The 42,406-nt window shown below is 43.3% G+C and carries 38 protein-coding genes and 5 pseudogenes; 27 read left to right on the top strand and 16 right to left on the bottom strand.

The genetic code is table 11. The features are described 5' to 3' along the window. From AB4Z50_RS34385 to AB4Z50_RS34375, 3 genes and pseudogenes are all read left to right on the top strand, one after another. Positions 1-219: pseudogene (locus AB4Z50_RS34385) on the top strand (hypothetical protein); the annotation flags it as partial. 117 nt (positions 220-336) lie between these two features. Further along, on the top strand, positions 337-564 hold the full coding sequence (locus AB4Z50_RS34380) for a DUF7660 family protein (protein WP_441886713.1): 228 nt from the start codon (positions 337-339) through the stop codon (positions 562-564). A gap of 244 nt (positions 565-808) precedes the next feature. Continuing rightward, complete coding sequence (locus AB4Z50_RS34375; RefSeq protein ID WP_441886710.1) at positions 809-1,690, top strand: GNAT family N-acetyltransferase; 882 nt, start codon at positions 809-811, stop codon at positions 1,688-1,690. Between the two features lie 329 nt (positions 1,691-2,019). Here the strand turns inward: AB4Z50_RS34375 and AB4Z50_RS34370 are convergent, their stop codons facing one another. Then, positions 2,020-3,390, bottom strand: a complete 1,371-nt coding sequence (locus AB4Z50_RS34370) for a SpoVR family protein (RefSeq protein WP_441886707.1) — start codon at positions 3,388-3,390, stop codon at positions 2,020-2,022. A 144-nt stretch (positions 3,391-3,534) separates the two neighbouring features. Then, a complete protein-coding gene (locus tag AB4Z50_RS34365) occupies positions 3,535-3,681 on the bottom strand; it encodes a WGxxGxxG family protein (protein WP_441886728.1) in 147 nt (48 codons plus the stop codon). 123 nt (positions 3,682-3,804) lie between these two features. Here AB4Z50_RS34365 and AB4Z50_RS34360 point away from each other — a divergent pair, with 123 nt between their 5' ends. Next, positions 3,805-4,275 (top strand): DinB family protein, encoded by a 471-nt coding sequence (locus AB4Z50_RS34360; RefSeq protein WP_339204137.1) that lies wholly within the window; start codon positions 3,805-3,807, stop codon positions 4,273-4,275. 69 nt (positions 4,276-4,344) lie between these two features. On the opposite strand, the gene AB4Z50_RS34355 is transcribed toward AB4Z50_RS34360, so the two are convergent. After that, on the bottom strand, positions 4,345-4,506 hold the full coding sequence (locus AB4Z50_RS34355) for an IS3 family transposase (protein WP_441886725.1): 162 nt from the start codon (positions 4,504-4,506) through the stop codon (positions 4,345-4,347). A 63-nt stretch (positions 4,507-4,569) separates the two neighbouring features. Next, complete coding sequence (locus AB4Z50_RS34350) at positions 4,570-4,791, bottom strand: DDE-type integrase/transposase/recombinase (RefSeq protein ID WP_441886722.1); 222 nt, start codon at positions 4,789-4,791, stop codon at positions 4,570-4,572. 1,219 nt (positions 4,792-6,010) lie between these two features. Between AB4Z50_RS34350 and AB4Z50_RS34345 the strand changes: the two genes are divergently transcribed. Genes AB4Z50_RS34345 through AB4Z50_RS34325 form a run of 5 tightly spaced genes read left to right on the top strand, consistent with a single transcriptional unit; the run spans position 6,011 to position 10,516 of the window. Then, on the top strand, positions 6,011-6,859 hold the full coding sequence (locus AB4Z50_RS34345; RefSeq protein ID WP_441886704.1) for an ATP-binding cassette domain-containing protein: 849 nt from the start codon (positions 6,011-6,013) through the stop codon (positions 6,857-6,859). Further along, entirely contained in the window at positions 6,835-7,686 is an 852-nt protein-coding gene (locus tag AB4Z50_RS34340; RefSeq protein WP_441886701.1) for an ATP-binding cassette domain-containing protein, read from the top strand. The genes AB4Z50_RS34345 and AB4Z50_RS34340 overlap by 25 nt, the downstream gene beginning before the upstream one ends. 10 nt (positions 7,687-7,696) lie before the next feature. Beyond that, the gene (locus AB4Z50_RS34335; RefSeq protein ID WP_441886698.1) at positions 7,697-8,455 is read left to right on the top strand and encodes an energy-coupling factor transporter transmembrane component T family protein; all 759 of its coding nucleotides are present in this window, start codon (positions 7,697-7,699) and stop codon (positions 8,453-8,455) included. A 16-nt stretch (positions 8,456-8,471) separates the two neighbouring features. Next, complete coding sequence (locus AB4Z50_RS34330; RefSeq protein WP_441886695.1) at positions 8,472-9,047, top strand: hypothetical protein; 576 nt, start codon at positions 8,472-8,474, stop codon at positions 9,045-9,047. A 38-nt stretch (positions 9,048-9,085) separates the two neighbouring features. Next, positions 9,086-10,516, top strand: coding sequence for a PQQ-dependent sugar dehydrogenase (locus tag AB4Z50_RS34325; protein ID WP_441886692.1), 1,431 nt, complete (start codon positions 9,086-9,088; stop codon positions 10,514-10,516). Between the two features lie 1,019 nt (positions 10,517-11,535). On the opposite strand, the gene cobA is transcribed toward AB4Z50_RS34325, so the two are convergent. From cobA to nirB (AB4Z50_RS34305), 4 genes are read right to left on the bottom strand one after another with little or no spacing between them, the layout of a single operon-like run. Then, a complete protein-coding gene (gene cobA / locus AB4Z50_RS34320; RefSeq protein ID WP_441886689.1) occupies positions 11,536-12,312 on the bottom strand; it encodes a uroporphyrinogen-III C-methyltransferase in 777 nt (258 codons plus the stop codon). Beyond that, positions 12,309-13,172 carry a formate/nitrite transporter family protein gene (locus tag AB4Z50_RS34315; protein WP_441886686.1) on the bottom strand — a complete coding sequence of 288 codons (864 nt, stop codon included), beginning with the start codon at positions 13,170-13,172 and terminating at the stop codon, positions 12,309-12,311. Before AB4Z50_RS34315 ends, cobA begins: the two co-directional genes overlap by 4 nt. A 13-nt stretch (positions 13,173-13,185) precedes the next feature. Continuing rightward, the gene (nirD, locus tag AB4Z50_RS34310) at positions 13,186-13,500 is read right to left on the bottom strand and encodes a nitrite reductase small subunit NirD (protein WP_441886683.1); all 315 of its coding nucleotides are present in this window, start codon (positions 13,498-13,500) and stop codon (positions 13,186-13,188) included. Between the two features lie 13 nt (positions 13,501-13,513). After that, positions 13,514-15,955, bottom strand: a complete 2,442-nt coding sequence (gene nirB, locus AB4Z50_RS34305) for a nitrite reductase large subunit NirB (protein WP_441886680.1) — start codon at positions 15,953-15,955, stop codon at positions 13,514-13,516. Between the two features lie 317 nt (positions 15,956-16,272). Here nirB (AB4Z50_RS34305) and AB4Z50_RS34300 point away from each other — a divergent pair, with 317 nt between their 5' ends. Next, a complete protein-coding gene (locus tag AB4Z50_RS34300) occupies positions 16,273-16,887 on the top strand; it encodes an ANTAR domain-containing response regulator (RefSeq protein WP_441886677.1) in 615 nt (204 codons plus the stop codon). A gap of 12 nt (positions 16,888-16,899) precedes the next feature. Beyond that, positions 16,900-17,940, top strand: coding sequence for an anthranilate phosphoribosyltransferase (locus AB4Z50_RS34295; RefSeq protein ID WP_441886674.1), 1,041 nt, complete (start codon positions 16,900-16,902; stop codon positions 17,938-17,940). 185 nt (positions 17,941-18,125) lie between these two features. Here the strand turns inward: AB4Z50_RS34295 and AB4Z50_RS34290 are convergent, their stop codons facing one another. Beyond that, positions 18,126-19,361, bottom strand: coding sequence for a nitrate/nitrite transporter (locus AB4Z50_RS34290; RefSeq protein ID WP_441886671.1), 1,236 nt, complete (start codon positions 19,359-19,361; stop codon positions 18,126-18,128). Positions 19,362-19,748: 387 nt separating this feature from the next. On the opposite strand from AB4Z50_RS34290, the gene AB4Z50_RS34285 reads away from it, so the two are divergent. From AB4Z50_RS34285 to AB4Z50_RS34255, 7 genes and pseudogenes are all read left to right on the top strand, one after another. After that, positions 19,749-21,011 (top strand): molybdopterin molybdotransferase MoeA, encoded by a 1,263-nt coding sequence (locus AB4Z50_RS34285; protein WP_441886668.1) that lies wholly within the window; start codon positions 19,749-19,751, stop codon positions 21,009-21,011. Between the two features lie 28 nt (positions 21,012-21,039). Continuing rightward, positions 21,040-23,190 (top strand): nitrite reductase large subunit NirB, encoded by a 2,151-nt coding sequence (gene nirB, locus AB4Z50_RS34280; RefSeq protein ID WP_441886665.1) that lies wholly within the window; start codon positions 21,040-21,042, stop codon positions 23,188-23,190. Then, positions 23,175-25,307, top strand: coding sequence for an assimilatory nitrate reductase catalytic subunit NasC (nasC, locus tag AB4Z50_RS34275; RefSeq protein ID WP_441886662.1), 2,133 nt, complete (start codon positions 23,175-23,177; stop codon positions 25,305-25,307). The genes nirB (AB4Z50_RS34280) and nasC overlap by 16 nt, the downstream gene beginning before the upstream one ends. Positions 25,308-25,483: 176 nt before the next feature. Then, positions 25,484-25,714, top strand: a pseudogene (locus AB4Z50_RS34270) (manganese catalase family protein); the annotation flags it as partial. 357 nt (positions 25,715-26,071) lie between these two features. After that, complete coding sequence (locus tag AB4Z50_RS34265; protein WP_441886659.1) at positions 26,072-27,394, top strand: spore germination protein; 1,323 nt, start codon at positions 26,072-26,074, stop codon at positions 27,392-27,394. Beyond that, complete coding sequence (locus AB4Z50_RS34260; RefSeq protein ID WP_441886656.1) at positions 27,387-28,469, top strand: GerAB/ArcD/ProY family transporter; 1,083 nt, start codon at positions 27,387-27,389, stop codon at positions 28,467-28,469. The genes AB4Z50_RS34265 and AB4Z50_RS34260 overlap by 8 nt, the downstream gene beginning before the upstream one ends. A gap of 26 nt (positions 28,470-28,495) precedes the next feature. Beyond that, on the top strand, positions 28,496-29,539 hold the full coding sequence (locus AB4Z50_RS34255) for a Ger(x)C family spore germination protein (protein ID WP_441886719.1): 1,044 nt from the start codon (positions 28,496-28,498) through the stop codon (positions 29,537-29,539). 680 nt (positions 29,540-30,219) lie between these two features. On the opposite strand, the gene AB4Z50_RS34250 is transcribed toward AB4Z50_RS34255, so the two are convergent. After that, positions 30,220-30,429 carry a spore coat protein gene (locus AB4Z50_RS34250; RefSeq protein WP_441886716.1) on the bottom strand — a complete coding sequence of 70 codons (210 nt, stop codon included), beginning with the start codon at positions 30,427-30,429 and terminating at the stop codon, positions 30,220-30,222. 514 nt (positions 30,430-30,943) lie between these two features. Here AB4Z50_RS34250 and AB4Z50_RS34245 point away from each other — a divergent pair. After that, positions 30,944-31,114: a hypothetical protein gene (locus AB4Z50_RS34245; protein ID WP_441886653.1), complete on the top strand. Its 171-nt coding sequence runs from the start codon at positions 30,944-30,946 to the stop codon at positions 31,112-31,114. 400 nt (positions 31,115-31,514) lie between these two features. On the opposite strand, the gene AB4Z50_RS34240 is transcribed toward AB4Z50_RS34245, so the two are convergent. Then, a complete protein-coding gene (locus tag AB4Z50_RS34240; protein WP_441886650.1) occupies positions 31,515-31,694 on the bottom strand; it encodes a hypothetical protein in 180 nt (59 codons plus the stop codon). Positions 31,695-31,987: 293 nt separating this feature from the next. Between AB4Z50_RS34240 and AB4Z50_RS34235 the strand changes: the two genes are divergently transcribed. Both AB4Z50_RS34235 and AB4Z50_RS34230 read left to right on the top strand, forming a co-directional pair. After that, positions 31,988-33,250, top strand: coding sequence for an erythromycin esterase family protein (locus tag AB4Z50_RS34235; RefSeq protein WP_441886647.1), 1,263 nt, complete (start codon positions 31,988-31,990; stop codon positions 33,248-33,250). Between the two features lie 396 nt (positions 33,251-33,646). Further along, positions 33,647-33,888: pseudogene (locus tag AB4Z50_RS34230) on the top strand (IS3 family transposase); the annotation flags it as partial. A gap of 90 nt (positions 33,889-33,978) precedes the next feature. Here the strand turns inward: AB4Z50_RS34230 and AB4Z50_RS34225 are convergent. Beyond that, a pseudogene (locus tag AB4Z50_RS34225) lies at positions 33,979-34,779 on the bottom strand (SpoVR family protein); the annotation flags it as partial. Between the two features lie 63 nt (positions 34,780-34,842). Here AB4Z50_RS34225 and AB4Z50_RS34220 point away from each other — a divergent pair. From AB4Z50_RS34220 to AB4Z50_RS34210, 3 genes and pseudogenes are all read left to right on the top strand, one after another. Then, positions 34,843-35,004 (top strand): hypothetical protein, encoded by a 162-nt coding sequence (locus AB4Z50_RS34220; RefSeq protein ID WP_441886644.1) that lies wholly within the window; start codon positions 34,843-34,845, stop codon positions 35,002-35,004. A gap of 402 nt (positions 35,005-35,406) precedes the next feature. Then, a complete protein-coding gene (locus AB4Z50_RS34215) occupies positions 35,407-35,631 on the top strand; it encodes a hypothetical protein (RefSeq protein ID WP_441886641.1) in 225 nt (74 codons plus the stop codon). A gap of 150 nt (positions 35,632-35,781) precedes the next feature. After that, positions 35,782-36,063 (top strand): annotated as a pseudogene (locus AB4Z50_RS34210) (restriction endonuclease); the annotation flags it as partial. A 79-nt stretch (positions 36,064-36,142) separates the two neighbouring features. Here the strand turns inward: AB4Z50_RS34210 and AB4Z50_RS34205 are convergent. From AB4Z50_RS34205 to AB4Z50_RS34195, 3 genes are all read right to left on the bottom strand, one after another. Then, the gene (locus tag AB4Z50_RS34205) at positions 36,143-36,559 is read right to left on the bottom strand and encodes an ATP-dependent DNA ligase (RefSeq protein WP_441886638.1); all 417 of its coding nucleotides are present in this window, start codon (positions 36,557-36,559) and stop codon (positions 36,143-36,145) included. Positions 36,560-36,745: 186 nt separating this feature from the next. Continuing rightward, a complete protein-coding gene (locus AB4Z50_RS34200; RefSeq protein WP_441886635.1) occupies positions 36,746-37,249 on the bottom strand; it encodes a GNAT family N-acetyltransferase in 504 nt (167 codons plus the stop codon). Positions 37,250-37,459: 210 nt separating this feature from the next. Beyond that, positions 37,460-38,632, bottom strand: a complete 1,173-nt coding sequence (locus tag AB4Z50_RS34195) for an MFS transporter (protein WP_441886632.1) — start codon at positions 38,630-38,632, stop codon at positions 37,460-37,462. 425 nt (positions 38,633-39,057) lie between these two features. Here AB4Z50_RS34195 and AB4Z50_RS34190 point away from each other — a divergent pair, with 425 nt between their 5' ends. The 3 genes from AB4Z50_RS34190 (at position 39,058) to AB4Z50_RS34180 (ending at position 41,186) form a co-directional block, all read left to right on the top strand. After that, a complete protein-coding gene (locus tag AB4Z50_RS34190) occupies positions 39,058-39,648 on the top strand; it encodes a TetR/AcrR family transcriptional regulator (RefSeq protein WP_441886629.1) in 591 nt (196 codons plus the stop codon). A gap of 206 nt (positions 39,649-39,854) precedes the next feature. Further along, positions 39,855-40,295, top strand: a complete 441-nt coding sequence (locus AB4Z50_RS34185; RefSeq protein ID WP_441886626.1) for a hypothetical protein — start codon at positions 39,855-39,857, stop codon at positions 40,293-40,295. A gap of 162 nt (positions 40,296-40,457) precedes the next feature. Then, entirely contained in the window at positions 40,458-41,186 is a 729-nt protein-coding gene (locus tag AB4Z50_RS34180; protein WP_441886623.1) for a hypothetical protein, read from the top strand. Positions 41,187-41,586: 400 nt separating this feature from the next. On the opposite strand, the gene AB4Z50_RS34175 is transcribed toward AB4Z50_RS34180, so the two are convergent. Then, positions 41,587-42,406 (bottom strand): SpoVR family protein (locus AB4Z50_RS34175; protein WP_441886620.1); only part of this gene is annotated, 820 nt, incomplete at its 5' end.

Genomic DNA, 42,406 nt, shown 5'->3' with positions numbered 1-42,406 from the left:
GGCCCTTCGGAGAATAAATCATTACCGGATCTTATCCCCTGGCTGCAAATCATTCAAGCGAAAGTGCTTTCATCTCATGAGGTTGGGCTCATGATTTCTACTAAAAATCCACCAGTCTCTACCTTACAACTTCATTTTAAGCTGGAAGAACAGCTGGTAGCCAAGGATACTGTATCAGCGGTTAATGCCATTGTGTTGGCTCATAAAATGTCCGTTTAACTGCAATGACTTCGACCTCAATCTGGATTGGCAGCTTCGTTGCGCTAACGGGCAGTATAGTTCCAATATGTGCTAAAATTAAATAACAAAATAGTTTAGCTAAGTATCTTTCCTGAGGTGATACAGAACAATGAGCTTTATGAGGTAAAAACAAAAGAGGATATTCTTCACTTTGTAGCTTCCTTAAAGAGTGATTTGGATACTAATAAAAATGAGTGGGAAAACCCGAATTTGGAATCATTTTTAGAGGGGATGAAGGCTTGGCTTGAGGATACAGGGGCTAGTCTTGAACCAGATTGGAGTACTTTCGCAATTATCCTCTCTGCCGGAAGATCCTATGAGTGACTATTATATAGTAGCTCCAATTTTAAACTAATTGGAAACGATAGTTGAACATCGAAAGGGCTGCCATGTAGTAGCTCTTCATTAAGATAACGGGCAGGTTAGTTATACTTGTCATTTACCTTAAGTAATAGTACTTTTATGTGGTAAGTTGAAGTTGCGTGTCATACAGAAGTAAATCTATTTAAAGTTTTTGAAATACACTAGCATTTTTTTGTGACATAAAAATATTTAATGGGGGATTGAAATGAAAATTGTTTTTAGAAATTTCGATAATTCTTATTATGATAAAGTTTGTGAATTTCTGATTGAATTATCAAAGGATGACCGTAAACATATAAATTGGAATTGGGCAAGGTGGGAATGGATGTTTTTTCATCCTGACTTTAATAGTGACTTAATGGATAAGATTGGCTTGTGGTATTGTAATGATGAGTTAGTAGGTATAGCAATCTATGACCATTATTTCGGCGAGGCCTTCGTTGCAACAAAGCAAGGGTTTGTAGAATTAGAAAAAGAAATATTAGAATATGCCATTGCTACTTTTAGTAATGAAGATGGCCTTGGGATTGCGGCGAATGATACGGATACTCATACTCTAGACTTATTACGTAGAAGGAAATTTGTGAAGAATGATCAATCTGAAAATGTACTTGAACTTGAACTTGAGAATGTTAGCCTTGATTACATAACTCCTAAAGGCATAACAGTGAAAAATCTCAATATAAAAAATGATCTATATAAGCATCAGAAATTACTATGGAAGGCATTTGACCATGAAGGACATGTGCCTGTTGATGAAATAACTATTCATAAGCAAAAAAAAATGCTGTCAGCAACGAATTTGAATTCATTTCTACATATTGTTGCAGAAAATGAAGACGGGGAATATATTGCATACTGCGGCTTATGGTATAGTCAGAAAACTGATTATGCTTATGTTGAACCTGTATGTACGATTCCAGAGTACCGGCATAAAGGACTTGGTAAAGCGGTGGTTTTAGAAGCCTTAAAAAGAAGCTGTTCCTTAGGTGCTAAGAAAGCATACGTTATTTCTGATAATTCTTTTTATAAGTCCTTAGGCTTTCATCAGCATTCACATTATACTTTCTATTGGCATAGCATCTAATATTCCAATCTTGAATTTAAGGTTGTTCATACATTTTATTTTTAGTTTAGCTTAAATAGATTTGTGTCACCCGACCATGTTTTATAGCTTGAATATCAGATGGAAAGGTAGTCGGGCGATCAGTTGCCTTTTCTCAACTAACGGGTAACTATAGCTTATTTTTGTACTTGCATATGATGGAGGAAATATTCTGTATATAAGAGGTATCCATTCCCTTCGCCCCCTCTGTCCAAAAAATAGAAAACCCGATCGAGAAGATCGGGTTTTTTGTCTCAACACTATGCATGATAGCTCTTTAATGCTGAGTTGRGAAACAATATCCGTGTAAATTAAACAAACTTCCGACTCGTCTTCTTCCCATCACAGCTGAACACGATCTTTTTATCTTCAACAAATGTCTCCAGGTGCACATTTTTGCCCCAAAGCTGAACGACATGAGGCAGTGTACGCTCCACATACTTCAGATCCAATTCCATACCCTCATACTCGTGGATTAAATAAAGCTCACCCACACGATTAAAATCTCCATCCTTGACCATCAAGCTAGGAAACCCACCGTTCACTTTTGAATAAACAAGCTGATCGCGAATTTTCTCCCACGACTTATCGGTAATTTTCCATTCAGGACCTTTTTTCTCGAAAATGTATAGATCAAGATCATTAACCAGATCCTTCGTCAGGTAGTTGCGGATGAATGAAATATCGGAATCGAGCTCGCGTACCTCGAACATTTTTTCCCTGCCCTTGCCAGGGACGCGTCCGAAGCGTGCTTGTTCTTCCTTCGTTGGGTTATCGAATCGACGCTCGATATCCTCGAATATTTTTAAACCTAAATAATAGGGATTCAAGGTATGCCGGGATGGCTGCACGACAGAGGAGTTTAGCTTAGCGAACTCAATCGTTTCATCGCTAGTCAAATCAAGCTCGCGAATAATTCGCTGATGCCAGTAGGAGGCCCAGCCTTCGTTCATAATCTTGGTCTCGATTTGCGGCCAGAAATAGAGCATCTCATCGCGAAGCATAGATAGAATGTCGCGCTGCCAATCCTCCAGAGTAGGGGAGTACTCCTCAATGAACCATACGAGATCTTTTTCTGGCCGTGGCGGAAAACGTTTGGCGTCAGCGGCCTGTGATTGAGCGGCTGATGCGGCGGCAGCTGTTCGATCCGGGTCTAGATTCCACAAGTCATCATAAGAGGAGGAAGGGATATTCCACTCCGAGCGCTCACTGTCCTTTTGCACCATTTCGATATAACGTTTCTTATCTAATTGATAGGGCTTTATTAGCGTCGGATCGACATGCTCTTGAATGGCGAGTATTGCATCGATAAACTTTTCGACTGCTTCTGTTCCATGATCCATTTCATATTGATGAATGCGATCCGCTGTAGCAGACATGCTCTCAACCATATTGCGATTGGTAACACTAAAGCGAGCATTGTTTTTGAAAAAGTCACAGTGAGCGAGCACATGGGCAACGATGAGTTTATTCTGGATTAAAGAATTTCCTTCAAGTAGAAATGCGTAGCAGGGGTTGGAGTTAATTACAAGCTCGTAAATCTTACTTAAGCCGAAGTCATATTGGAGTTTCATTTTATGGAAAGTTTTATCAAATAACAATAAATATGAAGAAAATGTGATAAGTTTTTGAGACCGATAGAGATGGGTATTGCTAATTCTACCGCAAATGCCTAAACCCAAAACACAATCGCTAACGACCTGTTCCGTTAATGAATGTCAAGTCTAATTCATTCGTAAATTACAACAAAACTAAGCCCATATCTTGCTAAACCTCGAATGTAAAATAAAAAGAAAACCCCTTTGACTAACAAAGGGGGAAAGTATTTATGCTCGATCACGGTCACGATCAGTTGCTCGGCTTCTCATACCTGCTAGTCCAAGAAGACCTAAAAGACCAAGCCAACCCCAATTTGAACCACGATTATAATCAAAAAAAACGACTTCATGAGATCGGAGTTTTCCATGGTGGATATGGAGGCGAGGGGGCGATAACTCTTATTTATCCTGGTTACTTGTAATATCTATTTTTTAGCTGTATTACGAACGTAAGTTCTGATATAATGTACAATAAATTGAAGTCGAAAGGAAGCAGCTATGAACGCTATAGAAGCCATAATTCAGAATTTAAATGAGATTCGACGCAGAAGCATGATTATTTGGGGAAGTATTCCGCATGAGTTTTTGGACTGGAGGCCTGATTCAGAAGCAATGAGCATAAAAGAGATGATTCGCCATGTCCTGGATAGTGAACATTATTACCATCTTGCCTTGTTGAATGAAGGAAGTCTAACCGCTTATGAATCCCCTTATGAGGCTCGTACTTTTACAACGCTCAAAGAGGAACTCATCTTTTCAGAAACCTATCGGAATGAATTTATGAATACAGTAAAATCCTATACACAAGAGGATTTAACAAGAATCCAGATTGATAGAAAAGACGTAGGCTACATTCGATCATTAGGCGACATGCTTTTAAGAATTGCATACCATGAAGCAGTCCATTCAGGCCAACTTTTAGATTATTTAAGAGTAGCCGGATTAAAACGGCCAAAGGTATGGGATTGAAGTTTACATTTTTCTCTTAAATTTATTTGGCGAAGGCAGTATACTAAAATTAGGCATGCTAAAGAACCTTCACAGTAAGTGAAGTGCCTCTCTTATAGTAGACATCGGAAAAACACATATGGAAAACCGATGATGCTGGTCAAGATTCCATATAGTGGACAGAATCGGAGCCAAATTGTTTAGTTTTCTTTGCCGACGCTTATTGTTGTAAAAGTGTATATATTCTTCAATTCAGCTTTGTTCTTCTACTGATCGTATATCATAAGGGTAGAGCGCTACTGTCTTCAAATGCGACTAGAAGCTCTCCCTTGAGGCATTGTCGTAAAAATTGCCCCGCTTGGACATGCTGATTTGGGCGCCAACCTTTGGTAGTATGTCATGGTAACCGTAGGATGTGTACTGGCTCTGATCGCTGTGAAAGATCAGCCCAGTCACGTCATTTTCCTTCTCAAAGACCTTAGAGAACGTCTGTAGAACAAGTTGCTTGTCATTGTGATGACTGGTTTGGTAAGCGATCCTGCTTATTCTTATCTGTGTTCAGTCGCTTCAAGTATGCATAGAATCCACTTCGGGATAAGTCCCGGTTCATTTACACTAGCTATTGCGTCACAAGGACGTATAGCGGGGAGTGTTGTATCCCCCCTGGCCTTCACCTACTGCCCTAATTGAAAGGGTTAAATTTAATGAATCAACATAACGATTACTTGTTGAATTGAATCCTTTTTTAGACCCATATACTCAGGTTCTGAATCTTTCCCGTGTACGGGTTTGATAACATAAACTGACGTAAGTCTTTAAAAGAAGTATGGGGAAGCAGCGGCAGATTAGGACGAATCTATCATCCTAGTAAGCTGCTGCTTTTTTTCGCATTTTAAGTGTTCTATGCCCTTAATTATATCTTATCGAGCACAGTGGCACAGGATTTTTTACTTCAAGGTCCATAATAAAGTCGAAAGTTAAGGAGAATTATGTGGCACATTCTGAAGATTTTGTTAAGTAGCAAAATTATCATAGAAATCAACTTTTTATTCAAGACGTTGATTCCAAGTAAATTTAGTATCTTTTTAGGAGCTACTATAACCAGGTAAAGAATATCATCTATGGTTACTGGGTGRCTGGATGTACTGCTGCGGTTTTGCTGATCCGGACGGTCATTGGTGGTACGCGTTTTATATGGACTTGAGCAAAATGCTGCAAGGCTGAAAACCCAATTCGCCATTTCGTGACGATGTATCTCCAGTTAGCTTACATTGAATTGTCATCTCTTTCATATCCTTCATCCTCAAGCGATTCTAGGAATCGGGCGATCCATCCAGATTCACATTATCATTAATAAAGCAAAATTCAAGGGGACCCTTTTGAGCCCAATTTTTTATCTTTTTCCATACCACTTGGATCAGTGATATACGCGAGATACCCAATTCCTGACATACTCATTTTCGGAACTACAATTGCTCATCCGTTATATGTATCTACTTCTAAGTAATCGTCAATTGAACTTCAATAAAATTCACCGTTTTACTCACACACTCGTAGGCAGAAAAGTTATAGTTTGATTCACACAGTTTAACATAAGGTACAACCATTTGTTCATATGATGAAAAATGAATAAACAATCTGGAATTTCAAACCAATTGATAGCTTGGCGAGTTGTAAAACGATAAATAGGGTTACTGGCCMGACGCTTTCACTATAAAAGCGGGGGAAGGTAACGAGACGGGAATGGGGTAACGGGATGAACGATTCCGCCAAATCGCCATCCGTCGTATTTGACGACGTTTCGTTCCGCTATTTGGATCACGGCAACTGGATAGTAAAGGATTTCAAATTCAGCATTAATCCGGGTGAATGGGTATCCATCGTGGGAGGAAACGGTTCGGGAAAATCGACCTTGGTCAAGTTAATGAATGGCTTATTGAAACCAAGTCTGGGAAAGGTGCTTGTTTTCGGTGAAAATATCGGTCCGGGTAATGTTCAAAAGATCCGTCAGCTGGTTGGAGTTGTTTTCCAAAACCCTGAAGAACAGATGGTCGGCAGTACTGTCGAAGAGGATATCGCGTTTGGTTTGCAAAACTTAAGATTCACGCGAGATGAGATGATTTCAAGAGTAGATCGGATACTGAGATTGCTGCAATTGGTAGAGCTGCGGAACCGGTCCGTTCGGACCTTGTCCGGCGGGCAAAAGCAATTGGTTACGATCGCAGGCATACTCGTCATGCATCCACAAGTTATCATTTTCGATGAAGCTGCATCCATGTTAGATCCGCAAAATGCCGGTAAATTGCATGACGTTATGTCCGACCTTCATCGAATGGGATTCACCATCATCCAGGTAACGCATGATCCGGAAGACATCTTGAGGGCGGATCGCGTCCTGGTACTAAATCATGGACGTCTTACTTTTGATGGAGACGTCCTCACTTTAATGAAGCAATCCTTTATTCTCGAAGAGGCTCAGACACTTCCGCCGTTTCTGGTTCGTTTCAATAAAGCGCTTCGCAGTAAAGGTATGGATCTGCCCGTATACTGTGGATCAGAAAAGGAATTGGCCAAATCCATATGGGAATCAATTTCAGCAAAGTAAGCTATGCGCATGCCAAAAAATCACCTATGGCGCATAAAGCGGTGAACGATATAACCTTTTCTTTACCGGATGGACAATTTGTCGCAGTCATGGGACCTTCCGGGTCAGGCAAATCCACTTTGGGGCAACTGGCTGCTGGTTTAATACATCCGGATACGGGAACCGTAAATGTGGATCATATCCCGACGAACAACAGAAATAGCCGTTCCGATTTCTTGAACAAAGTCACTTACGTATCCCAATACCCGGACCATCAGTTAATTGAAGAAACGGTATTTCGGGATATTCGCTATGGGCTTCGCAGGATGAACTATAATGATCAAGAAATAACGGTAAAAGTGAAAGAAGCGATGGAAAATGTGGGCTTAAGCTTTGAACTATATAAGGATCGCTTCCCTTTTCAGCTTAGCGGCGGAGAAAAGAAACGTGTTGTATTGGCAGGGGCCTTGATCCTAGAGCCAAAGATCCTTATATTAGATGAGCCGACGGTAGGACTGGATCCATTGACCCGTGTGAAGTTTCTAGCTTTGCTGACCTTACTTCAACGAACACGCCTTATGACCATAATCTTCATTACACATAATCTTCAGGATGCTTTAGAACATGCAGACCGTCTGGTCATTTTAAATCACGGACAATTGATCTATGATTTGAAAATAACCGAAATTCGGCGTGCTCTTGAGGACCCCGATATTCCTTTATCTTCAATACCGTTACTACGTTTAAAAGAGGAGCTTGAATCCTTTTTCCGAGGGAAAATCGATCCGGAACTTATTCAAGAAAACAAGCTTCTCACCTTCATAACCGACCGACTCATGTGTACATAGGTGGTGGACAATGAACAGCTTAGGCCCTTTATCCGCCCTCCAATATGTACCCGGCAATTCCTTACTGCACAGGCTTGATCCCCGTTCTAAATACGGGTTTGTTGTTAGTTATTCAATAAATCTTGCATCTTCCCATTCTTTAACAACGAGCTTGATCCATACGTTTATCGCCTTATTGTTGTTTTTGCTTTCCAAGCTTCACCTTCTTACAGTATGGAAAAATATTCAAGGGCTTGTCATCGTCCTGTTGATATTGAATTACTTTCAATTCCGGTTACATGGAATAGAAGCAGCCGCGCTGCTGACGTTGAAGATGCTTTCTTTTTTTCTGTTGATGACGCTGATGTTATCTACTACGCCGCCGGAAAAACAAATGGAGGGGCTGCAAAAGTTATTGTCTCCTTTGCGACGCCTGGGAGTTAAGACAGAATCGTTTGTGTTTATGTTCACCATAGCTGTTATCTATCTTCCGCTTCTCTTGGAGGATCTTATGCGAATCATGCAAGCACAGAATGCCCGCGGACCGCAACCCGGTAGATGGAATTTACTGGCTAGGGGCAAAGATATGCTTTTACTTTTGACCCCCTTACTTTTCATAATCTTCAGACGAGCCGAACGGTTGTCGGAGGCTATGGAGTCCCGCTGTTATTACCCCGGATGCGACCGAACCGCTTTTTATCAATTGAAGTTAGGCAAGCACGATTTTATCGTGCTGCTCCTGGCCCTTCTGCTTGCGTTTGTTCCTCTATACTCCGAATGGCCAAAATAAGGAGGGCCTTTGAATAATGCATGGACCATTTATAAAATATTGGACTCAACCGCTGCCGCAAATAGAGTACGGGTCACCATTAGTCAGTGTTGGCGCAAATCAAACCAAATTAATAGTGACCATAGCCTTTTTAAGTGCCCTAACCGCATTATTCCAATCTGCGGGAGGTTTTTTACCAGGAGTGGGATACTTGATCAGCCCACTTTCTACCGCCCCGATTGTTTTCGCGACCCTCATTTCATTTCGCTCGGGACTTACTGCCTATGCATTGAGCAACTTGTTATTGTTCCTCATTCAACCAAGCGAGTTAATCGTCTTTCCTTTTACAACGGGATTGCTTGGGATGGCACTCGGCATCTTCATTGCTCTCTCCAAAAATCGTATTCAGGTTATCTTTATTTCTGCAAGTGCATTATGGGCTGGAATTACACTTGTGTTATATGCCTTCCGCTTTCCTTTGCTAGGACCGTCGGTCGCCACGAGCTTTCGAATTGACATAACCGTATATGTATTTCTTTTTAGTCTGCTTTATAGCGGAATGTGGACGGAAATCAGCCTCCGGTTAATAGCGAAACTAAGAAAATCCGTGTAAGGGATAAAAGGAAACAACTAGAAGGGGAGTAGAGTGATTTGGCTAAAGTAAAGGTTAGTTTACGGCCCATTGTTAGTAGGCTAAATATGCCCACCGTTTTGAAAACAACTATACTCCCAGGTGACTCTATTGAAAGATTATTTATTGCAACCCAGGTAGGAGAGATCTTTTGCGTAGGAAACGGAGATATAAGGACTTTTTTAGATATTCGCTCGCGAATCATAAAGCTAGGTGGATCTAGTGGTGGATATGATGAGCGGGGATTACTAGGGCTAGCATTTCATCCCGAATTTTATTATAACGGTCTGTTTTATCTTCATTATTCAGTAGCTGGAACGCAAGGTCCAGGTGCTCTTCCAGGTGCTCCTGAATCTTTTAAGCCTACCCCGTGTGATCCCAGTACCTTAAACTTAAAGTGGATAAATAGAGAAGCGCAATATGATCATATTGATACAGTAGAAGAATGGATTTTACAGTCGAATGGTCAATCCCAAAAACGACGGACATTACTTAACTTAAGAAGACCATTTTTAAATCATAATGGTGTCAATAGCTTGAATTTTTCACCTGAAACAGGAAAGCTTGTTTTTACAACAGGGGATGGCGGATCAGGATATGACCCATTTAATTTAAGTCAGGACATAATGGAAATTTTCGGAAAAATAATTGAAATTGATATAGTCAAGAATACATTTATCTATAATTCGCCAGTAGTCACACGTTTTAATGAACTTCCCGTATCAATTCAGGAAACGCTTACGGTAATTGCCAAAGGGGTTCGCAATATACCAGGCATTTCATTTCAAAAACATTATAGTCAGTATATCAAATATGTAGGAAATGTCGGACAGGATTTGGTGGAGTCAATATTTTCATTCGTTCATTACAAACCAATACCGGTTACTCARCTTACTCATTCTTTTTTAATGAATTCAGAACCTGACCAAGAAGGTTTGATTAACTTTGGCTGGCGAGGGTGGGAAGGTGCTTTTCCTACTTCGTTTATAAAGGGCTGCCCTGAAAATCAGACTTTGGAAGAGAAAACAATTGCTTATTACAATGAAACGGTAGAAACTTCAGCGAGGCGTCTTCAACCTTTAATCAGTTATTTTCATAAAGATACTAGACCCGATAAGTTTGGAGGAACTGCTCTTACTGGAGTCCAGCCATATATGGGAAATGAAATCCCCGAGTTAATGGGAAGCGTCCTGTTTACCGATCTAGCAAGGAAAGAACAATCTGGGCCTCCGATTAGAGGGGTTTTAGCTTTTACAAGGGTAAGAACAGATTGTAAGCAAAATGATTTTAGTGTTATTGAAACCGATTATAATTTTGGATCTCAATCTGCTTATTATGTTAGTTTGGGAACGAATCTGAATCAAACCAAACTATATTTAGGAGTATTTGGATCTATGAAAGTGGCTGATTTTAATCAAGGTACTGTTTTTGAAATTGTTCCATATGGCTAATGGGTGCGTAGATTCAAGAAAGATTAACGAAATTTACAGTTTTCTGATCAGGTTCCGTATTACCAACTTCATAATTTAAAGGTGACTTGCCATTTCTTTTTGTGATTTCTCAAAACCTATTCAGCAGCTATGAACGCTATAGAAGCCATAATTCAGAATTTAAATGAGATTCGACGCAGAAGCATGATTATTTGGGGAAGCATTCCGCATGAGTTTTTGAACTGGAGACCGGATTCATAAGCAATGAACATAAAAGAGATGATCCGCCATGTCCTGGATAGTGAACATTATTACCATCTTGCTTTGTTGAATGAAGAATGTCTAACCGCTTATGAATCCCCTTATGAAGCTCGTACTTTTACAACGCTCAAAGAGGAACTCAACTTTTCAGAACCCTATCGGAATGAATTTATGAATACAGTAAAATCCTATACACAAGAGGATCTAACAAGAATATAGATTGATAGAAAAGACGTAGGCTACATTCGATCATAAGGCGACATGCTTTTGAGAATTGCATCAAAGCTCTCTTCCTTCACTAATAATACGAAAATCCAGTTTAGGAACTTGTTCACATACGCAATTAATCCTCTATGCAAATGAAAAATGGATCAACCAGAAAGAACTGGTTGATCTCATAATACGAACGGTTAGGATAAGACGTTGGAGACAAGTTCACTCTTTCCCTCATGATGACATTAGGCTATTTTGGGTGTCAAGGGGATTATCAAAACTATACAAATGATTTCAAGATATTATGTTCTGGCCAGTGATTTACTCCATAATTTTTTATTCCGAATGACATCACATTTTGTGAATTGAGAAGCTAATTACTTTTGTACAACACAATAATAGGATGCTCCTAAAAAGACCCACTGACAAGTGTAGCATAGTGTGAAAAAACCATTAATTGTAATAATCATCTTAAGGCATTAGGTTGGTCCTATGTTATAATCTGCGATATTTGCCTCTTTTTGTAGAGTGTAGTCGCAAAAACTGTTATTAAGCTTAATGATTACTTATCCAATGAAAGCAACCGCCTGTTGCTCTGCGTAAAGAAGGCGTTCCCTGACATGGACGACCTCACCGATAATAATTAGAGCTGGGTTAATCAATTTCATAGATAAAGCGATTGTATGAATATCCGCGAGTGTTCCAATAATTGTACGCTGGTTAGCGAGCGTGCCTCGTTCGATAATTGCCACCGGGGTTTTAGCTGATTTTCCATGTTTCAGCAATTCTTCTCTAATGAATGGCAACTGGCTTACGCCCATATAAATGGCAAGTGTATCGACGCTATGAGCAAGTAAATCCCAGCGGATTGGTGATTTGTCGCCGTGGCATCGACTGCCGGTCACACAAGCGAAGGAAGCTGCATAATCGCGATGGGTGACCGGTATACCAGCAGCAGCGGCAGCGCCGATAGCAGATGTAATTCCTGGAATGATCTCGTAATGAATTCCCCTTACTGCAAGCTCCAACGCTTCTTCACCGCCTCGTCCGAAAACAAACGGATCTCCGCCTTTTAGGCGGACGACCCTTTTACCTTCCAATGCGTATTCGATTAGTTTCTCGTTAATGAGATGCTGTGGCATCGCATGAATGCCAGGCGATTTGCCGCAAAAGATTAGTTCTGCATCAGGATGTGCGTATTCAAGTAATTTTTCATTTACAAGCCGATCGTACAATATAATATCGGCTATCTGTATACGGCGCGTTGCTTTGACAGTAATAAGCTCGGGATCACCAGGGCCTGCTCCGACAATATAGACGATTCCATTTGTAGTTTTCTTCATTGGATGCTTCTTTCCGAAGCGGCCGCAACCTCTATTTCTGATGATTCCGTATGACGCTTCGTTACTGCAGCAGAGCTTTTTTTTCGATGAGAAAGATATAGAAGAATACCAGTAAACACAGCACCGCCTATAAAGTTGCCGACCAATACCGGAATTTGATTCCAAAGCCACCAGTCTGCCATCGATACGTCAGCACCAAGCATCATGCCTGCTGGGATCACAAACATATTGACGACCGCATGCTCGAAGCCTTGTGCAAAAAAGGTTAATATAGGCAGCCACATTGCAAGTATTTTTCCTCCAGTAGATTTAGATGTCATCGCCATGACTACGCCAAGTGTCACCATCCAATTGCATAGCACAGCCTTAATGGTTACAAGAATGATACCGTCAAAGCCCATCTTCTGGTAGCCAAGAGTTTTTGTCTCGCTAAGCTGAATAAGCATTTGTGCTAACGGGTTGCTGATATCAGTGTCCATCTTCGTTATAGTCATCCCATAGAGGATAGCGTATAATCCACAACCGATTAAATGGCCTAAGATAACCCAACCATAATTAGCTATCATGCGGGAGATCGTTGTTTTACGTTCAAGGATCGATAATGGAATGAGTGCAAACGTGCCAGTTACGAGCTCAAGACCTAATAAAACGATAATGACAAAGCCGACTGGGAAAATAATTGCACCAGTGAGTCCGACAGTGGTCTGGGTAACAGCCGTGAAGGCAAGTGTTGTTGCAAAGGAAAGAATCGCTCCCGCGAGAAAACCGCGAACGACCATTTGTAAGGCGCTTAGGTTTGCCTTTGTTGTTCCGGCATCAATCATAGCATCCAGTACTTCGGTAGGCTTTACATACGACATACACCACTCCACCTTATATCTTTATATAAATAGAGCCGCTTATGTGGTCGATTTCTGTTTCAAAGGTTCTAATGCAACCGTTATCCGGCTCTAGCACACTGCCGCTCCTTAGATCAATCTTCCAATCATGAAGCGGACAATGGATGGTTGAACCACATACCATACCCTCAGATAGCAAACCGCCTTTATGAGGGCAGCTGTTTTCTACGGCGAGTACACTTCCGTCTGATAGGCGGAAYATCGCAATATCGATATCTTTTATTTTAATTCTGCGTGAGCCTTTCATATCAATATCAGAAAGGTTAGCTGCCAATAGCTTCGTTGTCATAGGTATACCCCTCCTATATTTGTACCGGCTGTGCGCCAGGCAACTGCTCGAAATTTTTACGTAAGTCTTCATTCTCGACGATTTGTTTCCAAGGGTCAGTCGTTAAGCTGAGAGTTTTCTCTATGCGGCCCACAAGGGCGAGTCGATCTTCACGGTTCTCGAGCGCTTTCTTAATCGGAGTAAGGCCTATACGTTCCACCCATTGTGCGGTACGCTCATTCCATGTCGCGTTTTCACGGTAATATTGTAAAAATGCAGATGACCATTCCATAACCTCATCCTCGGTTTTTACAATGCAGAGAAGGTCAGTAGCTCTTACCTTTACGCCGCCGTTACCAGCGATATGAATTTCCCAGCCTCCTTCGATTGCCACAATACCGACGTCCTTGATTGTAGCCTCTGCACAGTTGCGGGGACAGCCGGATACCGCAAGCTTCACTTTGGCAGGCGCCGTCAAACGCTCAAACGCTTTCTCCAACTGTATGCCCATACTCATAGCATCTTGTGTGCCAAATCGGCAAAAGGTTGATCCGACGCAGGTCTTCACGGTACGCAGCGTCTTGCCGTAAGCGTGACCGGATGGCATATCTAGCTCTTCCCATATTTTCGGGAGATCCTCTTTTTTGACACCAAGTAGATCGAGCCTTTGTCCACCGGTGAATTTAACTAATGGAACTTCAAACTTCTCAGCGACCTCGGCAATTTTCTTAAGGTCAGCTGGTGATGTTACACCGCCGTAAATACGCGGTACGACCGAATATGTGCCATCCTTCTGAATGTTCGCATGGTAGCGTTCATTTGTGAATCGTGATTCCTTCTCATCAACATATTCTTCGGGATATAACATGCCTAGGTAATAGTTTAGTGCTGGACGGCACTTCGTGCAGCCTTCCGGATTATGCCATTCAAGCACATTCATAACTTCCTTGGTACTCATCAGACGCATCCGAGTTATTTCTGAAACAATTTCGTCACGGCTCAGCGTTGTACAGCCACATATACCCTCTTTTACCGGTTCGCCAATTGCATCGCCACCGTATAGGCTAAGGAGTCCTTCAACTAAAGGCTTACAACCGCCGCAAGAAGCGGAAGCTTTCGTACAGGCTTTAATGGCGCCTATGGTATTGCAGCCTTTTGTTGTAATTGCTTCGGCTATCGTCCCTTTTGCAACACCGTTACAGCCACAGATGATTTCATCATCTGCCATGGCTTCAAGCCTGTTATTACCCGAGGACTGACCTAGCAGGTCAGACGATATACCGAGCAACAGCTCCTTCTCGCGTCCTGCGACAGATTCTCTCTTCTTAATAGAAGCAAACAATTCCGCGCCATCCGATATGTCACCGAAGAGTACTGTTCCGATCAGCATTCCGTCTTGAATGATAATTTTCTTATACGTACCTGCCAAATCGTCTTGAATTTTTAGCGCGCGTGTACCAGGAGCATCACTGAAACGTCCTGCTGAGAACACATCAACGCCTGATACCTTGAGCTTGGTGGATGTGACTGATCCCGAATAGCCTGTCGTTTCGATGTTTGCCAAATGCTTGGCTATTACAGCCCCTTGCTCGTAAAGCGGAGCTACCAAGCCATAGGTAATGCCGCGATGCTCTGCGCATTCCCCAACAGCGTAAATACCAGGAATATTGGTTTGCATAAAATCATTGACTATGATGCCGCGATTAACATCAATCCCGCTGGCTCTAGCCAGCTCGATGTTTGGCCTGATGCCTACTGCCATAACCACCAAATCTCCATCAACCTCTGTGCCATCGGTAAAGGTTAGCCCGGAAGCACGTCGTTTACCCTTAATTGAAGCAGTATTTTTCTGCAAAAGAAACTTCATGCCTTGTGCTTCTAGCTCACGTTGCAGCATTTTAGATGCTGCTTCATCCAATTGTCGTTCCATTAAGTAGGGATGAATATGAACGACGTTTACTTCCATTCCTAAATGAAGAAGTCCTCGAGCGGCTTCAAGCCCAAGCAATCCGCCGCCGATCACGACTGCTTTCCTATAATTTTTGGATGCATCGATCATCATTTCACAATCATTAATGTCGCGGAATGCGATAACACCTTCCTTGTCAGCACCAGGTAGCGGTAGCATAAACGGATTGGAGCCAGTTGCGATAATGAGCTCATCGTAATCCACTTCTATGCCTAAATGAGAGGTAATCTTTTTGCGCTCTGAATCAATGTTTGTAACCTTGTGCCCCGTATGCAGCGTAATGTTATTTTCTTTGTACCATTCCCAGCCATTAATAATGATTTCCTTCATATCTGCTCCTCCTGCTAGGACCGAGGATAACATGATGCGGTTGTAGTTGGGATGAGGCTCGGAACCGAAAATCGTAATGTCGTAATTCTCTGGGRAAAGCTTGAGAAGATGCTCAATTGTTCTAACCCCCGCCATGCCGTTGCCGATAAGTACTAATTTTTTTTTGGAAGAAACCATAGTCTTCCTCTCCTCTCAGTCGCTGTATGAGTGAAAATAACAAAAGCCTGCCTCATATTCATGGAAGAACATGCGTCTCCCTAGAATACGAAAGCAGGCTTCTTTGCCGCTTCAGACGAATACACCATTGTATTCGAGAATGTTTGGTTACTGATAGCGTAAATATACAATGACACAGCATTATATGTCAATATATATAACATACACTTCTTAAATTTCTGGTTATCGACAAAAAAGAGGTTTTCGTGTTATATATAGTAACAATGATATTGATTTGTGTTGATACCTTTAAGTCGAATAGGAGGGAGCGCTTCTATATGCGTTCTTTGTTAGTAGTAGAACGTCCACTAGCAGCGGGAGTAGAAGCAGTTTCTCGAAAGGAACAAATTCCCAAAGATCAGACGCCGAAATATAGGCTTACAGACTACGGTTACCATGTCATAAGCACAAATGACGCAAAAAAGGCAATTCAACAATTAAGCAGCGCAGAAGCAATTATTTTGCACTTGCCATTAAATGAGACCAAAGCTTGGAGTGAGGTTCTTCTAAAGCAGAGGGCATTACCCTTACTCTGGTGGTGCAGCACCCCAATAGCTTCTTTATCTACAGCCTTCTGCGAAGATGATGTATCGATTGATGGTCTCCTGACAGCTACGATGAGCGAGCAAGAGCTGCACTGGGCGCTTCATTTCGCTTCTAAACAATGCTTCGAGAGACAGCAATGGCAGAACGAACGTAAACAGCTGGAGAGTAGGCTCGAAGAACGTAAATGGATTGATATGGCAAAGGGGATTTTATGCAAAATCAAAAACATTTCCGAGGCGGAAGCGTACGACGTACTGCGCAAGCAAGCGATGAATGAACGGAAGCGAATGGTCGATGTGGCAACGTCTATTGTTAAGGTTTATCAAATACTACAGGATTCAAAATAAGGGGGGCATGYGATGATTGCAAATCTATTAAAGGAAGTTGCCAGAGGAAAACGGGGTGCCAGAGATCTCAATTATGAGGAAGCGCTCGAAGCCGCAAATTCCATTTTGGAGTTGAAAGCAACCCCGGCGCAAATCGGAGCCTTTTTTATAGCTGAACGAATGAAGATGGAAAGCGTCGAGGAGCTAGAGGCATTCGTGACAGTCTGTCGCAAGCATGCATACCGAAGCCCATTACAACAAGGACTAGATTGTGCAGGGCCTTATGACGGGCGGAAGAAATCGTTCTTTACTACGTTTGCAACAGCATTTCTGCTTGCGGCGGCTGGGCTTCCAGTCACTCTACATGGAACAGCGCCGTTACCTCCGAAATGGGGGATTACGCTGCATGAAATAATCCTTGAATTAGGGATAAATACAGAGTGTATTCCACGTGAGCAGATTTTAAAAGCAGCAAAGGATACGGGTGTTCTTTATGTACCTGCTGAGCAATGGTGCCCACCACTAAAGCAATTGCGTTCGATTCGATTAGAGCTTGGCATGCGAACTGTGCTCAATACTGCTGAGAAGCTAATCGATTATACCCATTCGCCTTATTTGGTATTCGGCGTTTATCATAATACAGTGTTAGCAAGAATGACCCAATTGGCCACGAATTTACGATATAGAAAAGCACTCATCGTTCAAGGAGTGGAAGGATCTGAAGATCTGTTCATCGAACGTCCGACTCGTACATTTACCGTAGAAGATGGTGAATCTCGGCTTCAAATTATCGATCCCGGCACGTATGGCTTAGAGACTCCTATCCCTGATACAGATTGGACTCCAGCCGAGCAAATTCATATGACGGAAGCCGTCCTGCAAGGGGAAGGACATATTGCCTTCGTCAATCAGGTGCTTTTAAATGGAGCGGTACGACTGCAGTTCGTAGGCAAGGTAGACTCTATTGAGGAAGGTATTTATACATGTCAACATTTGCTTGACTCATGCGCTCCATGGGAGCTTTATCGCAAATGGCAAGGCGCGATGCTCGGTGGCGCTATTAACATTTTATGAGGATCAGGCAGATTTAGAGAACGCGCCGAGTGCGTAACGATCACCGGATTAAGGCGATGGCGAAGCTGCTTCAAACCCCGATACGGCTGCACATAAAAAGCTCTAGAACGACAAAAAAATACCCTTGGATTAAGCAAACAGCTTAGTTTAAGGGTATTTGGTTTATTTAATTGATTAATTGTATATTAAACGTTAACTTGAGAAGCATCAACGTCTAGACGGGCTTTGCCGCCTTTAGCCATCCATTTATGTTTCCATTTCATTTGCATGACCGTTAACAAAATAAGGGATGCCAGCGTCACAGAGCTGAGGATCAAGAAGCCGGAAGTGTATGAGCCGGTAGATTGATAAAGCTTTCCGAGAATTAGAGGGAGCGCATACCCGCCTAATCCGCCAGCAGCCCCAATAATGCCTGTCATGAGGCCTAGTTCACTGCCGAAGCGCTGCGGTACAAGCTGGAATACAGAGCCATTTCCTGCACCGAGACACATCATTCCGATGAAAAGCAAGGTAATGACGACAGGCAGTGGGGGCATGGCTGCTACTGCTGCAAGCATTAAGCCTGCGCCGCTGTAAAGAATCGTCAACATGCGCGCTCCTCCGATCCGGTCTGAAAGATATCCGCCAACAGGTCTAAAGAAGCTTCCTGCAATGACACAAAAGGTTGTGAAGTCAGCGGCTCTGACTGGGGATAACCCATATTGTGTATTGAAGAAGATGGTCAAATAGTTGGAGAGTCCGACGAATCCGCCAAAGGTTACGCAATAGAAAGCGCAGAACACCCATGCATCGCCTTGTTTTAAAACCTGCGCATATTGTGAAAGCTTTTTAGGCGCAGGACGGTTCGGACTATTTTTGGCAAAGATCGTGAAGATAATAAAGACGATAATGATCGGGATGATAGCAAGTCCAAAAACCATTTCCCAGCTGCCGTAATGTTGCGCCAAGCGGTTAGCAAACAAAGTAGAAATTACAGTACCGCTATTTCCTGCCCCGGCGATACCCATTGCAAGTCCTTGATGCTCCTTGGAGTACCACTGGCTGGCAAGCGGTAAGGCTGCAGCAAATGAGGCGCCAGCAACACCGAGCAGTAGAGCTACGATATAGAGCTGATCCAAGGAATGTACGAATTGCCAGCCCATTATTAATGGAATAAGAGTAAAGAGCATTCCGAACTGAGCCGTTCGTTTGGGCCCGATATAATCGGTCATGAAACCTAACACTAATCTTAAAATTGAACCTCCTAATATAGGAAGAGCTACGAGGTTTGCTTTTTGAACAGGATCCATCGGATAATCGGCCGCAATAATAACGCTGAGAGGACCAATAAGCACCCAAATCATAAAACTCATGTCAAAATACAAAAAAGCACTGAATAAGGTAGGTTTGTGCCCGCTATGCCAAAATCCTTTTCTCTCCATTCCAATCTCTCCCTTTTCTATTGTAATCAACTAAAAAAGCCGCAATCCGTCCTTATTAAGGAACGGATTGCGGCTTCATTGCCATAGGGGGCACGTCATTGTGCGACCACTTTTATGCATTGGATCACAAACTTTGTAACCCCAACTCGAATTATAGGGCGGTGTAATATTTATGTCAATATATATTACATAAAATATTTTTCGGAAAAATTGATTAAGATTGTGTTATATATATTGACATGTAAATTAACATGAACTAATCTATACATTATAGAACGAGTACAGCACAATGGCGTGCTAACTCTTGCGGCAATGATGCCTTTTCCCAGATGCGGGAAAGGGCTTTTTCTGATCATTTTTGTACCAATCATTCGCTGGAGGGATAACATGTCGGTCCTAAATCCAATTCAACCGCTTACGGCATCCGTATCAAACGCTTTAATGAAATTGACAAGGGAAATGAAGGAGCCGATTTGTGAGACGGTATCGTTAGATGATTGTCTATCCAGAGTACTTGCTCATGATTTTGAAAGCCCATTCTCCTTGCCACCTTTTCGCCGAGCCGCAATGGATGGATACGCCATTTACGCCGCATCATCGGGAGGTGCAAGCAAGGAAATGCCTGTGTTATTACAGGTTAAAGGAGAAATTCGGTCAGGCCAATCAGAGCGTATGTACGATATGGAGCCAAAAATGATGACTGCGGTTCGTATTTTCACTGGTGCTCCCGTGCCTGCTGGCTATGATACGATTGTAGTGCAGGAAGCAGCACGCGAACGTATGGACCTACGGGGATTATCCATTCAAATTGATCGTGCTTACGTAAAAGGACAACACATTGCCGAAAAGGGCGAGGATATCCGAAATGGTATGAAGGTGCTATACCGCGGAACGGCTATCAAATCGAAAGAAATCGCCATTTTAGCTTCTTTTGGGCAAACGGAAGTACAGGTATATAAAAAACCTCTCGTCACAATTATTCCGGTTGGCGATGAATTGCTCATGCCAGGCGAGAGCTTGCAATCCGGCAAAATTTTTGACGCGAACAGCTTCATGGTAAGCGCTCGGCTTAGGGATCTTGGAGCCTCAGTCATTCGTCATAGGTCCGTACCCGATTGCCTGAAAACGATTGAAAACGCGCTTAAGGCGGCGCTAGAGCAATCAGAATTGATCGTAACCACAGGAGGTGTATCGGTTGGTGATTACGACTTCGTAAAGCTGGCGGCGGAAAGCATCGGCGGCGTACCTTTGTTTACTAAAGTTGTCATGCGACCGGGAACGCCTACCTCTGCCTATCATTTTGGATCTAAGCTTCTCATTTGCTTATCCGGGAATCCATCTGCTTGCTTTGCAGGTGTCGAGCTGCTGCTTCGTCCTGCGATATTGAAGGCTATCGGAAGAAATGATTTTCGGACCGAGTGGATGGAAGGGCGTTTAATCGATTCCATAGCTAAACCGTCCCCTTATCCAAGATACGCGAGAGCATTTGTCTATCGCTCGGAGAAGGAATGGATGGTAGAGCCGCTGCGTCATGATAAGTCCGGTAATGTTGCTGCCTTCGCTAGAGCCAATGCTATCGTACAAATACCAGCCGGGGGGGCTGGCGCGTCAGCTGGGCAAGAGGTTCGTTTTGTTTCTTTAACAATCTAGGAAATTGCACGAGTGGATGTGAGCATAGGTGAGTAGAGAGAAACTAGTCGTTATAGGAAATGGAATGGCAGGTATTAAATGTGTGGATGAAATCATCAAGCTTGCGCCAGATAAATTCCAAATTACGGTATTTGGCAATGAGCATCATCCGAACTATAACCGTATTTTATTATCAAAGGTGCTTCAAGGAGACTCTTCCATTGAAAGCATAGTAATTAATGATTGGTCTTGGTATGTGGAACGGGAAATAAGTCTTTTTAAAGGCGAGACTGTCGCTCATATTCATTCAGATTCACAATATGTAACGACCATATCCGGCATTCGTGCCGATTATGATCATCTCATTATAGCAACCGGCTCTTCTGCCTTTATTCCGCCCATTGCAGGAGTTCATAAATCTGGCGTCATCTCGTTCCGTAACATTGACGATTGCAAGATGATGATCGAATACTCAAAAAAATATAAGAAAGCCGCAGTGATCGGCGGCGGCTTGCTAGGGCTTGAAGCTGCACGAGGCTTGTTAAATCTCGGCATGGAAACAGATGTCATTCACAATGCGCCTTATTTAATGAATCGTCAGCTCGATCGTATGTCATCCGACATGCTTCGCAAAGAATTGGAAGAGCAAGGGATGCGATTCTGGCTCAGCAAGGAAACGGAAAGCATTACCGGATTAAATCGCGCTAAAGGAATACGCTTCACGAACGGCGATTCATTAGAAGCAGATTTAATCGTCATTTCCGTAGGAATCCGTCCAAACGTCGAGCTGGCCAAAAAGAGCGGTATCGATACTAAAAGAGCAATCATCGTGGACGATTACATGCGAACGAGCAAACCCAATATATATGCCGTTGGTGAATGCGCGGAGCATCGTGGCGTCGCTTATGGTTTAGTTGCACCGCTTTATGAGCAAGGGAAGGTGCTGGCCAAAAGTATTTGCGGACATAGTTCAGAGCCCTACTTAGGTTCCGTTCCATACGCACAGCTCAAGGTTTCAGGGGTCGAGGTTTTTTCAGTCGGCGAAATTCGTCCGGAAGAAGCAGAGACCGCTATCCAGCAGTTTGATGGTATTCACGGAACTTACAAAAAAGTGACGATGAAGGAAGGTACGGTGCGCGGAGCTATATTGTATGGCGATACAGCGGAAGGAACCGCCTTGCTTGGCTTAGTGAATAGAAGAGCAGCTGTTGTGGAGCTTATTGCTCCTCCGAGCGCCGGAGGCGGCAGTGCAAAAGATGAACTAGCTGCTCAAATGCAAGAGCGTGAGATGGTATGTGCCTGTAATGCAGTAGACAAATCCGCTATCATGTGCGCCGTAATTGAAGACGGTCTACTAACGCTGGAGCAGGTTCGTGATCATACGAAAGCCTCAAGCTCCTGCGGAGGCTGCCGTCCCATCGTCGCAGCGATCGTCCAATATGCGCTTCAACATGGCAAAGATGCTTTGAAAGCATCGGCTCCGCCAATTTGCAGATGCACCGATGCCAGTCACGAGACGCTGAAACATCATATTGCTGCCAATCCGATGTCTTCTGTTCATGAAATGAAAACATCATTAGGCTGGAAGATCTTATCCGGCTGCACCGTTTGCTCTTCTGCCCTGCACTATTATTTAGTTATTTATCATCCACAGGCTGCTAATCTAGATAGAAATATCGCAGCTGAATACAGTTTTAGCATAAACTCTGCCCCTGCAAATCTAGATTTAATACGCGGTATCCATGCTGAGTTTGATTTGGTTTCCCTTGGGAGCGAGCTAGAAAGCTGCTGCGCAAGCTTGCCTTTCCCGGCACCAGTGAAAGCGGCTATTTCACCCAGCATTCAAAATCCGGCCGGAGTACTTGTTCATGATATTGGAATCACCGGAGCGCCTTCGGGGTGGGAAATCTATGTTGGCGGGCATTCAGAACACCCCGTTAAGCAAGGGCAGCTTATCGCAGTAGCAGAGACAAACTCACTCGCATTAGCGCTGTCTTTAGCTTGCCTCCAGCTATACAGGGAATATGCCGAATTTGGCGAGCCGGTTTGGAAATGGCTGGAAAGAGCAGGAATCATAGAGATTAGAGAAAGGCTGCTCGATAGCAGCTGCCGAATGGAGCTTGCTGGTAGAGCAAAGACTGCTGCCGCAGTGCAACAAAGGATGAAAGGACTTGGTGAGGGTATATGCAGCAATCGTTAATTCATAAGAGCAAGGATTCAGGCTTCGTCATGGATACGCAATGTCCGTTTTGCAGCGTGCAATGCAAGATGCGCATAACGAAAGAACCGACTGTCCTAGAATCAAGCAGGCCTTCCTATGTGATTGAAGGAATTGCTAACGCTGCTTCGGAAGGACGACTATGCGTGAAAGGCATGAATGCACATCAGCATGCAATTAGTCCAGAGCGTCTGCTTCAGCCATTAGTAAGGAAAGATGGCCAATTTGTCGCTTCGTCATGGGAGGAAGCAATAAACGCAATTTGCAGTAAATTCCAAATCAGCAGCAAGGATCATGGCCCTGATTCACTTGGTGTATACGGAGGTGGATCTCTGACTAACGAGAGCGCCTACTTGCTCGGGAAGTTCGCCAGAATTGCGCTGGGAACAAAGTATATCGATTATAACGGTAGGTTTTGCATGTCAGCTGCAGCGTCTGCTGGCAACAAAACCTTCGGCATCGATCGAGGGCTGACCTGCCGATTATCCGATATTCCGCTTGCTCGGTGCATTATTTTGGCAGGAACGAATATAGCTGAATGTCAGCCCACGTTGATGCCTTATTTCATAAAAGCAAAAGAAAACGGAGCCATCATCATCGTCATTGATCCGAGAGTTACGGCAACGGCTGCGATTGCCGACATCCATTTGCAGCTTAAGCCCGGTACGGACGCTACACTTGCTAATGGACTGCTGAAAGTGTTGCTTGATGAGAAGCTGATGGATGAAAAATTTATTACTAAAAGAACCAATGGATTTGCAGAATTAAAGGATCATCTCTCCAGCATTCAGCTGGATGAGGTGGCAAATATAACGGGCTTAAAAGAAACTGCCATCCAAAAAGCGGCTATTGCGTATGGACGCGCGGAATCCGGTATTATTTTCACTGCGAGAGGCGTAGAGCAGCAGACTGATGGCCATATGGCGGTACGAAACTTCTTGAACCTCGTAATCGCAACGGGAAAAGTCGGCAAACCCGGCTGCGGCTACGGCGCCGTGACCGGACAAGGCAACGGGCAGGGGGGAAGAGAGCATGGTCAAAAAAGCGATCAATTGCCAGGGTATAGGAATATAGAGGATGAACAGGACCGCGCATATGTAGCTAGCGTCTGGGGAATTGATCCTGCGGAGCTGCCGCGAAAAGGTGTGTCCGCATACGAAATGATGGAGCTTGTTCATCAGCGCGTTATTCGTTCGTTGTTCGTGATGGGCTCTAATCCAATCGTATCTAATCCAAATGCCAATTTGGTTGAGGAAGGGCTACAAAACTTAGATTTTTTAGTCGTTGCAGACATGTTTTTGTCAGAAACAGCGAAATTGGCAGACGTTGTATTGCCAGTGACGGCATACTTGGAAAATGACGGTACTTTGACTAATCTAGAAGGCCGTGTGCTTTTAAGAGAAACTGCGATCACTGCGCCCGGAGAGACAAGGCATGACTGGTCTATTTTATGCCAAATTGCCGCAGGAATGGGGAAACAACAGCATTTCTCCTTCCATTCATCCGAACAGATCTTTGAGGAACTGCGACTTGCAAGCCGTGGTGGATTAGCAGATTATTATGGTATTACTTATGAGAGATTACGGCGTGAGGGAGGCGTGTATTGGCCATGCGCCTCAATTGATGAGGACGGAAATCAAGGAATAATGTTTGCTGATTCGTTTGCCCATTCGGATGGAAAAGCGATCTTTATGCCGGTAGCAAATCGCTTTCCTCAGGAGAGACCTTGTGAAGAATATCCACTAACAATGACGAACGGAAGAGTGCTGTCTCACTACTTGACGGGTGTCCAAACACGTAGAAGTCCGTCTTTAGCTGCACGAAATATCGAAAACTATATTGAAATTCATCCGAAGACCGCTCAAAAGTATCGTATAGAGGATGGCGAATGGGTGGAGGTGACCTCACTTAGAGGCAGCTTCAACGTTAGAAGCAGAATCACCGATAAGATTATGGAGGATATTCTATTTGTACCCATGCACTGGGGCGGCGTTCAGAACGTGAATAAGGCAACCAGTCCCGAGCTTGATCCCAACTGCAAAATGCCGGGCTTCAAAACTTCGACCGTTGCGATTACGCCGCTGCGTTTGATGAAATAAAAGAAGAACCGTTATAAGATCTCAACATTCTGTATCCAAAAGCCACCTAACGGTATTTCTAACTAAGCTATTTGAAGTGGTTTAAAATTTGTTATATAAAAATAGATACAAACCTCCATATATATATATGGTAGTATATGGTTCTATCGAGCGATAAAGTGTAGAGTTGCCTTCTAACGGCTAGCCGTATCCAAGCAAAAGGTGATCCGATCGCTGATCTATATGAGGACATAGCGGCGGAGGAGAAAGCTAGGGCGACGTATCAGTGGCTGATTGATCTAACAGACGATGTGGGTCTGCAGGATAGCTTGAAGTATTTACGGGAGCGGGAGATTGTGCATTCACTGAGGTTTCGGGAAGCGGTGGAAATACTTAAGGATAAGCGGGATGAGAAGATATTTTATTAGTGGGAACCTCTCTACAGGGTGCTGCGGGGAGGTTTTTTGCTGACTGTTGATATTAACCTCCCTCGGTACAATTTGACAGAAATACGGAAAAAGATAGTTTCAGTACCACTGTTGAATAACAAGGCAACATGAAGGCGTAGGAAATAGAGGGGTGAAATTCTACCCCATTTCCTTCCATATACTGCAAGTATGCTCCGCACCACCCCTGGGGGTTTACACGATTTGTGAAGATTTCTATTACAAAGGTTTCCATCGATCCGTGTTATAGTGATGTTCCGATGCACTATGGGAAATAATTCTTGATTGAACTGGTAATCATAATACCAGTCCAACCGGATTGGAGGAAACTAGGAAAAAATGGCGCACCTTGTTAGGTTCTTAAAACAACATTTCGCGCATAGCGATGATTTCGCGGTCGAAATGAAGGAAACAAACGGAGGGCAAGTGACTCTCTGTTATTTGAAAAGTTTGGTTGATACCTCTCAAAATTTCGATTTGTTGAAAAGGATCCCTGAGTTGATTGATGCGAAGGAGGGGGGGGATAATACGGCGCCTCAGATGGAGTCCAAGTCTAACATATCCGAATCAGAGGCGGTTAATGAAGTCCTCATAGGCAACTTGGTCCTTGTTCACCGGACAGGAAACCTATCTTTAAAACCTACTTCCCGTTCTTTGCAGAGGTCTATCGACACGCCCCAAAGCGAAAGTCCCACTCAAGGTGCCTCGGACGCCTTCACAGAAAGCCTAGACTCCAATATCGGCATTCTAAGAATACATTTGCGGTCTGATAGACTTGCCATTCGCCAACTTGAAATGGGGGTAGTCAGAAAACGATCGGTTGCTGTATGTCACATTCAGGGCAAGAACAGCTGTAATATAGTGATCCAGATCGTATCCTTGCTTGAGGAGCAGAGTCAGACAGAGGTAGGAAATATCCAAGATCTAGCACGAATATTGGGTCAACGTAAATGGAGTCCAGTTCCGCTATTTTATACGTCAGAAATGCCGGAACAGGCTGTAGCACTCTTGTTAAAAGGTCGAGTGTTGTTGCTGCTTGATCAAATGCCTTACGCGCTGATAGCCCCTCCGAAATTGATGGACCTATGGAATATTTATTCCGACAGGAATATGCAGGAATCCATAACGCTTTTCCTACAAGGGTTAAGGATTCTGGGCCTGCTTATAGCGCTTCTTGTCCCAGGGCTCTATGTTGCATTCGTCGACATCAATCCGGAGTTATTCCGAATCGACATGGCTTTGTCCGTTGCCAAGAGCCGGGAAGGCGTCCCTTATCCGCCTCTTTTCGAGATGCTGCTCATGCTAATCGTCATCGAAATGATCGTAGGCGCAAGCGTGCGGCTTCCGAAAAGTATCGGTCCGACGATTACGATGGTTGGCGGTATCATCTTGGGCCAAGCTGCCGTTCAGGCGCAATTGGTGAGCAATCTTCTGTTGATCGTCGTAGCCGCATCGATCATCGCGAACTTTACATTTGTCGGGTTACAGAATGCTTTAATGATTCGCTTGTTTAAATATGTAATTGTTATTTTGGGCTCCATTTTCGGTATTTTGGGAATTTTCGCCGGTCTGGTTTGGTTGCTGTTTTATCTATCGGGCATCACCACATTCCAAGTGCCTTATCTAAGCTTAGATATAAACCCGGAGGAAAGTCATGAGTAAAAGCTGGAGCATAACGATTACGTTTTTCGCGGTTCATCTCAGTTTAATTTTTTTCCTATATCCAGAGAACATGATCGAAATTGCAAGATTTGGACAATGGGCGTACATATTGACAGGGTTTACGCTTGAACTTCTCTTCCTTCGATTTTATTTTAGCGGACTCGCCGCTTTCCCGGGAGAAGACTTGACGGAGATAGTTCGAAGGTACGGTATATGGACCGCAAGAATTTTGCTGTTGCCACTTGTCTTTTATTTTTTTATGAGTTTTGTGTTGTTGAACCGAAGTCATGCGGAGTTGGTGACGGTTGTTTTTTTGCCTAAGACTCCGATTTGGGCGATACTGCTAATCATGCTCGGCATCCCTTTGCAAGCAGCAATACATGGCTTAAAAGCTATAATGCGGGGGTCTGTCATCCTTATGTTTGTCGTTCTGCCTTTCATTTTATTTTCTTTAGTGACCTGTTTTCAAAACACAAATCTGAACTTTGTTTTTCCATTGAACATTGAACCGTCCTTTTGGAGGAAGGAGAGCTTCCTAACAGGAATGCTTGCCCATTCGGCTTTCTTGTTTCTAGGAATGACTTCATCAAAAATCAATTTTTCTTCCAAACGTCTCCGCTTGATGCTGTACTGTACGATGGGGGCGTTACTACCCTTGTATTTTCTTGCTAATTATATTCCATTATTGATTTTTGGTCCAGCCACGGCGGTGAGGTTTCCCTTTCCTTTTCTTAGTGCTCTGGACACAGTAAATTTGGAATGGCTTTTTGTTGACAGAATTACGATGTTTTATTTGGTCTCTACCTTATCCTTTATATTTATCTATAGCTCGATCTTACAATGGATGGTTGCAACTATGCTTGCCAAACTGTATGTTCCGATTTCCACTAAAGTTCTCTGCTGGGCGGTAACCTTGTTAGCGTATTGGGTATCGGTATCAATTCCAGATTGGGAGATGATCGAACAACTAATTATCTTGGACACTCCATTACGGCTGTACAGTATCGGGTTTATCCCACTACTAATATTTGTCGTCGGAATAACGAAGGGCAAGGGGAGGCGAATTCAATATTGAAGCGATGGACGAAAGCTTTCATTGCGATGACCACAATGCTCATGGCATTAACAGGTTGCTGGGACTCAAAGCCAGTAGATAAGCGCTTACTCCCACTTATTATGGGGGTCGATCTGGATGAAGAAAAAAACACATATATTGTTAGTTTGAGGATACCAGATCCTCTAAGTGGCAGTTTTTACTCTGCTCACGCAGAGGCCTATACGTTCAGCGAAGCACTGGACCGCATGAGGATGAACGAGGAAAGAAGCATCGACTTACTTCATGTCTCTCTTGTCTTGGTAAGCGAAGCTCTCGCAAAGAAGGGAATTGAGGACATAACTCAATATATTATGAGGGCACGCGAACTTAAATCGAAGGTTACACTAGCTGTTGTAAGAGGTAATGTCGCCAAATTGATAAGCGATCAGAGTAAGAAGCGCAAAGAAAGCAGCACAGAGATGCTGGATTTGTTCAATACGAGCGCGGGCTGGACCCCTAATATAGCGCTTACTCATGCTTGGGAGGTGTACAGGGACATCCTTTCCCCTACAGCGGATATCGTGCTTCCCATTATCAATAAGGGTACCGAAACCATGTTTCAGATGGAAGGTTCGGCATTATTTCATAATGACCGAATGGTCGGATTCATATCTTCGGACGAAACAATGCTTTATAACCTATTTCACGGCCGATTCATAAGTGGAATCGTCGAGGTCACAGAGTCTGCTAGCTTACAAATTGTAGATGCGAATGTCAAGAATCAGACTTCATGGGAAGGAGGGTCTCCGAAGATTAAAAGTACGATGGAACTGAAAGCAATCGTGTTAGAGGCAAAAGCGAAGAACGTCTTGGACAACAGGATATTAAAGCGCGAACTGGAACAGCTCCTTGAAAAGCGGTTTCAATTGCTATTCATCAAGATAAAACAGGAACATTCTGACATTCTGATGACCGGAGTAATCTTTCGAAAGAAGCTCACGCAGAGTCAAATCGATGAATGGGAGAATCAACTATTTCCTAAGCTAGTTATTGATTTTCGGACGGTTGTGGATATACGGAACACCGGGGATATAAAAATGAGGGAATAAACTGAATATTCTTTAAAATTTGTAGACATCTTTTGAAGGTAGCTTTGTGAAATAATTTCGCTTTATGTGTTCGCAACCCTCAAAAAGCCCAAGAATTAGTGAACTAGGGGTAGATTTTCGTTAATGGATTTTAATCATTGGAGTCGCTGGAACCTCCATTGATATAGGGTTGGATCCTGCGCAAACTTGTTCTTCGGGCTCTTTGAGCCTGCAAAGGATTAACTAGTATATAACATACCCTTCACTTTGTATTCACTGAGCAAGTGTACGATGGTAGTGTCCGGATGTTTTAAAATGACAACTGGTTTTATCTTATGCATCTCGGTTTATGCCAGATCACTTGAAGATTAATTGATCTCGACCATAGGGCATATTACATTTAATGAATGCTTTATGACTGATTTTCCTTTTGCTACATCAATGACAGGTTTCATTGATTTCCTCCTATTATTTCTTCGCCAGCAATCCCACTACCACTATTATTTCTTAAGTTCTCTATTACTTGGTTAATATACTAAATAGCTGATAATTAAAAAAACTCACTTGAAAGTCATTCATTCAATTAAAGAAAATAAATAAGGTGAATCTTCTTTTGGTTACAAGCTCCTCCTAAATTTCATTTTCCAATATTTAGTTCATCAAGTCTGTCTAGTTGAATATTTAATTTGATTATTGGGTTCTTATCTCTGGCTGAAATAGATTAAAGCCATTGGGTGATGCAAAATTAGATGTTTCATAGTGGCTATAGTGGCTATATTTATTGTCATTTTCTTCATGGCTGGCACTTGAAAATATCCAGATTGATTCATATATTGCCATACTTCATATGCCTGCTCAGAGCAGTTTATTGCTCCTTGTTGCATTATTGTTCTAAGCTGCGGGTTAGCAATTCCAGTGTGGCAATTATTTTCATAGTTGCCGATGCCTTATGAAGTCCAAGTAAATGTCATCAAACTGTACTGGGGACATATTTGGGCTTTGCATAGCGGGATTATCAAGCCCGTATATTGGCATGAAATCGGTAATTAACCGAAGGAGACATCATTTGTTGTCTTTGTCCATTCATGTTTTGTAATGTTTGGACGACAAGATTGTATTCACTAACCGCAAATCATTATTTGAGCTATTCTAGGATCCTTTGCATAAGGACGATATAGCTTGCATTGATAGTGGACGTCAAAATCTCATGAGCTTCCACCGTTTCGTGAGCTCCTAAATGTGCTGTCAAGTTCATTCCTCCTTCAAGAGTTGGCCGAACATAATTAGAATGCCGATCCCAATGGATTATATACAGATGATCCTTTGATGATGGAGGAACCATCCATGACGCATATTCAACTGTCATTTTGTTTATTGTAAGATTAAGGCTTATATAGCCCAATTAAAAGTGGGAGGAAATAATAAATGACAACAAGCAGAAACCATCAAGGAGCGCATGAAATAGGACAAACCGAAGAGCAGTTGAATAATCAAATTGAGGCAGCAGTTGAAATTCAAGGTGAATCCGAGATCGATGAAAACATTATCCAAGCTGCTAGTCGATCATATCAAGAAACCAAGAAAGAAACAGAATAGGAATGAATTTCGATTTAGGTAACTTTCGTAAGGCTGCCGATTGTCGACAGCCTTTTCCTCGCAGTTCATATGCAGTTCAGGCTTCATACTCACCTATACAGGCGCGGAGAGTTTCAAAAATACAATACGCTCTCCCTTACAGTTAAATGATCCTCGGAGTCACATGATATGTTCTTTTATTCCGGCTACCTAAGACCCTCTCTAAATCTTCTAGGGCGGATACGAATGGGACTTTTCTTGGCCGTATGCATATGCGACCGGAATTTCGAAATATACCGATGGCTATCAATTGGCAACCGAAAATAAGCATTTCGGATAACCAAATATAACCAACCGTGGATGAGCTAGCTTGGATACATAAGGAATGATTCCTTCTCCGAGTGTTCGGCGTACACTTTCGTTAAGGCTTGAAAAACTTAAAAAAAGTACCGACAGCTGCTAGGAAGAAATTAAGAATAACTGAGAATAAGCTTTTTTCGATTATTAAACTAGACCAAGTAGAAATAAATCCCGATCCTGTACCTGTTATTGATCCTAACCCGAATAATGCAAGTAGCCACGCCTCTTTCTTTTGATTCAATTTGCTCCCTTCTGGATAGTTTGTCCTTTCTAGCTCCTTGGTTTTTCGCAATGGCACTTTCCTATGACGTTCATTTGTCTTTGACAAAGTACGTTTTTAACAAACTACCCAAGGTGTTATACCGATGTCTTTTGCACGTAAGAAGTGAGTTAAGACTCCCAAACCGGCCGAGTGATGACGAAAATTAAGGTTTTAGATCAGTCACTTTTGTCTACATAATGAAGTTTTCTCAGGAAACGATATAATGATGGCAAATCGTACTGCGACACTAATGGATAGGGGCATGATCATGAATGAATAGCGAGAATGCAGTGGGGAAAATTAGAGACACCATGGTTCTGCTGGAAGGCGTGGACGATCTTGACGCATTAGTCCAAGCGATCGGGGATGCGGATTTTGTATTGCTAGGAGAAGCATCTCACGGCACGGCTGAATTATATACGTGGAGAGCAGAGTTATCCAAGAAGTTGATTGCCGAGAAAGGATTCTCCTTTATCGCAGTGGAGGGGGACTGGCCGTCTTGTTATACATTGAATCGTTATGTGAAACAATATGTCGGGTCTGCGTCAAACGCCCGAGAAGCGCTTCGCAATTATACCCGCTGGCCGACCTGGATGTGGGCAAACGAAGAAATTTTGCAATTTACGCAATGGCTTTATGATTACAATAAGCTTCAATTAGTAAAGAATAAGGTCGGTTTTTATGGCATCGACGTGTATAGCTTGTGGGAATCCATTGATGAAATTTTAAAGCATTTGGAAAAGACGGGTTCTCCGGAACTGGATGCAGCTCGCAAAGCTTTTGCCTGCTTTGATCCTTATGGCCGAGAGCCACAAAATTATGGGGTATCCGCCGCATTTTTATCCGAAAGCTGCGAGGAAGAGGTTGTGAAGCTGCTGGACAATCTTCAGACCAGAAGACAGCGAAGCGATAACGGTGATGAAGCGTTGCTAAGCGATGAGCTGAATGCTTTGGTCGCGGTGAATGCCGAACGATACTTCCGGTCGATGGTGCGAGGAGGACCCGATTCATGGAACGTACGGGACCATCATATGGTCGAAGCATTGGAAAGGATTAAATCATATCACGGCCAAGCAGCCAAGGCCATTGTATGGGAGCATAATACGCATATCGGCGACGCGCGGGCAACGGATATGAACGCAGATGGAATGATAAATGTAGGACAGTTGGTCCGGGAGAAGTACGGTGAAGAGCGAGTATATGTGGTCGGTTTTGGTACGCATCGGGGAACCGTTACCGCGTCCGACCGATGGGGCGGGGAAATCAAGACCATGAAGGTGCCGGATGCCCAGCAGAACAGCTGGGAGGATATAATGCATCGTGCGGGCGCCTTTGATAAAATGCTTCTTTTTGACCGAGAGGAGTCTCTCTTTGTTGAACCAGTCGGACATCGGGCGATTGGCGTGGTGTACAATTCATGGCATGATCGGGGTAACTACGTTCCTTCTATCATTTCGCAAAGGTACGATGCTTTTATTTATATCGACGAGTCGCATGCACTATCACCTCTGAAGCAGGAGGTTCTGCATATTTGAACATTCGACAAACCTATGTGTAAGGAAAAGGGATGTTTTATAACAGTAAGCATCCCATATAGCATATGGACGACATGTTTAGATTCACATACCGGTCCTAGATTGACTCGATGTAGGCTATCGTGGTCGGTCAGATACGGGATTCTTTACAGTCAACAGGCCGAAAAAATTGCAACTATTAGACTTGCAGCAAAAACATTCTCTGAAAATGACGAATAGCTGTTGCAGCGCAAGCCGCTCCTCTCGCGAAGATCCGCTGCATGTGAATCGAGCAGGAGGTGATCCTAATTGAAGGTCAGCTCAGTCGGATAAGGCCCGAATGATAAATATTCCGGGTTATAAATGTTTCTTGGCATGATGCTATCACATACGATGAATTGAAGAATAGTATTCTAAAAAGAACGTGGTATCAAACAAAGCATGTCCCGCTGAGGAAACTGCAACGACAACGCCGTCATTGAGAAATTTTTGGTATCTTGAAATCTGAATTCCTTTATTTAAAGGGGTTTGAAAGTATCGAACATTTTAAACAAGAGATCTACACATGCATCCATTATTACAATCACAAACGGATTAAATCCAAACTAAAGGGCATGAGTCCGGTACAGTACCAAACTCATGCCCAACTAATCGCCTAGCAAAATAAACTGTCTAACTTTATGGGGTCACTTCAAATGAGATTGGTTTTTTGGTATTAGCATTATACATGATAGCTCTTAAATGTAGAATTAAGAAGCATTATCCTCGTAACAAACAAACTTCCGACTCGTCTTATTCCCATCACAACTAAACACAATCTTCTTATCTTCAACAAAAGTCTCCAGATGAACGTTCTTGCCCCAAAGCTGAACGACATGAGGCAGCGTACGCTCCACATACTTCAGATCCAATTCCATACCCTCATACTCGTGGATTAAATAAAGCTCACCCACACGATTAAAATCCCCATCCTTGACCATCAAGCTAGGAAATCCGCCGTTTACTTTCGAATAAACAAGCTGATCGCGAATTTTCTCCCACGACTTATCGGTAATTTTCCATTCAGGGCCTTTTTTCTCGAAAATGTACAGATCGAGATCATTAACCAGATCCTTCGTCAGGTAGTTGCGGATGAACGAAATATCGGAATCAAGCTCGCGTACCTCGAACATTTTTTCCCTGCCCTTGCAGGGAACGCGTCCGAAGCGTGCTTGTTCTTCCTTCGTTGGGTTATCGAAGCGTCGCTCGATATCCTCGAATATTTTTAGGCCCAGATAATAGGGATTCAAGGTATGCCGGGATGGCTGCACGACAGAAGAGTTTAGCTTAGCGAACTCAATCGTTTCATCGCTAGTCAGATCAAGCTCGCGTATGATCCGCTGATGCCAATACGAAGCCCAGCCTTCGTTCATAATCTTCGTCTCGATTTGCGGCCAGAAATAGAGCATTTCATCGCGAAGCATAGATAGAATGTCGCGCTGCCAATCCTCCAGAGTAGGGGAGTATTCCTCGATGAACCAGATGAGATCTTTTTCTGGCCGTGGCGAAAACGTTTGGCGTCAGCGGCCTGTGATTGAGCGGCTGATGCGGCGGCAAGTTATGAATTAACACCCTTGAACTCTACTGTTAAACTGACACTCCTACACGAGGATTTAATAGAGAAGGATATTCGCAAAGATGAAGGGAAGATTGATGGATTTAATATTGGCTGGCCTGTCATTCTCAGCAATTTAAAGAGCTTGCTCGAAACAGGCAACATCCTGCCAGCCTTTTAGTTTATCATTGGTCTTAGCTAAACCTCTGGAAGTCCCCAACTGGAGTGTAATCGTAGTAATAACCACGGTTATCAACGTCTGCAATGACAATGGCGTCTTTGGGGTTGCTCTTCGAAGGACAATTATCACTCTGTTACTGATATAATTAAATCTAAGGTGAGGTGTACAAATTGGAGCCGAATCAAGCGAATTACTCTGTTAACCACGCAGGTGCATTTTCGAATTGGAAACGTCACGGAAGGAATGCTAAAAGGAAAAATTTTTCTAAAAGATTCCTTAAAACTTACGAGCATGGAAGTTTCACTCAATAATCTGCCCCCAAAGGCGGAAATCCCCTTCTATCACAAACACCAAGAAAATGAGGAACTCTACATCTTTCTTAAAGGACAAGGTCAATTTTAAGTGGACGGAAATGAGTTAGATGTGTTCGAAGGAACTTCAGTTCGAATCGCTCCGGATGGAGTGAGAGCGTTGCGGAATACGTCTGCTTCAGAAGACCTGTATTTTATCGTTATTCAAGCCAAAGAGAACAGCCTAACCCAATGGGTGGAGACAGACGGGGTAATCCTGACGCAACCTGTCGAATGGGGGAAGAGCGTTGAGTTACTAACGAGTGATGATAGTTAAAAATAAAGGGTTCCACATATTATGCATGACTAATATGTAGAACCATTTATTTTATTTGATTTTCTTAAGTTTAGGTCTTGATAATTCTCAGTCTAACACTTAATTTTTCTAGTCTAAGACTTTATTTCCCTCTGACACCACAGCAGCAAAAATGTCGGTCTAAAGGCCGTGCAAGAAGTACATACAGCATTGAAACATTACGGGGCAACAGAAGCGTGGGTTGTTACCAACAGTGATTATACAGAGCAGGCTTATACATTGGCCAAATCTAACGGGATTCGATTGATTATGCGGCAGCAACTGATTGAGTTAATTTTGGTGATAAATCCTGATCAGACGGTTCCTAATTCAAACCAGATCAATCAACAGCTAGAACCTGAAGATGAAGTCGCAGTGCTTCAACATAGGGGCTGTTTAGCTTTTTGGATATGATACCTTCCCACTCATGAGTATTAACCCAATTCCATAGTGCAGGTCCATTATATACCAGGTCAGTAACAAATAACCGTGGCTACTTTGTTGGTAGTTTAGCTGTAAGTCGCTCATATCGTTCCCTGAAGGGGAGAGAGCGAATATCTTGTCCATCATCATAGAGCATGTCGAAAGCAACAAAAATCAGATTGTCATCATATTTCTTGCGGCTAACCCCGATCAGGACGCGCTGAAAGTTTGGTCGTGTACCGTCAAAGTAAGCAATTTCTCCATCAATTACACAGGCACCGATTCGTAGCGGTTTCAAAAGTTCTACAATCTCAGGAAATCGATCATTGCGAAGTTCTACGCGCTTTGAAAATATTTCTACGCCACCTACGCCGTCAAGTCTGACCAGGGTACTCACACCGTCCCATTTGATTTGATAGTCCCAGTCCGGACCGGTAGGTATATCCGGCGAAGTGATTGGGGCAATTGGTACGCCAGGCAGAACCATAATAGGGGTCGCGCCAACATTTTAACGTTATCTATACTCGAACGTGAAAAACCCTTGAAATATAAGGCTCTGCACATTGTTTACATGTATTCAATGTATTAATGTGGGAGTATCACAAAAAGCAGGCCATGACTGGAACAATACAGTCTTGGCCTGCTTCTTTCTGTCATTCAACTTTCGTCTCCGTTAGAGCAATCGTAAGACCATTAAATCTTCATCCCAATATTGATAACCAGTCTTTAGTGCATTCTGCTCTGTTCCATAAGTTACAAAGCCGGCAGTCTCGTAAAGTCGCTTTGCCGCGTCATTATTTGAGATGATTGTGAGGTTAATCTGTTCAAGCCCATCAAACTGTTTCGCTTTAATAACCAATTCTTGAATCAATGATTTACCTATTCCTTTTTCTCGAAATTCAGGTGAAACATACATAGCATAGACGTTACCCTTATGTGAAATCTTGGAGTTACTTTCCCTTACAAATGTTACAATACCAATGAGTTCACTGTTGATAAAAGCGCCTAAAGTAAATCGATTATCTGAAGCAATGAGATTACGTTGTAGTTGCTCAATTGGTTTATCTTTCTCTATTTCATACGTTGTCAAAAATGCCTCGGGATTTTCCTTCAGAGACTTTAACCTTAACTCACGATAAATTTCAGCATCCGCTGAATCCAAAATACGAATCTTCATTTTTTCACCTCGACATGCTCACATTTGAAACCATATGCAACATCATCATTGTAATATCCTGCCAAATGTTAGCTTAATGAGGCCGCCTTGATCGGTCCCGCGGCGGCCTCTTGTGGTTTGATTTCATTATCGTGCCCGTTAATTTAATCCTCTTTGCACTTTCCAACATCCTCATCTATTTCTTCGCTATCATAAAAAATCATCTAAAACTTAATGCACTGATTGAACCACCGAATGCCGTGATGCCATGCTGGACAATACAAACACAGCAATGATGGCGATGAGTACGCCGAGTACCCCGAACCAGGTAATGGATGCTAAAGAAACACGGTTAACGATCAGCCCGCCGATTCCTGCGCCGACAGCCATGGCAAGCTGCATCATGGAACTGTTCAAGCTCAGCATGACGCCCGAGGATTCGGGAACAAGCGAAACTAGGTTAAATTGCTGCGCGGGAGCTGATGTCCAAGCGGCAAAAGACCAGAGGATCAAAATGGCGATTACAGCAATGACCGACTGTCCGACTAAGGATAGCAAAATCAACGAAATGACATGAAGCACCATCCCTGAAACGAGCGTGTATTTGATGCCCCGTTTATCCGCACTGTAGCCGCCGACTTTCGAGCCAATCAAACTGGCAACACCGAACACGAACAGAGCAGCGCTAATCAATGATTCATTTAAATGAGTCACCTCTAGCAGAAAAGGTGATAAGTAAGTATAGGCAAGGGAATATCCTCCTAACCAGAAAAAAGTAATCGCTAAAGCAACCAAAACTTGAGGCCTTTTTAACAAAGCAAATTGTTTGATCAAAGGGACAGGCTTGTCGCCCTGCATACGTGGTATAACCGCAGCAATGACAAGCATGGCCAAGCCCCCGACGATTGCGATGGCCAGAAATACCGCTTTCCAGCCAAAAGCCGAGGCTACCATTCTGCCGAGCGGGACGCCGATGATGAGCGATGCGGTAATGCCCATGGTGACGTTGGCGATAGCGCTGGCCTGCTTACCTGGCTGAGCGATTTTGGCGGCGATGCTGAGCGCGTTAACTGTGACCACCCCGGCGCCTAACGCCGTAATGATTCTCGCGGCAATGAAGAAACCGAAGCCGGACAATATAAATGTCAGCAGATTTGCGGCAATAAAGAGGCCCAGCGAATAAAGCAGGAGCTTAAGCCGGTCCATTTTGGCCGTCAGCGCCATCAAAATAGGAGTGCCGACCGCATAGGCCAGGGAATAAACCGTAATGAGCTGACCTGCTGCTGCAACGCTTGTTCCCAACGTCTCTGCGATTCGGTCTAATATCCCGGAAACGATGTAATTGGATGTTCCAACTAAAAAGCTGATCAAGGCTAGAACGTAAACTTTCCATGTGCTCTTCATCATTCACTCTCCTGATATGTTTTAAATAGCTATATTTTATTTTTGTCGATAACGAGAAACCGCCACGGCTTCATTTTAGCAGCAGAAGGAGCCAGCGCGGGGCTTGCCGTAATGTTTTGGTCAATTCTTCCCGCGAGATCTTGATCTCGGGATCATAGCTACTAACCGACAGGCTTTCTCGAATAATATCAAAAAAAGTTGGTGCTCCCTCGTTTGCAACGGTTGTGAAACCGACATGGTTCTCTCCCCCCTTTTGTAAAAAATGGCATTTAGCATTTTTTAATACAACACTAGTCGTTTCAACAACATTTGTTGTATTTGTATGTTATAATATCAACCGAATGGTACGCAATCATCAATAACCATAAACCGTTGTATTGACAACACCATTTCTATAATGTCGTTTTACTGGGGAGATCTTAACTATGACAATTAAAAAAAATGAAGCTGATCCTCGTGTGATACGTACACGGCGACTCCTTCAAGACGCTTTTGCTTCATTAATTCAAGAAAAAGACTTTGAATCGATAACCATTAGGGATATTGCAGAGCGGGCTACTGTTAACAGAGCGACTTTTTATGCGCACTTTGTAGATAAATTCGAAATTCTTGAGGCCAGACTAATGGAATCATTTATGACAATCATAAATCGTAGAATAAGCGGTCACGAAGTATTGAATGAAGAATCAATTCAGAGTATTTTTCTGGGGGTATGCGAATTTCACAAGGGTCTAAGCACTATGTGCAAAAGAAGAAATACATCGCTTGTACCTGTATTCGAAATTCAAATAAAGGAAAAAATTCAAACGATACTTCTTTCTTTTATAGACAAAGATAAGATGCTATCGAATCCAAACGCGCAATTCTTAATAAATACAGCTTCTATCATGTTAAGTTGGGGGATATATGGGGCGGCTTACGTTTGGAATAAAGAGGGGTGTCTAATAAGTGCGGAATCATTCGTTAAACAGTCTTTGCCCTTAGTGATGAACGGAGCTAAAGAACTGCTGGGATAGGTCCTTTCGCTATGACTCTGCCCTGCCCGTTCAGATGAAACATTAACTTGAATCACGAGGAAGAAAATTGTATGCTGGCGAAAAAGTAGAAGTTGAAGGCTGCGGCGTCTTTACGGTAGGTAGAGAGTAACGCACCTCCCGATACTTCTAAAATTATTCCGCAAACGTTCAAAACAGAGCAAAAGAATTAAACGGGAAGGTATATTTTGAATTGGTGGGTTGCGACGCAATCATCATCATCCGCGAATGGAGTTGTTTTTGCGCTTTCTTCCTCGCAAGGCGATGATTTAAAGGGGGATTCGCCCGTGAAGACGGGGGTGGTTTCGGGGATAGGAATTATTGAGGTTGCTGCCTCCCCCGTTTCCGTTTCGCTTATGAATGCTGGCACGGCTCTCGTGTATCTCTCTGCTAACGTACCCGTTAAAGCAGTGCTAGTCGTCGTTCAAAACGATGTTTCAGCCGTGGGCCCAACCGGACCTACTGGCATGACCGGAGCAACAGGTACTACTGGAGGCACAGGAGCAACCGGCGGTACTGGTGCCACAGGAGCAACGGGAGCAATAGGTGAGACCGGCGGTACTGGTGCCACAGGAGCAACAGGAACAACAGGAGCAACAGGAGCAACTGGAGCAACAGGTTCGACTTAGATACTGGTGCCACAGGAGCAACAGGAGCAACGGGAGCCACAGGAGAAGCAGGTACGCCTGGCGGTGCGACAGGCGCTACGGGTTCTATAGGTCCGACTGGAGAAACGGGAGTGGCGGGAGCTACTGGAGGAACCGGACCTGCTGGGGGGACGGGAGCGACAGGTGCTACGTGCGACTGGTACTTTTCAACCTAATCCGTTTGAGGTTTGTGTGCAGGCGTGGGCGGTGGGCGGTAACGGTACTCAGGCCAGTCCTTTCGCAACGATACAAGAAGGCGTTGCTGCTGTTTCGCCTACAGGAACCGTTCATGTATTAGGCGGGACGTATCCAATCACTTCTCAAATTACACTTAACAAAGCTGGTATTACGTTGAAAGGCTATCCGAGTACGGTAATTATTTTGCAAGCGGCAGTCATTCTCTTTCTTGTTACTGGTAACGGCGTGACGATCAATGGTGTGACTATTACGAGTAATAATCCGTACGCTGTTGATTTTATACAATTTGCTGGAGCGAACCATAAGCTAATCAATAATGTTATCTTTGGCCCGCCTCAAGCTGGTCCGTCATCAGGGTGGGTCGTGAATCGTGCGTTTGTTTCGCAAGGCAGTGCAACGAATTTGATCGTACGTAATAATACCTTTTACACTTTGAGACAGCCTGCTTATTTAAACCCAAATTCAACAGGCCTTATTACGAATAATGTCACTTATAATTCGCGTGGATTTGTCGTTGACCGTGCTATATTTGTTTTCTCTGGAAACTCTTGGGGTAGTCCTGAAAATGCAGTTGATATTGCTTTATTAGTCGGTACGCTTACAGGTGCGCCTTACGACCCGCTAGCAGATTTATCAGCGAATAATAGTACTGCTAGCATTCAAGACAGCAGGTAAGCGAGGGAGCGATTATCGCTATCCCCTTTTGCTTCCAATAAACTGGTGGGCTAGATTTGATGCTTACTTTAAAGGTAAGGATATGTACCTGCAGAGTGATGGTTAATACACATTTAATGTGCTTGATGCGAGTTGCTAATTAAAGTTAGAAGAAGCCAAGCAAGATGTTTCTCCCAATCAAGAAGTGGTATCATTAGAATAGGAATTAAAATATCGGAGTATAAGAATATGTACCGAATGAAAATGATGGAGAAAATATTCTGTATATCAGAGGTATCGCCCCCCTTGGCCCCCACTGTCCGAAAAATAGAAAACCCGATCGAGTGAGATCGGGTTTTTTGTCTCATCGTAATGCATGTTAGCTTTTAAATGCAGAATTAAGAAGCACTATCTTCTTAAATCAAACAAACTTCCGACTCGTCTTCTTCCCATCACAGCTAAACACAATCTTCTTATCCTCAACAAATGTCTCTAGATGAACATTCTTCCCCCAAAGCTGAACGACATGAGGGAACGTACGCTCCACATACTTCAGATCAAGCTCCATACCCTCGTATTCATGAATAAGATAAAGCTCACCCACACGATTAAAATCCCCATCCTTGACCATCAAGCTAGGAAACCCGCCGTTTACTTTCGAATAAACAAGCTGATCGCGAATTTTCTCCCACGACTTATCGGTAATTTTCCATTCAGGGCCTTTTTTCTCGAAAATATACAGATCGAGATCATTAACCAGATCCTTCGTAAGGTAGTTACGGATGAACGAAATATCGGAATCGAGCTCGCGTACCTCGAACATTTTCTCTCTGCCCTTGCCGGGGACGCGTCCGAAGCGTGCTTGTTCTTCCTTCGTTGGATTATCGAATCGGCGCTCGATATCCTCGAATATTTTCAAGCCCAAATAATAGGGATTCAAGGTGTGCCGGGATGGCTGCACGACAGAGGAGTTYAGCTTAGCRAACTCAATTGTTTCATCGCTAGTCAGATCAAGCTCGCGAATAATTCGCTGATGCCAGTACGAAGCCCAGCCTTCGTTCATAATYTTGGTCTCGATTTGCGGYCAGAAGTAGAGCATYTCATCGCGAAGCATAGATAGAATGTCGCGCTGCCAATCCTCCAGAGTAGGGGAGTATTCCTCAATGAACCAGATGWGATCTTTTTCTGGCCGTGGCGGAAAACGTTTGGCGTCAGCGGCCTGCGATTGAGCGGCTGATGAT

Source organism: Paenibacillus sp. 2TAB26, from assembly GCF_052115145.1.
GTDB lineage: Bacteria > Bacillota > Bacilli > Paenibacillales > Paenibacillaceae > Pristimantibacillus.
This window is presented reverse-complemented; position numbering and strand designations above follow the sequence as displayed.

Bases quoted from the DNA above. Each gene is read 5' to 3' on its own strand.
- AB4Z50_RS34375 (WP_441886710.1), top strand. From the start codon at position 809: ATGAAAATTGTTTTTAGAAATTTCGATAATTCTTATTATGATAAAGTT.
- AB4Z50_RS34360 (WP_339204137.1), top strand. From the start codon at position 3,805: ATGAACGCTATAGAAGCCATAATTCAGAATTTAAATGAGATTCGACGC.
- AB4Z50_RS34345 (WP_441886704.1), top strand. From the start codon at position 6,011: ATGAACGATTCCGCCAAATCGCCATCCGTCGTATTTGACGACGTTTCG.
- AB4Z50_RS34340 (WP_441886701.1), top strand. From the start codon at position 6,835: ATGGGAATCAATTTCAGCAAAGTAAGCTATGCGCATGCCAAAAAATCA.
- AB4Z50_RS34335 (WP_441886698.1), top strand. From the start codon at position 7,697: ATGAACAGCTTAGGCCCTTTATCCGCCCTCCAATATGTACCCGGCAAT.
- AB4Z50_RS34330 (WP_441886695.1), top strand. From the start codon at position 8,472: ATGCATGGACCATTTATAAAATATTGGACTCAACCGCTGCCGCAAATA.
- cobA (WP_441886689.1), bottom strand. From the start codon at position 12,312: ATGAAGAAAACTACAAATGGAATCGTCTATATTGTCGGAGCAGGCCCT.
- AB4Z50_RS34315 (WP_441886686.1), bottom strand. From the start codon at position 13,172: ATGTCGTATGTAAAGCCTACCGAAGTACTGGATGCTATGATTGATGCC.
- AB4Z50_RS34300 (WP_441886677.1), top strand. From the start codon at position 16,273: ATGCGTTCTTTGTTAGTAGTAGAACGTCCACTAGCAGCGGGAGTAGAA.
- AB4Z50_RS34295 (WP_441886674.1), top strand. From the start codon at position 16,900: ATGATTGCAAATCTATTAAAGGAAGTTGCCAGAGGAAAACGGGGTGCC.
- AB4Z50_RS34290 (WP_441886671.1), bottom strand. From the start codon at position 19,361: ATGGAGAGAAAAGGATTTTGGCATAGCGGGCACAAACCTACCTTATTC.
- AB4Z50_RS34285 (WP_441886668.1), top strand. From the start codon at position 19,749: ATGTCGGTCCTAAATCCAATTCAACCGCTTACGGCATCCGTATCAAAC.
- nasC (WP_441886662.1), top strand. From the start codon at position 23,175: ATGCAGCAATCGTTAATTCATAAGAGCAAGGATTCAGGCTTCGTCATG.
- AB4Z50_RS34265 (WP_441886659.1), top strand. From the start codon at position 26,072: ATGGCGCACCTTGTTAGGTTCTTAAAACAACATTTCGCGCATAGCGAT.
- AB4Z50_RS34260 (WP_441886656.1), top strand. From the start codon at position 27,387: ATGAGTAAAAGCTGGAGCATAACGATTACGTTTTTCGCGGTTCATCTC.
- AB4Z50_RS34255 (WP_441886719.1), top strand. From the start codon at position 28,496: ATGACCACAATGCTCATGGCATTAACAGGTTGCTGGGACTCAAAGCCA.
- AB4Z50_RS34245 (WP_441886653.1), top strand. From the start codon at position 30,944: ATGACAACAAGCAGAAACCATCAAGGAGCGCATGAAATAGGACAAACC.
- AB4Z50_RS34235 (WP_441886647.1), top strand. From the start codon at position 31,988: ATGAATAGCGAGAATGCAGTGGGGAAAATTAGAGACACCATGGTTCTG.
- AB4Z50_RS34205 (WP_441886638.1), bottom strand. From the start codon at position 36,559: ATGGTTCTGCCTGGCGTACCAATTGCCCCAATCACTTCGCCGGATATA.
- AB4Z50_RS34200 (WP_441886635.1), bottom strand. From the start codon at position 37,249: ATGAAGATTCGTATTTTGGATTCAGCGGATGCTGAAATTTATCGTGAG.
- AB4Z50_RS34195 (WP_441886632.1), bottom strand. From the start codon at position 38,632: ATGAAGAGCACATGGAAAGTTTACGTTCTAGCCTTGATCAGCTTTTTA.
- AB4Z50_RS34190 (WP_441886629.1), top strand. From the start codon at position 39,058: ATGACAATTAAAAAAAATGAAGCTGATCCTCGTGTGATACGTACACGG.